Source organism: Burkholderia sp. AU30198, from assembly GCF_020419825.1.
GTDB lineage: Bacteria > Pseudomonadota > Gammaproteobacteria > Burkholderiales > Burkholderiaceae > Burkholderia.
Genome location: NZ_JAIZSA010000024.1, coordinates 57,672 through 107,810, shown reverse-complemented (window position 1 = coordinate 107,810; position 50,139 = coordinate 57,672). Strand labels below are relative to the sequence as shown.

Annotated in this window: 46 protein-coding genes and 1 pseudogene (1 of these 47 cut by a window edge); 34 read left to right on the top strand and 13 right to left on the bottom strand. The window is 64.6% G+C overall.

Features of this window, described 5'->3' with window-relative positions; all coding sequences use genetic code 11:
- Window positions 1–113 precede the first annotated feature (113 nt).
- On the bottom strand, window positions 114–1,304 hold the full coding sequence (locus LGN19_RS35325; RefSeq protein ID WP_226219798.1) for a hypothetical protein: 1,191 nt from the start codon (window positions 1,302–1,304) through the stop codon (window positions 114–116).
- A gap of 530 nt (window positions 1,305–1,834) precedes the next feature.
- Here LGN19_RS35325 and LGN19_RS35320 point away from each other — a divergent pair.
- From LGN19_RS35320 to LGN19_RS35285, 8 genes are all read left to right on the top strand, one after another.
- Window positions 1,835–2,326, top strand: a complete 492-nt coding sequence (locus LGN19_RS35320; RefSeq protein WP_226219797.1) for a flavin reductase family protein — start codon at window positions 1,835–1,837, stop codon at window positions 2,324–2,326.
- Window positions 2,327–2,451: 125 nt separating this feature from the next.
- Complete coding sequence (locus tag LGN19_RS35315) at window positions 2,452–3,738, top strand: LLM class flavin-dependent oxidoreductase (protein ID WP_174957426.1); 1,287 nt, start codon at window positions 2,452–2,454, stop codon at window positions 3,736–3,738.
- A gap of 47 nt (window positions 3,739–3,785) precedes the next feature.
- Entirely contained in the window at window positions 3,786–4,610 is an 825-nt protein-coding gene (locus tag LGN19_RS35310) for an alpha/beta fold hydrolase (RefSeq protein WP_226219796.1), read from the top strand.
- Window positions 4,611–4,741: 131 nt separating this feature from the next.
- Window positions 4,742–5,620 carry a transporter gene (locus tag LGN19_RS35305; protein ID WP_374102083.1) on the top strand — a complete coding sequence of 293 codons (879 nt, stop codon included), beginning with the start codon at window positions 4,742–4,744 and terminating at the stop codon, window positions 5,618–5,620.
- Between the two features lie 124 nt (window positions 5,621–5,744).
- Window positions 5,745–6,335 carry a hypothetical protein gene (locus tag LGN19_RS35300; protein ID WP_174957425.1) on the top strand — a complete coding sequence of 197 codons (591 nt, stop codon included), beginning with the start codon at window positions 5,745–5,747 and terminating at the stop codon, window positions 6,333–6,335.
- A 461-nt stretch (window positions 6,336–6,796) separates the two neighbouring features.
- Window positions 6,797–7,783 carry a zinc-binding dehydrogenase gene (locus LGN19_RS35295; protein WP_174957424.1) on the top strand — a complete coding sequence of 329 codons (987 nt, stop codon included), beginning with the start codon at window positions 6,797–6,799 and terminating at the stop codon, window positions 7,781–7,783.
- A gap of 87 nt (window positions 7,784–7,870) precedes the next feature.
- On the top strand, window positions 7,871–8,635 hold the full coding sequence (locus tag LGN19_RS35290; RefSeq protein WP_226219795.1) for an SDR family NAD(P)-dependent oxidoreductase: 765 nt from the start codon (window positions 7,871–7,873) through the stop codon (window positions 8,633–8,635).
- 171 nt (window positions 8,636–8,806) lie between these two features.
- A complete protein-coding gene (locus LGN19_RS35285) occupies window positions 8,807–9,745 on the top strand; it encodes an alpha/beta hydrolase (RefSeq protein ID WP_226219794.1) in 939 nt (312 codons plus the stop codon).
- Window positions 9,746–10,088: 343 nt separating this feature from the next.
- On the opposite strand, the gene LGN19_RS35280 is transcribed toward LGN19_RS35285, so the two are convergent.
- Entirely contained in the window at window positions 10,089–12,365 is a 2,277-nt protein-coding gene (locus tag LGN19_RS35280; RefSeq protein WP_226219793.1) for an FdhF/YdeP family oxidoreductase, read from the bottom strand.
- Between the two features lie 126 nt (window positions 12,366–12,491).
- On the opposite strand from LGN19_RS35280, the gene LGN19_RS35275 reads away from it, so the two are divergent.
- The 6 genes from LGN19_RS35275 to LGN19_RS35250 all read left to right on the top strand — a co-directional run bounded on the left by LGN19_RS35275 (window position 12,492) and on the right by LGN19_RS35250 (window position 18,274).
- Window positions 12,492–13,406 carry a LysR family transcriptional regulator gene (locus tag LGN19_RS35275; protein WP_175220719.1) on the top strand — a complete coding sequence of 305 codons (915 nt, stop codon included), beginning with the start codon at window positions 12,492–12,494 and terminating at the stop codon, window positions 13,404–13,406.
- A gap of 399 nt (window positions 13,407–13,805) precedes the next feature.
- Window positions 13,806–14,531: a pirin family protein gene (locus tag LGN19_RS35270; protein WP_226219792.1), complete on the top strand. Its 726-nt coding sequence runs from the start codon at window positions 13,806–13,808 to the stop codon at window positions 14,529–14,531.
- Between the two features lie 62 nt (window positions 14,532–14,593).
- Window positions 14,594–15,007, top strand: coding sequence for a DoxX family protein (locus LGN19_RS35265; RefSeq protein WP_226219791.1), 414 nt, complete (start codon window positions 14,594–14,596; stop codon window positions 15,005–15,007).
- Between the two features lie 32 nt (window positions 15,008–15,039).
- The gene (locus LGN19_RS35260) at window positions 15,040–16,581 is read left to right on the top strand and encodes a GMC family oxidoreductase (protein ID WP_226219790.1); all 1,542 of its coding nucleotides are present in this window, start codon (window positions 15,040–15,042) and stop codon (window positions 16,579–16,581) included.
- Between the two features lie 431 nt (window positions 16,582–17,012).
- Window positions 17,013–17,417: a hypothetical protein gene (locus LGN19_RS35255; protein WP_226219789.1), complete on the top strand. Its 405-nt coding sequence runs from the start codon at window positions 17,013–17,015 to the stop codon at window positions 17,415–17,417.
- 239 nt (window positions 17,418–17,656) lie between these two features.
- Complete coding sequence (locus LGN19_RS35250; protein ID WP_174957416.1) at window positions 17,657–18,274, top strand: M17 family peptidase N-terminal domain-containing protein; 618 nt, start codon at window positions 17,657–17,659, stop codon at window positions 18,272–18,274.
- Here the strand turns inward: LGN19_RS35250 and LGN19_RS35245 are convergent.
- The 3 genes and pseudogenes from LGN19_RS35245 to LGN19_RS35235 all read right to left on the bottom strand — a co-directional run.
- A pseudogene (locus LGN19_RS35245) lies at window positions 18,265–18,416 on the bottom strand (ISNCY family transposase); the annotation flags it as partial. The gene LGN19_RS35250 and the pseudogene LGN19_RS35245 overlap by 10 nt on opposite strands.
- 242 nt (window positions 18,417–18,658) lie before the next feature.
- Window positions 18,659–19,516 carry a PhzF family phenazine biosynthesis protein gene (locus tag LGN19_RS35240; protein ID WP_226219788.1) on the bottom strand — a complete coding sequence of 286 codons (858 nt, stop codon included), beginning with the start codon at window positions 19,514–19,516 and terminating at the stop codon, window positions 18,659–18,661.
- An 87-nt stretch (window positions 19,517–19,603) separates the two neighbouring features.
- Window positions 19,604–20,422, bottom strand: a complete 819-nt coding sequence (locus tag LGN19_RS35235) for a TrmB family transcriptional regulator (protein WP_174957458.1) — start codon at window positions 20,420–20,422, stop codon at window positions 19,604–19,606.
- A 133-nt stretch (window positions 20,423–20,555) separates the two neighbouring features.
- Here LGN19_RS35235 and LGN19_RS35230 point away from each other — a divergent pair, with 133 nt between their 5' ends.
- The 4 genes from LGN19_RS35230 (at window position 20,556) to LGN19_RS35215 (ending at window position 24,525) form a co-directional block, all read left to right on the top strand.
- The gene (locus LGN19_RS35230; RefSeq protein ID WP_122950484.1) at window positions 20,556–20,921 is read left to right on the top strand and encodes a RidA family protein; all 366 of its coding nucleotides are present in this window, start codon (window positions 20,556–20,558) and stop codon (window positions 20,919–20,921) included.
- Entirely contained in the window at window positions 20,918–22,123 is a 1,206-nt protein-coding gene (locus LGN19_RS35225) for an MFS transporter (protein WP_226219787.1), read from the top strand. Before LGN19_RS35230 ends, LGN19_RS35225 begins: the two co-directional genes overlap by 4 nt.
- Before the next feature lie 284 nt (window positions 22,124–22,407).
- Entirely contained in the window at window positions 22,408–23,097 is a 690-nt protein-coding gene (locus tag LGN19_RS35220; RefSeq protein WP_226219786.1) for an NUDIX hydrolase, read from the top strand.
- A 36-nt stretch (window positions 23,098–23,133) separates the two neighbouring features.
- The gene (locus tag LGN19_RS35215) at window positions 23,134–24,525 is read left to right on the top strand and encodes an MFS transporter (protein WP_226219785.1); all 1,392 of its coding nucleotides are present in this window, start codon (window positions 23,134–23,136) and stop codon (window positions 24,523–24,525) included.
- A 46-nt stretch (window positions 24,526–24,571) separates the two neighbouring features.
- Here LGN19_RS35215 and LGN19_RS35210 read toward each other — a convergent pair whose 3' ends face one another.
- The gene (locus LGN19_RS35210) at window positions 24,572–25,543 is read right to left on the bottom strand and encodes an AraC family transcriptional regulator (protein ID WP_226219784.1); all 972 of its coding nucleotides are present in this window, start codon (window positions 25,541–25,543) and stop codon (window positions 24,572–24,574) included.
- A 94-nt stretch (window positions 25,544–25,637) separates the two neighbouring features.
- Here LGN19_RS35210 and LGN19_RS35205 point away from each other — a divergent pair, with 94 nt between their 5' ends.
- The gene (locus LGN19_RS35205; RefSeq protein ID WP_226219783.1) at window positions 25,638–26,468 is read left to right on the top strand and encodes an oxidoreductase; all 831 of its coding nucleotides are present in this window, start codon (window positions 25,638–25,640) and stop codon (window positions 26,466–26,468) included.
- A 61-nt stretch (window positions 26,469–26,529) separates the two neighbouring features.
- Here the strand turns inward: LGN19_RS35205 and LGN19_RS35200 are convergent, their stop codons facing one another.
- Window positions 26,530–27,087: a GNAT family N-acetyltransferase gene (locus LGN19_RS35200; RefSeq protein WP_226219782.1), complete on the bottom strand. Its 558-nt coding sequence runs from the start codon at window positions 27,085–27,087 to the stop codon at window positions 26,530–26,532.
- 141 nt (window positions 27,088–27,228) lie between these two features.
- Here LGN19_RS35200 and LGN19_RS35195 point away from each other — a divergent pair, with 141 nt between their 5' ends.
- Complete coding sequence (locus tag LGN19_RS35195) at window positions 27,229–28,065, top strand: alpha/beta fold hydrolase (protein ID WP_226219781.1); 837 nt, start codon at window positions 27,229–27,231, stop codon at window positions 28,063–28,065.
- A gap of 112 nt (window positions 28,066–28,177) precedes the next feature.
- Here the strand turns inward: LGN19_RS35195 and LGN19_RS35190 are convergent, their stop codons facing one another.
- The gene (locus LGN19_RS35190) at window positions 28,178–29,098 is read right to left on the bottom strand and encodes a LysR substrate-binding domain-containing protein (protein ID WP_226219780.1); all 921 of its coding nucleotides are present in this window, start codon (window positions 29,096–29,098) and stop codon (window positions 28,178–28,180) included.
- Between the two features lie 165 nt (window positions 29,099–29,263).
- On the opposite strand from LGN19_RS35190, the gene LGN19_RS35185 reads away from it, so the two are divergent.
- A complete protein-coding gene (locus tag LGN19_RS35185; protein ID WP_226219779.1) occupies window positions 29,264–29,914 on the top strand; it encodes a LysE family translocator in 651 nt (216 codons plus the stop codon).
- A gap of 58 nt (window positions 29,915–29,972) precedes the next feature.
- On the top strand, window positions 29,973–30,347 hold the full coding sequence (locus LGN19_RS35180) for a gamma-glutamylcyclotransferase family protein (protein ID WP_122950493.1): 375 nt from the start codon (window positions 29,973–29,975) through the stop codon (window positions 30,345–30,347).
- Window positions 30,348–30,392: 45 nt separating this feature from the next.
- Here the strand turns inward: LGN19_RS35180 and LGN19_RS35175 are convergent, their stop codons facing one another.
- Both LGN19_RS35175 and LGN19_RS35170 read right to left on the bottom strand, forming a co-directional pair.
- On the bottom strand, window positions 30,393–31,100 hold the full coding sequence (locus tag LGN19_RS35175; protein WP_226219800.1) for a DUF3142 domain-containing protein: 708 nt from the start codon (window positions 31,098–31,100) through the stop codon (window positions 30,393–30,395).
- A gap of 16 nt (window positions 31,101–31,116) precedes the next feature.
- A complete protein-coding gene (locus LGN19_RS35170) occupies window positions 31,117–33,291 on the bottom strand; it encodes a hypothetical protein (protein ID WP_226219778.1) in 2,175 nt (724 codons plus the stop codon).
- A gap of 456 nt (window positions 33,292–33,747) precedes the next feature.
- Between LGN19_RS35170 and LGN19_RS35165 the strand changes: the two genes are divergently transcribed.
- The 3 genes from LGN19_RS35165 (at window position 33,748) to LGN19_RS35155 (ending at window position 36,819) form a co-directional block, all read left to right on the top strand.
- On the top strand, window positions 33,748–35,253 hold the full coding sequence (locus LGN19_RS35165) for a hypothetical protein (RefSeq protein ID WP_226219777.1): 1,506 nt from the start codon (window positions 33,748–33,750) through the stop codon (window positions 35,251–35,253).
- Between the two features lie 32 nt (window positions 35,254–35,285).
- A complete protein-coding gene (locus LGN19_RS35160; RefSeq protein ID WP_174980465.1) occupies window positions 35,286–35,618 on the top strand; it encodes a hypothetical protein in 333 nt (110 codons plus the stop codon).
- A 148-nt stretch (window positions 35,619–35,766) separates the two neighbouring features.
- Window positions 35,767–36,819: a helix-turn-helix domain-containing protein gene (locus LGN19_RS35155; protein WP_226219776.1), complete on the top strand. Its 1,053-nt coding sequence runs from the start codon at window positions 35,767–35,769 to the stop codon at window positions 36,817–36,819.
- Window positions 36,820–36,864: 45 nt separating this feature from the next.
- On the opposite strand, the gene LGN19_RS35150 is transcribed toward LGN19_RS35155, so the two are convergent.
- Together LGN19_RS35150 and LGN19_RS35145 are read right to left on the bottom strand one after the other, a co-directional pair.
- Window positions 36,865–38,277 (bottom strand): 3-deoxy-D-arabino-heptulosonate 7-phosphate synthase, encoded by a 1,413-nt coding sequence (locus tag LGN19_RS35150; RefSeq protein WP_226219775.1) that lies wholly within the window; start codon window positions 38,275–38,277, stop codon window positions 36,865–36,867.
- A gap of 150 nt (window positions 38,278–38,427) precedes the next feature.
- Window positions 38,428–39,366, bottom strand: a complete 939-nt coding sequence (locus LGN19_RS35145; protein WP_226219774.1) for a LysR family transcriptional regulator — start codon at window positions 39,364–39,366, stop codon at window positions 38,428–38,430.
- Between the two features lie 204 nt (window positions 39,367–39,570).
- Here LGN19_RS35145 and LGN19_RS35140 point away from each other — a divergent pair, with 204 nt between their 5' ends.
- The 3 genes from LGN19_RS35140 to LGN19_RS35130 all read left to right on the top strand — a co-directional run bounded on the left by LGN19_RS35140 (window position 39,571) and on the right by LGN19_RS35130 (window position 43,317).
- Window positions 39,571–40,896 (top strand): cation:dicarboxylate symporter family transporter, encoded by a 1,326-nt coding sequence (locus LGN19_RS35140; RefSeq protein ID WP_122950497.1) that lies wholly within the window; start codon window positions 39,571–39,573, stop codon window positions 40,894–40,896.
- A gap of 55 nt (window positions 40,897–40,951) precedes the next feature.
- Window positions 40,952–42,226, top strand: coding sequence for an aminotransferase class V-fold PLP-dependent enzyme (locus LGN19_RS35135; protein WP_226219773.1), 1,275 nt, complete (start codon window positions 40,952–40,954; stop codon window positions 42,224–42,226).
- A gap of 185 nt (window positions 42,227–42,411) precedes the next feature.
- The gene (locus LGN19_RS35130) at window positions 42,412–43,317 is read left to right on the top strand and encodes a DMT family transporter (RefSeq protein WP_226219772.1); all 906 of its coding nucleotides are present in this window, start codon (window positions 42,412–42,414) and stop codon (window positions 43,315–43,317) included.
- A gap of 91 nt (window positions 43,318–43,408) precedes the next feature.
- On the opposite strand, the gene LGN19_RS35125 is transcribed toward LGN19_RS35130, so the two are convergent.
- Window positions 43,409–44,170, bottom strand: a complete 762-nt coding sequence (locus tag LGN19_RS35125) for a 2-keto-4-pentenoate hydratase (protein ID WP_226219771.1) — start codon at window positions 44,168–44,170, stop codon at window positions 43,409–43,411.
- 350 nt (window positions 44,171–44,520) lie between these two features.
- Here LGN19_RS35125 and LGN19_RS35120 point away from each other — a divergent pair, with 350 nt between their 5' ends.
- The 6 genes from LGN19_RS35120 to LGN19_RS35095 all read left to right on the top strand — a co-directional run.
- A complete protein-coding gene (locus tag LGN19_RS35120; RefSeq protein WP_226219770.1) occupies window positions 44,521–45,756 on the top strand; it encodes an ABC transporter substrate-binding protein in 1,236 nt (411 codons plus the stop codon).
- Window positions 45,757–45,826: 70 nt separating this feature from the next.
- Window positions 45,827–46,696 carry a carbohydrate ABC transporter permease gene (locus tag LGN19_RS35115; RefSeq protein ID WP_011349624.1) on the top strand — a complete coding sequence of 290 codons (870 nt, stop codon included), beginning with the start codon at window positions 45,827–45,829 and terminating at the stop codon, window positions 46,694–46,696.
- Window positions 46,693–47,595 (top strand): carbohydrate ABC transporter permease, encoded by a 903-nt coding sequence (locus LGN19_RS39855; RefSeq protein ID WP_226219769.1) that lies wholly within the window; start codon window positions 46,693–46,695, stop codon window positions 47,593–47,595. The genes LGN19_RS35115 and LGN19_RS39855 overlap by 4 nt, the downstream gene beginning before the upstream one ends.
- 4 nt (window positions 47,596–47,599) lie before the next feature.
- Window positions 47,600–48,385: an SDR family NAD(P)-dependent oxidoreductase gene (locus LGN19_RS35105; RefSeq protein WP_226219768.1), complete on the top strand. Its 786-nt coding sequence runs from the start codon at window positions 47,600–47,602 to the stop codon at window positions 48,383–48,385.
- Window positions 48,382–49,527, top strand: coding sequence for a galactonate dehydratase (dgoD, locus tag LGN19_RS35100; protein WP_226219767.1), 1,146 nt, complete (start codon window positions 48,382–48,384; stop codon window positions 49,525–49,527). The genes LGN19_RS35105 and dgoD overlap by 4 nt, the downstream gene beginning before the upstream one ends.
- Window positions 49,528–49,558: 31 nt before the next feature.
- A protein-coding gene (locus tag LGN19_RS35095) for an ABC transporter ATP-binding protein (protein ID WP_226219766.1) crosses the window boundary here: on the top strand, window positions 49,559–50,139 show its 5' portion. The gene runs 499 nt beyond the window's last position; the window shows 581 of its 1,080 coding nt (coding positions 1–581); its start codon is at window positions 49,559–49,561; the stop codon falls past the right edge of the window.

Below are 50,139 nucleotides of genomic sequence, written 5' to 3'. Positions count from 1 at the left end.
CGACTTGCACCACCACCGACAGCTTAAAAGCCAGGCTGTAGTCCCGCTGCGTCCGCTTGATCCCTTGCTCCATCTGGCACCTCCTCGCCTCGGCGAAAAAGTGTCAACCTATTTCAGGATGGGTCACCCTGGTAAAAAAGGTCGTTACATGCGTCATCGAGAATGCTGGCGGCATACCTGAAGTCGCCCGAGGAGACGGCATGGAACATGGCATCGTCCAGCATTCCATTGCTGCAGAACCAGTGGGCCGCACGCCGGTGCAGGGCATATAACCGGGTTTGACTGCTTTCACTCAGTCGCTTCTTCAGGAATTGCGAGAAGAGATGGTGATACCGATACCAATTTTCTTCTTCGTCGAGCGAAAAGATAAACAGGCCCTGTCGTTGGAGTTGCTTGATGATGGCCCGGCTATCGTCGCGTTGGCCTACCTCGTCACACAACGTGTAGCAGAACTGCCGGAGAACCGACGACTCGAGCAGAAAGCGCTGGACCTCTTCACTCTGCGCCGAGAAAACGTCGTCGGCGAGAAACGAACCGACCGAGCGATTGCTGCCTGAAAGGCCGTGCAGTCGCTCGTCCCAGTTATTGCCGTTTCCGACAGATAGCGAGACTAACTGGAGTCCTGCTGCCCAGCCTTCGGTCTTTTCGCACGCGAGCTCGACCAGCCTGTCGCTTGGCGGACTTGCGTTGCTGCTCTTGAAGAATTGATGAGCTTCTTGTACCGAGAACCTGAGCGTTGTCGAGTCGAGCTCGCCGAGTTCGCCACGGGCGCGTAACCGTGCGACGCTGAAGCCCGGTTCTGTCCGACTGGCTATGGCAAAGTGCATCCGTTCCGGTGCATCGCGCAGCAAGCATTCATACAGGTGTTCGCCGGGTGTGCCGGCAATGGCATGAAGGTCATCGACAAAGAGGAAACCATCACCGTCAGCGCGCTCCAGTTCGTTACACAACATCGCGCCGATCGTTTCCGGCGACACATTGCGCTGTGCTTCGAACAGGGTCTGCATGGCGCTGTCGAGACCAGGCACGATCCGGGAAAGGGCCGATGCACAATGCATCGCGACTTCGGCAAGGGATGCGCCAATCTCCCCCACACTGATCCACCCTACGGCCGCTTCCCCTCCAGCCCGCAGCGCGTCATGGAGCTGTGCCATCAGCAGGCTCTTGCCATAGCCGGCTGGTGCGCGCACAAGAAGCAATCGGCGTGAACGCAAGTGTTCCAGCGCCGTTGGCAGTACCTCTCGCGGTACCGCGGCACCTGCTCTTGTTGGCGGGCGTAACCGGGTCGCGATCACGGGCAGCATCTTCGTCGTCCTCCTCCAGCCGTATAGCCGCTCGCAAGCAGGCTTCCGGTCATTTGGTTTCTTGTCTCCTCACAAAAGCATACACGCGTGTCCGCGGCCAGGTTCCTATCGAAAGATAGGTTTGTCGCGTTCGCCTTCCTTGGATGCCGATCGCCCGGAAGCCGAAATCGGTGCGACGGGGCCGCCGCGGGAAAACACCTAGTAGTAGCCATCACCCTTGACGGGCGGGCGCTGCGTCAACGACGCATGCCCATGTCAGCTCGGACACTGCATCTCACCTTCCTTTATGCAGGTGTGTGAACGTCCGTCGATTACTACATTGACGCTTCAGAAGCGCCGCTTCCCGAAGCCTGGATGTGGCGCAAGGAATACATGGAGACACAGACATGACCATGAGACGCCAATTGGAGGTGCCTCTCACCTCGATCGCCCTTTCTCAGGCGGGTAGTGCTCGCAGTGCTCGTTCCGCATTGCCGCTCGCTCCCGTGTGCATGACCGGCTTGATCGGCGGAATTTGACAGGGAAAGGACATGAACACTCAGACGCATACGCAAAATCTGCGCAGATGCTTCGGACGCTTTCTGACGGGCGTAACCGTGGTGACTTATCGCACCTCTGAAGGCCCGCGTGGCGCGACGATGAATTCGTTTACCTCGGTATCCCTTGATCCAGCACTTGTGCTGATCTCGGTTGCTCGGTCGTCCCGGACGTGCGTAGCTATTGATGCGCAGCCTTTCGCCATCAATGTTCTCGGATCCGATCAAGTCGATGTCGCTTCGCACTTCGCAGGTCGGAGCAAGGAGGGCATCGAGCTGGTCTGGAGCGACGACGGCGCGGCCAACACAACACCGGCTCTTGCAAATGCTATTGCTGTTTTTCAGTGTAAGCCATGGCGGCAGTATGACGGGGGAGACCACGTTCTGGTCGTCGGCGAGGTTACATCGAGCATCTTGCGCGATGGAGACCCACTGGCATTCAGTGACGGGCAGTTTATGAGCATGGGTCTTCCTTTGCTCAGTTGACCACCCGAAATTCATCAGGATGATCGAGTGGCGCCAGCCTGTCGCCAGTCGGGCCCGCCATGGGGCCGAGATCGGCAGACCATCATAAGCACGACAAAACAGTTCAGAAAATCACAGGAGCAGAGATGAAGATCAGTCTATTTTCGCAAGCGGCGTATCGGGGGTTGCCAGCAGACTTCGAACACCAATACGAGTCGGTGTGCGACACCCCGTACTCGCTTACCAATCAGGATGGCATTTACGCGGATGTTCGAGACTTCCTCGATGTGCTGATGGTTGCCGCTCGAGCCGGATTTGATGGGCTCGCCGTAACGGAGCACAGCCAGTCGGCGTACGACATGATTCCCAATCCGGACCTCATCGCCAGTGCGCTGGCTTATATGACCGAGTCGGAGAACATCCCGGTCGCGATCATTCCGATGGGACGCTCGCTCGGTAAAGCCCGCGAACCGCTTCGCGTCGCCGAGGAATACGCGATGATCGACGTCATGAGCGGCGGTCGGCTTGTGGCGGGGTTCCCGATCGGCTTGTCTTACGATGCGGCGATCAACAATGGCATCGCGCCAATCGACATTCGGCCTCGTTTCGACGAAGGGCTCGAACTGATTCTGCGGACCTGGCGGGATAAAAACCCCTTCCCGTTCAACGGACGATTCAGCCAGCATCCGACAGTCAACATCTGGCCGCGGCCCTTGCAGGAGAATATCCCGGTCTATATCACGGGCACCGGCAATCCACGAACGATGCAGATGTGCCTGGAACGCAATATGGCGTTCAATTACCTGAGCTGGTTTGGGGCGAAACTGACCGGCAAGCGAATTTTTGACCGCTTCTGGGAAACCGCCGACCAGCTCGGCGTGGCTCGTAATCCGTTCCGGATGGGATTCGTGCAGACCATCGCGGTAGCAGAAACCGACGCGCAAGCAGAAATCGACTACGCGCGGCATCTGGAATACGGATTCCGAAAAGGTCTGGGAGCCATCCCGATCGAAAAGCTGGGGTTGCCGGGAGGCATCGATATCAAGGGTGTCGAAGCCTTGATCAAGGACCCGGGTGACTTCGGGATGGTCGAAAAGTTGCGCGATGCCTCTTATCGTGACCTCGTCAATGCTGGTTGCGTAATCGCCGGCAGCCCGGCAACCGTACGCGAACAATTGGCCGAATACATCAAGCTCTACGGCATCGGGAATCTCCATGCCATGTTGACATTCGGATCCCTCCCTCGGCACCTCGCCATCAAGAACGTCGAACTGTTCGCAAAGGAAGTCGCGCCTTACTTGCGTGACATCTGGAAAGATTCGGATCACGAACATCATTGGTGGCCGGCCAAGCTCGGCGGACGTCCAGGCCCGGTTACAAATGGCACGCGCGCAACCGTCGGTGGTTCCGAAACGCAAAAACCCGGCCGTTGAGGTCACGAGTTTGCCAGAGTGCTCACATGTCAAAAGGAGACTGTTCAATGAATATGCCAACCCGGGCCGCGACCCCGGACATCACCGAACGCACACTTCGAGTATGGGGTGGTCGCATCAACATGCGCGTAAAGGTCGCGGGTGCCGGACAACCCGTCGTCTACCTGCATCCGTCAGCTGGACTTGGCTGGGATCCATTTCTGTCCTGGCTGTCTGAACACTTCACGGTCTACGCGCCCGAGTTTCCCGGAACGAGCGCTGGTGATCCCTATGCGATTCACTCGGTCAACGCGCTTGGCGACGTCGTACTCGTGTACGAGGAGGTCGTCCGCACCTTGGGGCTCGTCAAACCCATACTGATTGGCCAATCATTCGGCGGCATGCTCGCGGCAGAACTCGCGGCGGCTTTTCCCAATCTCGCCTCCCGGGTCGTGCTGCTGGATCCTATTGGTCTGTGGCGCGAAGACTTGCCCGTTGCGGACTGGATCTCCGCTCGGTCGGAGGAACTTCCGTCGCTTCTGTTCCACGATCCGGCGAGTCCGGCTGCACGGTCCATGCTTGCGCTTCCCGAAGATCCCGGCTTGGCGGCCGCTGCCATCGCGGCGCGGGTCTGGGCCTTCGGCTGTACCGGGAAGTTCGCCTGGCCTATCCCTGACCGAGGCCTGAGCGCAAGGCTGCATCGGATCACTCAACCGGTCCTGCTGGTCTGGGGGAGGGAAGACAGGCTGGTTCCGGTCGGATATGTCGACGAATGGCAGGCTCGACTCCTGGATTCCAGAGTCGTTGTCATCGATAGCTGCGGCCATATTCCGCAAGTGGAGAAACTTCCCGAAACAGTGGCGGCAGTGAGCGATTTCGTGCGCATCGAATAGCGATCGCACGGCGAATCTTGTGGCGCCATGGTACAGGGTACGTGGTGTGCGTACCCTGTTATCAAGTTAGGAATACTATTAAAAAAGGTGAGGAGATGATCAATTTGATTAGAAGATTGCTGCCTGCAACGATGGCGATTCTCGCGCTTATGAATACAAACGCGGACGCGACCGAGAACGGCCTGATCAGTTACCCCGTCGGAGTCAATACGGTGCTCGACGGCGTACTGCCTCCACCTGGCGCCACGCAATTCTATAACTACACGCTCTATTACGTTGCCAACAAGTTTGCTGGATCAAACGGAAAAAATCTGATTCCTGGATTTCATCTCGATGCGTTTGTCGATGCACCGAGAGTCGTCCATACGTGGGGGACAACTTTCGGCCCGTTCAGTGTCTCCAGTGGCGTGATTGCCCCGGTATTCCATCTGCACCTGACCACGCCTGGAGGAACCGGCAATCGGACCGCGCTCGGCGACATCATTCTTGAACCATGGCTGATCAACTACGCGAATCCGTCGCACACGTTCTTTGCATTTCTTGCCACTGATGTGGCGGTCCCCAGTGGAGCGTACTCCGTGAACCGCATGGCCAATACCGGATTGAACACGTATGCGCTCATGCCTTATATCAGCACGACGTGGTTTCCCACACCCGCGTGGGAAATCTCGACGACCACACTTGTTGAAATACAGTCGCCAAATTCTGCCACGCACTATCACTCGGGCGTGGTTGGAACCCTGGATTATCTTGTCGGCTATTCGTTGAACAACAAGGTTCAGTTCGGTTTGCAAGGATATTTTCTGAAGCAGGTCACCGACGACACCGTGAACGGCGTCCCGGCTCAGGACGGTGGTTTTCGCGGACAGGCGGTCGCCATAGGTCCGCAACTGCGGTACATGTGGTCACCGGCGGCTGGAATCGTGTTCAAGTACCAACATGAATTCGCCGTACGCAATCGCCCGCAGGGCGAGAAACTTTGGATGGAAGTGAGTTTTCCGCTCTCGTAGCGCGATGAACTGAATTTTTAGGGGGCGCCTCGCCGCACGGCAACAACGGCGTCATGCATTGCTGACGCGGCTCTGGTGCGGTTTCGACGCCGAATTTTCCCTGAAGATGGTCCTGGAGCAACTTATGAAGATCGTTGACACATTGCCGACATGTCCAGATGGACCCGTGGCACTGACGATTGGCAACTTTGATGGCGTTCATCTCGGTCATCAGGCAATGATAGACAGGTTGAAATGCATGGCGAAATCGAGAGACCTGCCTGCATGCGTGCTGACGTTCGAGCCACACCCTCGCGAGTATCTGTTTCCCGAGATCGCTCCGCGAAGACTCACAACGCTGAGCGAAAAGGCGGCCCTGCTGGAGCGATATGGCATCGACCGACTCTATGTTTGCCCTTTCGATAGCCACATGGCCAATTTGCCGGCTGAGCTGTTCGTATCACAGGTTCTCGTGGGCAATCTGGGCGTGCAGTGGCTTCTGGTCGGCGAGGACTTTCGCTTCGGTGCGAAGAGACAGGGAGATCTTGTGATGCTGAGCGAGGCCGGTCGTGCGTTGGGCTTTGAAATTGAAACCCAGCGCGATGTAAGGGCGCTAGGTGATCGAATTTCTAGCACTGCGGTGCGAACGGCCCGGGCGCAGGGGGATCTTGACCGGATGTGGTTGTTGCTTGGTCGGCCCGGTCTGCTTTCCGATGCCATTGCCTGCTCAACATGACATCTGTCGTCAGCTGTGAGCGCGATGAGTCCCGGGAACGCCAGGCATCGCCGCGATGGACAGGCTATCAGCCTGGGCGACGAGTGCGGAATCTCAATTTCGTCTGGAATCGTTCCCCTCTCGAATATGAGAGGGCGGTTGTCAGTTTTGTCGGTTCCCCACCAAGATACGAGCGTGCATAGTGGTAACGCCGTCACGATCGGCTATGAGCAGGGCGCACCACGCGGCTGGGTTGGCGAGATCAATGGCTGTGGCCAGACGATACAACCAAAGTCGCTCGCTCGGTGGTCAGCAGAATCCAACTTTACAGCGGCGCCGTCGTCGCTGTTCCGCCAGAACTGGCGGCTTGATCGAAAGGGCAAGACGGTAGGGGCTCTGCGGCGGCGGAGGTGTTTCATCAACCCATCTGACCGGCATATCTGAACGATTGGTTAGGAATACTTGATTGTGAAGGAAGCGCCTTGAAAGCTTATGTGATCGACCGTATCGGCGGCCCGGAAGTCCTGCAACTCCGCGATATCCCGTCCGTTCCGCCGAACGCGGATGAAGTTCGTATTCGGGTCCGTGCGTTTGGCCTCAATCGTGTCGAGACCTATTTACGTGCCGGCAAGATGGGGACTGTCGACGGCATGCGCGTACCGGGCGTCGAGGCAGTCGGGGAAATCCTCGAGGATCCTTCCGGTATGTTCCGGAGTGGCCAGCGCGTCGCGACCGTAATGGGCGGCTTGCAGTTCAGTCGCCGGGGCACCTATGCCGAAGAAGTGACGGTGTTGCGTACCAACGTGATCGATCTCGACGGTACTGCACTGTCATGGGAAGCGCTCGCGGCACTGCCGCTTGCCTATTTGACGATCTGGGGCGCGCTGAGTTGCAGCCTGGAAATCGAGTCGGGACAGACGATTCTCGTGCGCGGTGCTACCTCGACAATCGGGCTGGCGGCTGTTACTTACGCCAAAGCACGAGATCTGCACGTGATCGCGACGACACGCTCGAAAAATCGCGCCGAACAGCTTCACATCGCCGGCGCAGACGATGTGATCATCGATAGCGGAACCATTTCCAGCGACGTGCTTCGACTCCATCCCAAGGGGATTGATGCCGCGCTCGAAGTGGTCGGTGCGTCAACGCTGCGCGACACGGCAAGGACGTTGAGACCCTTCGGCGCTGTCACCGTGATCGGGATGCTGGGTGGCCCGCCCATCCTTGAAAAATTTGATCTGATGGCCGATCTGCCCCCGGCTGTTCGGCTTGCCTTTTTCCCGGCGCAGTTGCTCGGCTCGACTGCGCTCCCGCTGACACATTCGCCACTGCGCTCGATTGTCAATGACGTCGCCGTGGCTCGCTGGCCGTCGCATCTTCAACATACGTTCGCTTTCGATGAAGTACGCGAAGCACACGAGTGGATCGACAGCAATCGCGCACACGGGAAGCTGGTGGTGCGAATCTGAGCCGGGCGCGAACATTCCGAAAGCAGGGTGTCACCCTCCGCTAGTCTTGATAGGCAGCGCGTGCTGCATTAACGCAGGAGATGAAAAATGGGTAACGAACAGTTCGACTATTCCGGCAAGACAGTCCTGATCACGGGAGCTGCATCGGGTATCGGTCGGGCCACGGCGCTGGCGTTTGCCGAACGCGGCGCTCGGCTGGTGATCGGTGATGTGGGGCAAGGTGCCAACGAAACCGTGGAGCAAATCCATGCGTTAGGTGGAGAAGCGATCTTCGTGAAGACCGATGTCAGCGACTCCGAAGCCGTTCGCGCGCTCGTGACGACGGCGGTGGAGACTTACGGGAAGATCGACGCCGCATTCAACAATGCGGGGATTTTGCCGCGAACGGCACCTTTCGCCGAAATGACGGAAGAAGATTTTGACCGGGTGATCGCCGTCGATCTCAAGGGCGTGTTCCTGTGCGTCAAGCACGAGATCGAAGCGATGCTCAAAACGGGCGGCGGTGCGATCGTGAACACGGCTTCGGTCGCGGGGGTGATCGCAGATCCCGGGATGGCGCCGTATGCGGCAGCGAAACACGGGGTGATCGGCTTGACGAAGGCCGCGGCCCTCGACTACGCAACCCAGGGAATCCGTGTGAATGCGTTGGCGCCGGGTCTGATCCGTACGCCGATGACGGACCGCTGGCTGAGCGATCCGGCAATGACGCAGACCCTGATGGCGAGCAGCCCGATGGGGCGTGCAGCGGAGCCCGAGGAAATGGCTGGCGTGGTGCTGTTCCTGTGTTCTTCCGCGGCGTCGTTCGTCACGGGTGCGGTTTGGCTTGCCGACGGTGGTATGACGGCACATTGAGGCACGGCATACGCGCGATTGCGCGAGAGAAAGGAATGCTTGATATGAAGGATTCCATATCTTGTAGGAAGGCGGTTGTAGGTGCAACGTTTTATTTTCAATTTCCGGCAAGCGCATCAGTCGAACGTGAACGCGACGGCCGGGCATCCCATCTGAGCACAGGATTGGTATATGAGCAATTCACGTCATCTCATTGCGAAGGATCAGGTAAGCGCCGTCACTGAATCGTCCACTGTTTTGAAGTTGAAGACGAAGGATGATATTGAAGCGACGCGAGCCGCCGTGCGCATGTTCAGCTCGAAAGTGGACGACACTTTTTTCGGGAAGAGAGTCCAGGTAAACGAAGATGTGAGCGTCCTCGTATACGGTCCTTCGCAAAGCGCAGAAAACGAACTGTTGCCTGCCATTTTCTATATCCATGGCGGTGGGTATGTAGCAGGGGCCGCTGATCTGTACGACAACGAGCACCACGAGGCGGCCGCAAAGCTGCACTGCGTCGTCGTCGCGGTGGATTACCGGCTGGCTCCTGAAAACCCGTACCCGACGCCGCTGAACGACTGTGTTTCCGGCATCACGTGGGTTGATGACAACGCAGAGCAGCTTGGCATCGACCGGGAGAGAATAACGGTGATGGGGGAAAGCGCAGGGGGCGGTCTCACTGCTTCGCTGTGCCACTATCTGAGGGACAAGACAAAGATCACCCCCAGGAACCAGGTCATGCTGTTTCCGATGCTGGACTACAAGACGTCTGCCAATCCCGCCGAGGTCAAAAACAAATACGCCGGCGAGTATGTGTGGACCCACGATGTGAACGACTTCGGATGGAAATATCTTCTTGGCGGAAACAAGGTGGAGGATATCGAGATTCAATACTACTCGCCGTCGTACGCGCCGAGTCTCGAGAATCTGCCTCGCACGTACATTGCAGTCGGCAGCCTCGATCTGTTGCTTGATGAAAGTCTCGAGTACGCCAGGAAGCTCAGCTGCGCCGGCGTACCGATTTCGTTGGAGGTGGTGGCCGGGGCCGTTCATGGATTCAACTTCATTCCCAGCGAAACAGCGAGGAAATTCAACGCGCGACTGAGCGAGTACCTGATGTCTGTTTTGTAGTGCTGCGGGTGGCAAGCGAACCGGTGTTGGAAATCGTTTGCCATCCGGTGGTGGGTGATGGATGAGACGTAGCGCCAGGTCCGCACTTGAATCAATTTGTTTTGGCAGCGTTTTGCCGACATGAAGTGCGGGGAGTTCGGGCCCGACGGGCTTTCCCGGATCGAATTGACGCGTGGCGATCCATCCGCTCAAGACATTGGATGGAGATGTGCGCTCAGGCAAATATTCGGCGAGAAAGTTGAGCCGGATGACCGGACGGATTCCGTCCGGCTGGTGATGCGCGGCGGCACGGAGAGCCGCGGCCGGCCGCGCTTCGTGCCGTGTCGGCCGGCGCGTGACCGGTTCAGATCGTTTGCGACCGGACCACGCGAACCGGGACCGACTTGTACGACGGTGTGCCGCTTTCCTTGTCGATGTAGTCGAGCGGGACGAGTACGTTCGCTTCCGGGTAATACGCGCCGACGGATCCCGCGGCGATGTCGTAGGCGATCGCCGTGATCTTCTCGAGCCGCATCGGCCGGCCGCCGGATGTGGCGGTCTCGATGTCGACCAGATCGCCGTGTTCGAGCCCGCACGCGGCCAGATCGCCCTCGTTCATGAACAATACGTCGCGTCGGCCGAACACGCCGCGATAGCGGTCGTCGAGCCCGTAGATCGTGGTGTTGTACTGGTCGTGGCTGCGCAGCGTCACGAGGCGCAGGATGTCGTCGCCGTGAACGGGTGCATCTTCCTCGACGCCGCTGAACACCGAGAACATCGCCTTGCCGGTCGCCGTCGGCCATTGGCGTTCGGTCGGCGGCAGCGGCAGCCGGAATCCGCCCGGCGCCCTGATCCGTTCGTTGAAATTCTCGAAACCCGGTATGGTTCGTTCGATCAATGTGCGGATCTCGTCGTAGTCGGCGATCAGGTCCAGCCAGGCGACCTTGCTCGCCGGCAGCGTTGCGTGCGCAATGCCGGCGACGATTGCGGGCTCGGAGCGCAAATGGTCGGACGCCGGCGTGAGCTTGCCCGACGACGCATGGACCATCGACATCGAATCCTCGACGGTGATCGACTGCCGGCCGGTTGCCTGCATGTCGAGCTCGGTGCGGCCGAGCACCGGCAGGATGAACGTTTCCTTCGCGACCAGCAGGTGCGAGCGGTTCAGCTTGGTGGCGAGATGCACGCTCAGGTCGAGCTTCGCCATCGCCGGGAACGACTGTTCCGAATCGGGCAGCGCGACCGCGAAGTTGCCGCCGAGGCAGATCAGCGCCTTGGCGGTGCCATCGATCATCGCCTGCATGCCCTTGACGGCATCATGGCCGTGCGCACGCGGCGCTTCGAAGCCGAACACGTCTTCGATCTTCTTCAGGAATTCGGCCGACGGCTTTTCGGTGATGCCCACCGTGCGGTTTCCCTGCACGTTCGAGTGACCGCGCAGCGGGCAGATGCCTGCGCCGGGCTTGCCGATATTGCCGCGCAACAGCAGCAGGTCGGCAATCAGGCGAACGTTCGCGGTGCCCGTGTTGTGCTGGGTGATGCCCATCCCGTAGGTGACGATCGTTGCATTCGCCTTTGCATAGGCGTTCGCCACTTGCTCGAGTGCGGCACGCGCGAGCCCGCTTTCCCGCTCGATTGCGTCCCAGCCGGTCGCGACGAGATCGGCGGCGAACGTGTCGAAGCCTTCGGTGTGCTGGGCGATGAACGTATGGTCCAGCACGTTGCCTTGTGCGGTGTCCAGGGCCAGCAGCGCCTTCATGATGCCCTTGAGCGCGGCCGCGTCGCCGCCGGCCTTGACCTGAAAGTAGGTCGACGCAATGCGCGTCGACCCATAGGTGGCCATCTCGACGGGATTCTGAGGGTCGGCGAAGCGTTCGAGCGCACGCTCGCGAAGCGGGTTGAACACGATGATCGGCACGTTGCGGCGCGCGGCTTCATGCAACGTACCCATCATGCGCGGATGGTTGGTTCCCGGGTTGTGGCCGATCGAGATGATCAGGTCGCACACGTCGAAATCTTCCAGCGATACCGTTCCCTTGCCTATGCCGATCGACTGCGGCAGGCCGACACTCGTCGGCTCGTGACACATGTTCGAACAGTCGGGAAAGTTGTTCGTCCCGTATTCGCGTGCGAATAGCTGGAACAGATACGCGGCCTCGTTCGACGCGCGGCCCGACGTATAGAACTCGACCTGCTCGGGCGGCAGCGCGCGCAGCACTTCGCCGATGCGCGCGAATGCGTCATCCCACTCGATCGCGCGGAACGTGTCGGTCGCGCGATCGTAGACGAGCGGATGCGTGAGCCGGCCCATGTTCTCCAGCTCGTAGTCCGACATGCGCAGCAGCGACGACACGGTGTTAGCCGCGAAGAACTCGGGCGTCACGCGCTTGGTCGTTGCTTCCCACGTGACGGCTTTCGCGCCGTTCTCGCAGAACTGGAACGTCGACTTGTGTTCCTTGTCGGGCCATGCGCAGCCGGGGCAGTCGAAGCCGTCGGGCTGGTTGGTCCGCATCAGCACGATCGGCGCCTTGAGCGATTCCATCTGCGTGCGGACTGCTTCCGCCGTTGCACGGAGGGCGCCCCAGCCGCCGGCCGGGCCATCGTATGCCCGGATACCCGGGACGTCGCGTCGTGCAGTCATGTGAACTCCGTTGTTGTTCAGGTCAGCTTGAATGTCGGCCGGTTTTGGCTGGTCACTGTGCCTGTTCGCATCGCGATGCGGAATCGACAAATCTGATAACCTCCCTCTCAAATTCGAAAGGCTGATATGGATCTGAATGCTGTCGAGATGTTCGTGATCGTCGTGCAGGCGGGCAGCCTGTCGGCGGCGGCCGTACGCACGGGTATCCCGCTGCCGACACTGAGTCGTCGGATCCGCGCCCTCGAAAGCGAACTGGCCGTGCAATTGCTCGAGCGTTCAGTGCGTGGCACGCGCTTGACGGATGCCGGCGTGCGGCTCTACGAACACGCCAGTCGCGGCATCGAAGCGCTGGCCGAGGCGCGGGAGTCGGTGGTGGGCGCGCAGCATGAATTGAAAGGGTTCCTGCGTTTGTCGTTGCCGCCGACGTTCGAAGTGTGGTGGGATCTGCTCGGCGAGTTTCAGGCGCGTTATCCGGGTATTCGCCTGTTCGTTCATACCACTGAGCGCCGTGTCGACCTGATTCTCGACGGCATCGATGTGGCGTTGCGTGTCGGGGCGATCGAGCAGGAGTCGATGGTGGCGCGCAAGATCGCAATCTATCGGCATCGGCTCGTCGCGAGCCCCGCGCTGCTCGAGCGTTACGGCCGACCGGAGACGCCGGACGATCTGCATCGTTTGCCGTGTGCAACCTGGGGGCGCGGGGCGTACGCGCCGCCTGTCTGGCATCTCGGCGACACGAAATTCCATCCGCGCCCGGTGCTGTCGACGAACGATTACTCGCATCTGCGCAACCGCGCGCTCGTCGGAGATGTCGTGACCGAACTCCCGCCGTTTCTTGTCACGGACGAGTTGCGCAAAGGCCGGCTGGTCTCGATTCTGGACGACTATCCGTTTCCTGCCGTCGAGCTGAACCTGCTGTTTCCGTCACACCGACATCCGTCATCGATCGTCAGGGCGTATCTCGACTTTTGCCAGGCGTACTGGGACGCGAAGTTGAGTGATGTCGTGAGCGGGGCAACGCCTCCGGATTCGCACGCTTGATCCGGTGATCCCGGGCATCGCCCCCGGCCCCGTCCCGCTGCTTGCTTCGTGGCGATCTGATCGCGATTCGGTACGACGCGACGGACCGTGGCGTTGATCCCGAACGGGATGCGCAATGCGGAATAGGATCGATTCCAGTTCTTCTGTTTCCGTCGCCGTGACCGCGCAGGGTGTTACATCAAATGAATGCTCGGGTGCATATCGCGACCCGGCGCAAGACATCGGGCACGCGGGTTCATTCTTCCTGCGCTCGGTCGATGGCTTCTCGAGCGAATCCCGAATCCAGATCCCTGCCTGCTTCTTGAATTTGAGAGGCCGGTTTTCAGATTTGTTGCTTCCGCCGCATGAGCCGAACCGGCATAGTGATCGAGCCATCCCGTCCACGCAAGGAGGAACACGATGCTCGAGGTTAGACATGCAGATCAGCGCGGACGAGCGGAGCACGGCTGGCTCAGCTCGCGTCACACGTTTTCATTCGCGAGCTATTACGATCCGAAGCAAAGCGGCTTTTCCGATCTGCTGGTGATCAACGACGACCGGATCATGCCGGCGCAAGGATTCGGCAAGCACCCGCACCGTGACATGGAGATATTCACGTACGTGCTGGAGGGCTCGCTGGAACACAAGGACACGATGGGCACCGGGTCGGTGATCGTACCCGGTGACATTCAGGTGATGAGCGCCGGCACCGGCGTCGCCCATAGCGAATACAACCCTTCGAAGCGTGAGCCCGTGCACCTCCTGCAGGTGTGGATCGCAACGGCCGCGAACGGCACGCCGCCACGCTATCAGCAACGTCACTTCGGCGAGGAGCAGAAGCGTGGCGTGTTGCGACTGGTGTTGTCACCCGACGGCGCGAACGAATCGCTGACGCTGCAACAGGACGCTCGCGTTTATGCCGGACTGTTCGACGGCGACGAAAGCGCCGAGCTCGAACTTGCCGGCAACCGTTACGCGTATGTGCACGTGGCGCGCGGTGCGATTGCCGTGAACGGCGTCGAACTTGGCGAAGGTGACGGCGCACGGGTCCGTGGTGAACGGGAACTGAGCTTTACGCGAGGTCGCGGTGCGGAAGTGCTGGTGTTCGATTTGCGCGGCATTGAAACGCCGGTGTTGTGGTCTTGACCGGCCTTCCAAGGACGCGTCTGGCGCCATGTGCGGCGACACTTAATTCATCGAGAAAAATCGTGCGTGACACACTGTTTGAAAACCGCAAGGACGAGTTGATTCTCGTCGCTCGCATTCTGTTGATGGTGCTCTTCGTGATGTTCGGCTGGTCGAAGCTGACCGGATTTTCCGGAACCGTTGCATCCATGGCATCGAGTGGCGTGCCTGCCCCCGAGTTGTCGACGATCATCGCCGTGGTGATGGAGTTCGTCGTCGGCATCGCGCTGGTGGTCGGGTTTCATACGCGCCTGCTGGCCTTGTTGCTCGCGCTCTACACATTCGGGACGGCGATTGTCGGTCATCACTACTGGAACATGACCGGCGCCGTGCAGTACGACAACATGATCCATTTCTACAAGAACATCAGCATCATTGGCGGGCTGATGCTGCTGTGCGTGACGGGTGCGGGAAGGTACTCCGTCGACGGGCGTTGAGTCACACGTGGTATTAGTCAGGAGTGTTATGGATGCGTGACGAAAAACAATTCGACTTTATCGTTGCCGGCGGTGGGGCCGCGGGCTGCGTCATGGCCGCACGGCTCAGTGAAGATCCGTCGATATCGGTGCTGCTGCTCGAAGCCGGCGCCGTCTTTCACCCGAAGGAAGCGCCTGTCGCTGTCAGCCAGGCGTTCACGGTCGGCGGGGCCGCGGAGATCCTTTGGGACGACAGCGCATCGCATGTCGAGGGGCAACCGGTCGAGATTCGCGCGCGTGTCCTCGGCGGCGGGTCGTCGATCAACGCCGGCGTCTTCGTGCGTGCCCTGCCCACGGATTTCCAGCACTGGGTCGACCGAGGTCTCGAGAACTGGTCCTATGACGACGTCCTGCCTTATTTCAGGAAGATCGAATCCGACGACCATGGCGACGCGTCGCTCCATGGACGCGATGGCCCGGTTCCGGTACGACGGTGGGATGCGAAGGAACTGAGCCCGTCGCATGCGGCATTCATCGAAGCCGCGAAGACCCGGGGCTTTCCGGAAGTGGACGACTTCAACGGTAAAGCGCACTTCGGTGTCGGCCGCTATCCGATGAACATTACCCGGGAGGGGATCCGGTTCGGCGCGGCACTCGCGTATCTGACCGACGCGGTGTGGAAGCGTCCGAATCTCACGGTTCGTGGCGGCGTTCTGATCGATGTCGTCACATTCTCGGGGCAAGTCGCAACGGGGGTAAGGCTTGCCGACGGGGAAGAGATAGCAGCCAGGAACGTTGTCCTGACGGCCGGGACGATCGGGTCGGCCGCCGTGCTGTTGCGTTCGGGAATCGGCCCGATTGACGAGCTGGGCGCGCTTGGCATCGACACGGTCGCCGATTTGCCGGTCGGGAAAAACTACATGCAACAGCCGGCCAGCGGCGTGGTTTTCGCCACGACGGCAAAGAAAATGGGCGCTACCGTGCCGCCGATCTCAGCGCTCCTGTTCGCCCGAAGCGGGGGGCGAACCGAAGGCGCTCCCGACCTGCACATCATCCCGAGTCACATCACGATGCTGGAGGCGATGTCGTCGGACGACGGCGGCATGGTTTTCTCCATGAGCCTCGCGGTCGCGACGCCCGAGGACGATTCCCGGGGGCGGCTCACACTGGTCTCGCGTGATCCCAGGACGCCTCCCCGGATCGAGACAGGTATTCTGGGGAACAGCAAGGACCTCGAAAAACTCGCGGATGCGGTGGAAACGGCACGGCGCATCGCGTCGACGGAGCCCTTCTCGCAGTACCTGGATGCCGAGATTTCTCCGGGGCCCAACGTGAAAACCCGTGACGACATCAGGGCATTTCTCCGCGAACACGTGCAGACGTACTTGCACATGACGTCATCGGCTCCGATGGGGGGTGCGGACGATCCTCGGGCAGTGGTCGACGACAGTGGTCGGGTCAAGGGTGTCAGCGGCCTGTATGTCGGGGATGCTTCCATCATGCCGCGCGTGCCTTCGGTCGCGACCAATCCGACGGTACTGGCGGTCGCCGAGATCGTGGCCGATCGCATCAAGACTTCGCATGCGGCGCGCTGATCAGCGCTGCGGCAAGACATAAGTCCTTGTCCGTCGCCTCGAGACACGGAGCGTCGGGCAGTGCGAGCGCCCGACGCGACATGTCATGTGGCGTCGTGAACGCGGGCGGGGCCAGGGGCGCGGCGCCTGAAGTCGGCGGCGATGCCCCGCGTCTCGCGCCGGCGATTGACACTTCGAAGTCGTTGGCGCAACGTCATGAACTGCACGACGCCTTGGGCCGTGAAAGGCGATAGTCGTAGTAATACTGTCATCTGCGCGTTCCGTTCCTTACCCGGGACGCGAGCGGCGTGTGATCTCAATAGCCGACAGGCAACCGATGCCATCTGTCGAGACAATCTTCTATGATGACGTGTCGCAATGTGACTGGCGGCCCGCGAAACACGGTGCATGGGCCGCCACCGAATGGAACACGGCTGAACAGGTGAACCGATATGAATACTGGAACACATTCCCACGGAGCAGAACATTGCACCCGCATCCGGACCGCGCTTCTCAATTTGCACCGGACACTGGTCGAACTTGAGCGTCGCGAGTATGAGAAGACCCATGGGCACCAATCGGCCGGCGATTTTCTGCAGGTGATGGCCTTCGACGATTCGATGAAGTGGCTGGAGCCGCTCAGCCGACTGATCGTCATGCTGGACGAAGCGCTGGATCAAGAGGGTGAACTGGAGCTGACGCCGACGGTAGTCGTGGCAAGAGCACGGGAATTGCTCAAGCTGGACCGTGCGTCCACGGACGCATTTGCGACGCGTTATCTGTATCACTTCGACAACTCGGCCGATCTCGCGGTCGATCACACTGCGTTGTTGAAGCTCATCGGCAACGTTGTGTAGGCTACGCGCGAAACGCGTGGTCGACCTGCCTCGAGCGGCCTCTACGCGTCACGCTGACAGGACGTGTAGCCGCTGCGATTTCGCATGAACAGGAAGCCATCGAGGGCAATCCCGATCGGCAAAAGCCGTTGATCCGGATTGCACACGCATGTCTGGTCAGTTGCACGCGGGTGGCTTTCGCATTGATCGTCAGGATCGAAGACGGGCCCGCCGCGACCTGACTTCACGGGAGAGACGATATGGTTCTACGGCAGATCATCGGCAGTTGGCGTGATGTGTCCTTCGAGGTTGCCGCATGGGATGGCGTCGGTGCGCAGGTTGATCTTTCCTGTGGTTGCATGTTTGCCCGCGAGGCGGCGGGTGGGGGGCCGGCGGGCGGACTACGCCATCTCGACCTCGCGCTGTCGGGGGCGCTCACCGGGTTGCGGCGCGAAGGTCACTTTCTGGCAGCGCCGATGGAAACACTGTTGATCAGCCGCCCGCCCGCGGGCATCGAAGCGGGCCGCGTGCTGTTGATCGGGCTCGGTGATCCCGCAAGCTGGACCATTGATGTCACCGCGGATGCCGCCGCCACGGCCGCCCGAACGGCGATGCAGCAGGGATTGCAAAGTGTGGCCTTCGCACCGAGCATACTCGACGGCGGGTTGACGAGCGCGGCTACCGACGGGATGCCGCACGCGATGGTGACGGCCGTGCTGGCCACGATAGACACACAATACCGGATCGCGGAACTGGGGCTCGCTGCGCTACCGTCACTGCGCCATTGGGTCTTCGATGTCGGCGCGTCCCGCTTCGACGGAGCCGTAGAACAATTCGGAAACGCACTGGCGACCGCACAGTCCCGGCGCTCGACGTAGAGGAAGATCGATTCGGTTTGCGTGAAATGCGGCGTCCTCAGCCGGCGCGTCGGGGCGTCCACCTCCACCAGCAGCATGCAGCCGGCACCCGTTCCTCGAACCACCGATGATCGCTGCCGTCGATCTGAATGGATTCGCCCAGGCGCACGCTGCAGCGCAGCAGCTTTTGACCTCGGACGCCAACTGGAAAGCGAAACTCGCTCGGCGTCACCGCTGTCATTCCGCGTCGTAGCCGGTGGCGGATCGCGCACTAGTGACGGCCATGTATGCCATCGCCCGGACGCGAACCCTGTCCCCGGAAGATTGCTGACGAACCTGTCGTCGCAGCGTGGGCCGCGAACCGCGCGATACCGCAGACGGCAACGACCTGTCCGTCGGGCGCGTCTATAGGCTGATGACGCCGCGCCCCAGTTCGATCACGCGCCCACCGACACCGATTTCTCCGCTCGCACTGACCGACAACCGCAGCAGGCATGGCCGGCCGACGGCTTCGCCCTGCTCGACCTGAAACGCGGCAGGCAGGTCGCGGTTCATCGCAAGCAGCCACCCGCCCAGATTCGCGCAGGCCGACCCGGTGCCCGGATCTTCCGACACGCTGCCTTGCTTCACGAAGAAGTAGCGCGACACCACCGTCTCGGGACGCTCGGGATCGAACGCGAACACATACGCGGTCTTGCGGCCGAGGCTGCTGGTCGGCCAGACGTCGAGGCTCGCGCTGTCGGGCTGCGCGCGACGCACGGCGGCGGGGTCCTTGAGCGCGACCAGCAACTGGTCGGCGCCGGTGTCGACCCAGATCGGCGGTGTGAGCAGATCGTCTTCCGTCAGTCCCAGCAAAGCCGCGATCCGGGCGTCGGGCAACTCGCATGCTGCTGTCTTCGGCATGCCGGAATGCGGCGCGGTAAACGTCCACACGTCGTCGTGCGCGTTGACGTCGACCACGCCGGCCTTGAATTCGAGCGCGAGATCGTTGCCCGTACCCAGCAGGTCGCGCACGACGTGCGCGGTGCCGAGCGTCGGATGGCCCGCAAAGGCCATCTCGTAGCCCGGCGTGAAGATGCGAACCCGCGCATGGGCGTGCTCCGACGGCAGCACGAAGGTCGTCTCGGACAGGTTGAACTGCACGGCGAGTGCCCGCATGGTCGCATCGTCCATGCCGCGCGCATCCTCGAATACGCAAAGCGGGTTGCCGCCGAACGTCGATTCGGCGAATACATTCAGCAGGCGGAAGGCGTAGGAAGGCATTTGACGCTCGTGTGAGTGGGTTGATTACCGTACCTGGGTTGGGGGCACGCTGCTCGATGAGCTGGCAGCCGCGCGGAGTCGCATGGGTCAGCTCGGCTTGTCGAGCGGCGCAAGCATCGCCTGCATGTCGGGATGCTTCAGGATTTTCCTGTACTCCGCCGGACTCATTGCGTCGATCAACACGCGCCCGCTCACGTCCGCCTTGATGTACTCGACCGCGAGCAGCGCAATGACCGGATTGGTCGTCAAGGTGGCGTGATCGGGTGAATGATCGCCGAATTCCGCCACGACTGCCTCGGTGTTGTCCGCCACGGCGACGGCGAGCCGGCGACCGGACAGCCTGAGCCTTGCGCTGGCGCCGCATTTGGCCATGTCGTAGTGGCGCGGCCCGTTGAGCGTGCGATTGCCGTAAATCGCCACGTGCGTGTCGACGCCCCGTGCCGCGGCAGCCTCGAGCAGCGGCCCGAGATCGTCGATCTCTTCGTCCCAGACGCCCGCGAAGATCTGCGTTTTCGCATTGACGATGACGCGCGCGAATGCGCTGGCGATTGCTTCCCGACCGCTCAACGACCAGACGAGCCCCGGCTCCTGTTGAACCGGCAGCCGATCGAGCGCGCCCGCGGCCAGTTCGAGATCCGCATTGAAGCGTGTGCGCAAGTCCTCGAGCAACGACCGGTGGGGCACGGCCGCATAGCGTACGGGTTCCGACCGGTTGACGAGCACCGCACCGCGCGTTTCCAGGCGGCCGAGGGTTTCGTAGATTTTCGATGGCGGCATGCCGGCGCGCCGGCCGACTTCCGCACCCGTCAGCGCGGCCTGACCGACGAGGGCAGCATAGGCCTGCGCCTCGTACTGGGTGAATCCAAGCCGGATCAACGATGTGATCAGCTCCGTGTTCTCGCTCATGCGTATCGGCTCCTGCTCCCACGACGACCTGCGTGGGGCTTCTTGATTAACTACCGGAGTAGTATACAATCGCTCGAACTTACTACCCAAGTAGTAGGTGATGCATCCAAACCTGACTGGAGGGATCTTCAAGATGCGTAAACGGATCAGCACCGGCTCCCCGTGGGAGCCCAAGGTCGGCTACTCGCGCGCGGTGGTCGTCGACAACACCATCTACATTTCGGGGACGGCCGGCAAAGGCGTAGACGTGTACGCGCAGACACGCGATGCGCTGGCGACGATCGACCGTGTGCTGGCGGACGCCGGGTTCTCGTTGTCGGACGTTGTCCAGAGCCGCCTGGTGGTGGCGGACTTCGACAACTGGGAAGCCGCGGCGCGCGCGCATGGGGAGATCTACGGCGATATCCGGCCGGCGTTTTCGCTGGTGCATGCGCTGCCGTTCGTCGACCCGGAGATCCTGGTCGAAGTCGAGGCGATCGCGGTCAGGACCGCGGCATGACCGTCGCCGGCAACCGCGTGCCGCTGTCCCGCACCGCGACGGTGGTGCTTGCACTGGCGGCCGGCGTGGCGATCGCCAACGGCTACGCGTTGCAGCCGTCGCTGTCTGCGATCGCGAGCGAGTTCGGCGTGGCCGCGTCGCGCATGGCGGCCCTCGCGTCCGTGACGATGCTCGGTTATCTGGTCGGCCTTGTATTGCTGGTGCCGCTGGTTGACCGGTTCAGCCCGCGCGCCCTCATCTCGGCGCAGATGGGCGCGCTCGCGTTGTTGCTGGTGTGCGCGTCGTGGTCGCCCGGGCCGTTCGCGCTCGACGCCGGCTTCTTTCTGGTGGGCGCGGCAACGACGGTAGCGGCGCAGTGCAGTGCAGTTTCCGGAAAACATGCGGATCCGCAACGGCGCGGCGTGGCGATCGGGGCCGTGTCGGCGGGGATTTCCGCCGGGATCCTGCTGAGCCGTTTCGTGGGCGGCGTGCTGTCGCAATGGTTCGGATGGCGCGGCGCATTGCTCGCGCTGGCCGGATGCGTTGCGCTGGCCGCCATCGGCGGTGCCATGCTGTTGCCCGGCGGCCGGCCGGAAGGGCTGCCCGGCCGTGCGAACGCGATCGGTGCCATTGCGCGGTTGCTGCGCGACAGCGCTCAGTTGAGACGCCGCACCTGCGCCGGCATGCTCTGGTTCTTCGCGTTCAACCTGGTCTGGGTGGGGCTCGCGCTTCGCCTGGCCGAGCCACCGTATAGCCTGGGTGCCGCGGCGATCGGTACGTACAGTCTCGCGGGCGTGCTGGGGCTTGGCGTGACGCGCGTGGCCGGAAAACTTGCCGATCGATTCGGCGATCGCGCGGTCATCCGGGGCGGGCTCTGCGTGGCGGCCGTGTCGGCCCTGCTGCTTGCCGTTGCGCTCGGTCGTCCCGGATGGCTGGGCGTCGGGCTGGCCATGTTCGATGCCGGTTGCTTTGCCGCACAGGTCGCGAACCAGACGCGTGTCGTCGCGATTCAGCCGGCCCAGGCCGGAGCATTGAGCGCAGCGTACCTGACGCTCTACTACGCGGCCGGTGCCGGCGGTGCCGTGGCGGCAGGGCTGCTCAACGCGCGGGTCGGGTGGGGCGCGATGATGATCGTGGCGGCCGCGGCAATCGCGGCGGCCGGGTTGATCGGTACCGCATCGACGAGCGTCGATGCGCGGAGCGAGCCGACCTCCGCCGCTTGAGCGCAGGCGCGACGTGCGTGCGCGTGGTCGATCCGAATTTCATTTTTCGTGCATGATCGGGTTGCTCCGTCGATCGACGGCGATCGGGCTTTGGCATTCAACTATCCGCAACGCTGGCGGATATTTTTACGCTGAAGCAGACAGTCGCGCTTCCGCGCGTGACATTTGCGATCGCATGCGAACACGGGCTCATCGGATTGACCACAACGGCGCCGTGCCCATGCAACACGTGTCGGGTTCAGTGTCGCTTGACGCGTGCCGGTTGCCGCACGCAGGAGGAAGACATGGAACCAGACAGAAGCGTGGTGAATACCGGCGGCGGGTTGGCCGGCGCGCATGCAGGAACCGGCTCGCCGCAGGCCGCTCTGGACGCGATCGTTCGTGGCGTGGAAAGCTACGGCATTTCTGCCGGCATGGACTGGCCGACCGCGAAGCAATCCCTCGCGGACAACGACAGACAGTGGAAATTCTCGGCGGTGCTGGTCGCGATCGTCGCGCGGCGCGAGCCGACGATCCTGCTGACCAAGCGCTCATCGGATCTCAGCGAATACTCGTCGCATGTGAGTTTTCCGGGTGGACGCCCGGCGGAATCCGACCGCGATATCGGTGCGACCGCATTGCGCGAGGCGTTCGAGGAGATCCGCCTTGCGCCGGGCGCGGTTCGCGTGGTCGGCAGCTTGCCGATCCATAAAACCAGAAAGCGCAATCACGCGATCTTTCCCGTGATCGGCATCGTGCCGGAAACGGCGCAATGGGAGGCGGCGCCCGCGGAAGTCGCGGAGATCTTCGAGTTTCCATTCTCCGTGCTGCTGAATCCGGATCTGCTACGGCAATACACGGACGGCGAACGCGCGGGCGCATGGTACTGGGCGGAGCAGACGCAGGACATCTGGGGCGTGACTGCGCTCATCCTGAAGTCGCTCGTGGGCCTGGTACGCGATCCCGCACGCGGCGAGCAGACGCGTCGCGACTAGTTCATGAACCGGGCCTCCGTCCGGCAAGGGTGACGCATGGAGATGGCAGAAGCGTTCGGCGACGAAGGGTTCGACATCCCTCGCCGCTATTTTGCAGCGGTTGCGATTCTGGTCGGCGTATTCATGTCCGCGCTGGACAGCGCGATCGTCAATATCGCGCTGCCGACGATCTCGACCGACCTGCACGTGAGTGCGGCGGCGGTCATCTGGGTCGCGAACGGGTATCAGGTGGCGAGCGCGGCGACGATGCTGACGTGCGCGTCGCTCGGCTCGCGAATCGGCGAGCGACGCTTTTACACGATCGGGCTGGTGTTGTTTACGCTCTCGTCCCTCGGCTGCGGGCTGGCGCCCACCTTCGGTGCGCTGGTGGCGATGCGGATCCTGCAGGGCATCAGCTACGCCATCCTGATCAGCGTCGGCTACGGTCTCTACCGGGTGATCTTTCCGCCCGGTTCGCTGGGGACGATCTTCGGCATCAATGCGCTGGTATTTGCGGTCGGGACGGCCGTCGGCCCGGCATTGGGCGGCCTGATCGTCTCCTGGGCATCGTGGCCCTGGCTGTTCTACATCAACCTGCCGTTCGGGATCGCCGCCATCGCGTTCTCGTTCGTCGCGCTGGGGAAAGACACGCATCGGGAGCGCGGCTTCGACGTGCCGGGTGCGGTGACTTCCACCGCGGCATTCGGCCTGTTTGCGCTGGCCATCGACCAGATCGGGCAGTGGAGCAATCGAACCGTGCTGGTGCTTGCCGCGGCGGCGGTGGCGTTGATGCTGGCCTTCTGCATCGGGCAGACCCGGGCACGGCATCCGCTGTTGCCGCTGGATATTTTCAGGTCGCGCCGGTACACGTTCGCAGTGCTGACGTCGGTGACGATGTTCGTGTCGCAGGGCATGGCATTGGTGGCGTTGCCGTTCGTGCTGCAGCACACGTATGCGTACAGCGTATTGAAATCGGCGCTGGTCTTTACACCCTGGCCGATTGCGGTCGCGCTGTGCGCGCCGTTTGCCGGGCGACTGGCGAATCGCGTCAATGCGACGCTGCTGTCGAGTGTCGGCGTGCTGACGTTCTGTCTCGGGATCGGTTCGCTGACCCTGTTGCCCGCGCAACCAACGGTCGGGGATGTCTTGTGGCGTGTCGCGCTATGCGGCATGGGGTACGGCTTCTTCCTGCCGCCGAACAACAAGGAGATGTTTGCGAACGCGGCGAAGAACCGGACGGCCACCGCGTCCGGCGTGCTGTCGACTGCGAGAACGACGGGCCAGTCGATCGGCGCCGCGCTGGTCGCCGTGGTGATTGCACTCGTCGGCGGCGCGGGCGGAGGAGGGGGCGAGCGGCAATTTCCGGTCTATGTGTTCGCGTTGGCCTGCGCGATCGCCGCGCTGTCGTTTTTCGCGAGCATCGCGCGCATCTACCGTCAGCGGGGCTAGGTGCGGTTGACCGAAATCGACACACGGGCCCGTCGCGGTGCCCGCATCAATGCGACGACACGAACACCGCATCCTCGAACGCGGCTGGTATGGCGAAGCTTTCGCGCATCCGCTGCGTTTCCTTCGCCGGCGTCAGGCCGAACAGGCGCTTGAATTCGCGGCTGAACTGCGACGGGCTCGCATAACCGACCGCGTAGCCGGCCGCCTCCGCCGTCAGGTCCTCGCGCACCATCAGCAACCGGGCCTGATGCAGCCGTGTCGACTTCAGGTACTGCATCGGCGATACCTGCGTGATCGCCTTGAAGTGGCTGTGGAAGCTCGGCACGCTCATGCCGGCTTCGTCGGCCAGTTGCGGCACGTCGAGCGGTTGCGCGTAATCGGCGTGGATCACGCGCAGTGACCGGCCGATCCGGCCGAACTGTCCGCGCATCGCCAGCGCGCCGCGCATCGCGCTGCCCTGCGCGCCGGTGAGCACGCGGAAATACAGCTCGCGCAGCAGCGCCGGGCCCAGCACCGCGGCGTCGAGCGGCCGGTGCATCGCCTCGACGAATCGCAGCACCGACGCGTGCATCGTGCCGTCCATCGGCGTTGACATCATGCTCCGGGGCGCCTGCACGGGCTCCGCGATACCTGCGCGGTCGATCTGCGCCGCGAGTTCGGCGGCCATCGTGAAATCGAGGTGCAGGTACAGCGCGAGCAGCGGCCGCTCGGGCGTGGCGTCGGTTTCCATGCTGAACGGCACGGGCACGGACACCGCCAGGTAGTGGTGCTCGTCGTACAGGTAGCGCTCGCCGCCGAAGTAGCCGCGTTTGCAGCCCTGGCACACGATCACGATGCCGGGGTCGTACAGCACCGGCGTGCGCGACAGCGCGCGGTTCGAACGCAGGATGCGCACGCTCGGCAGGGCCGTCAGGTTGTAGCCTTCGTCGGGCGCCAGCGCGCGCAGCAGCGTCACCAGGCGCTTCCGGTCGCGCGGCGGCAGCGACGGAGATCGGGGGGCGGCGGGCTCGGTGTTCATAGTTTTGTGCAAGAAAATCAGCGGAATCGGGCTTATTCGACGTGGTTCGTCAGACTAGTATGCATGCTTCAATCAACATTCGGGAGAAGCGCAAATGGCATCCGGCAAGCTCATGCTCATTACTGGCGTCAGCAGCGGCTTCGGCCGCGCGCTCGCGCAAGAGGCGCTCACGGCCGGTCACAAGGTGGTGGGCACCGTGAGAAGCGCGCAGGCGGCGCAGGATTTCGAAGCGCTGTCCGCGCAGGCGTTCGCGCGGGTGCTCGACGTGACCGACTTCGATCGCATCGACGGCGTCGTGGCTGAAATCGAGGCGAACGTCGGGCCCGTCGACGTGCTGGTGAACAACGCCGGCTACGGGCACGAAGGGATCATGGAAGAAGCGCCGCTCGCGGAAATGCGCCGGCAGTTCGACGTGAACGTATTCGGCGCGGTCGCGATGATGAAGGCGGTCGTGCCGTACATGCGCGAACGGCGGCGCGGCCACATCCTGAACATCACGTCGATGGGCGGCCACATCACGATGCCGGGAATCGCCTACTACTGCGGCAGCAAGTTCGCGCTGGAAGGCATTTCCGAATCGGTCGGCAAGGAGCTGGAGCCGTTCGGCATCGCGGTGACGGCCGTGGCGCCGGGGTCGTTCCGCACCGACTGGGCGGGCCGCTCGATGTTGCGCACGCCGCGCTCGATCGCGGATTACGACGCGATCTTCGACCCGATCCGCCAGGCGCGCGAAGAGAAGAGCGGCAAGCAGCTGGGCGATCCCGCGAAGGCCGCACGGGCGATGCTCGCGGCGATCGCGTCGGGCCATCCGCCCGCGCATCTGCTGCTCGGCAGCGATGCGCTGCGGCTCGTGCGTGGAAAATTGGCTGCGCTGGATGCGGAAATCCAGGCGTGGGAGGCCGTGACGGTGTCGACGGACGGTTGACGCGGGCGCGACTGGCGCGGGAGTGCGGTGTCGGGCCGCCACGGCGCTCCCGCGTGGATCTTCAACTGCCGACGCGCGCCGCGTCGTCGCGGTTGGCAGAGCCCGCGTCTCGCGATATCACGTAAGTGACCGACCGGTACTTGGGCGTCTCGCCACGCTGCGCGACCGTGCCGCCCAGCGATTCCGCAATGCGGCGGCTGGGCTCGTTTGCTTCGGCAACCGGATAGGTAAAGCGTCGAATGCCGAGCGTCGCGCATGCCCATTCGACGACGAGACCGACCGCTTCACGGCCCATGCCTTCGCGATGGCGATCCTCGCGAATCCAGACGCCGAGTTCCGCACCGGCATCCGTGACGTGATGAAGACCGACCAGGCCCAGGAACGTTCCGCCGTCGCGCTGGCGGACGGTGAAGACGAAGTCGCTGCCGTCCGCGATCGAAGGCAGCCACGCGCGCCAGATGCGATCGAAGCTGGCCCGGTCGGGCGGCGGCTCCCAGGCCATGAAACGCGTCAGGGTCGGCGTGATGCATGGATACGTCGCATCGGCGTCGCCGGCAGAAAATGGCTTGATCGACAGTCGGTCCGATTCGATCTGAATCGGGTCAGCGCGCAGCGCCATCGTTGGTCCTTCGAGGGTTCGTCCAGGTTGAGCGGACGGGCGACGATCGCCCGCATCGCGGCATCGACGTTTAACAATACTGTCCGATAATGGCTTCCGGCCAGAGCGCCGAGTTCATCCACCTTACAGGAGTCCATCGCGATGCCAACCGTCACAACGAAGGATCACGTCGAGATTTTCTACAAGGACTGGGGCCCGAAGGACGCGCAGCCCATCATGTTCCACCATGGCTGGCCGTTGTCCGGCGACGACTGGGATGCGCAGATGCTCTTCTTCATCCAGAAGGGCTATCGCGTGGTGGCGCACGACCGGCGCGGCCACGGCCGGTCGGCGCAGGTGTCGGACGGCCATGACATGGATCATTACGCGGCAGATGCGTTCGCGGTCGTCGAAGCGCTCGACCTGCGCAATGCGGTGCACATCGGTCACTCGACCGGTGGCGGCGAAGTGGCCCGCTACGTCGCGAAGCATGGCGAGCCGGCTGGCCGCGTCGCGAAGGCGGTGCTGGTCAGCGCGGTGCCGCCGCTGATGCTGAAAACCGAGTCGAACCCCGAAGGCCTGCCGATCGAGGTGTTCGACGGTTTCCGGAAGGCGCTCGCCGACAATCGCGCGCAATTCTTCCTCGATGTGCCGAGCGGCCCGTTCTACGGGTTCAACCGCGAAGGTGCAACCGTGCATCAGGGCGTGATCCGCAACTGGTGGCGACAGGGGATGGAAGGCAGCGCCAAGGCGCATTACGAAGGCATCAAGGCGTTTTCGGAAACGGACCAGACCGACGACCTGAAGTCGATCTCCGTCCCGACGCTCGTGCTCCATGGCGAAGACGACCAGATCGTGCCGATCGCGGATGCCGCGCTGAAGTCGATCAAGCTGCTGAAGAACGGCACGCTGAAGACCTACCCGGGCTACTCGCACGGGATGCTGACGGTCAACGCGGACGTGCTCAACGCCGACCTGCTGGCTTTCGTGCAGGCGTAACAGGGGTGGCGCAGGCCCGCTTTGGCGGGCTGCGCTGTCGTTGCGGGCCGGCGGCGCGAGGTTGGGCCCGTAGCGCCGTCGGCAACGCGGCCGGATCACCGGCCGCAGCGGTTCAGCCCGGACCGTTGAAGCGGATGCCCGGAAACGTCAGGCGCGGCATCCGGCTTTCCAGGAACGCGAGCAGGGCGCGCACCTGCGCGACCTTGGCGGAGTCTTCCGGCCACACGAGGTAGTACGCGTCGCCGGTATTGACGGCCGTCTTGAACGGCAGCACCAACTGTTTCTCGTCGATGGCCGTCGCGCACAGCGCGAGATCGCCAATCGAGAGGCCGTGGCCGGCGATGGCCGCCGCGATCCCCTGTTCGAGCATGTCGAACACCTGCCCGCGCGTGATGTCCACCTCGAGATCATGGCCGCTGCCCTTGAGCCAGCGGCGCCAGTCGCGCCGGTCGGGCGACGGGTGGATCAGCTCGCACGCCGCCGGGTTCGTACGTGCGACCGTCGCGATCGCACGCGAGCACACCGGAATCAGCCATTCGGCGAACAGCTTCACGCACTGCGTGGCCTCGCCGAACTTGCCGGTGCCGAGCAGGATCGCGCAATCGTAGGATTCGCTGAAAAAATCGACGGTATCGACATCCATCCACACGCTCGCGATCTGCACCTCGAACGCGGGGCGCGTGTCGCGAAACGCGGCCAGTGCATCGAGCAGCCAGCGCATCGTGAGGGTGGATGGCGCCTTGAGGCGCAGCACGTCGCGTTGCGACTGGAACAGCACGCAGGCTTCCTCGATCTGCCTGAAGCCGCGCCGCAGGCCCGACGCGAAGATGTGCGCTTCCGCCGTCACGGTCATCCTGGGGCCGCGCCGGACGAACAGCTTCCGGCCGAAGTAGGCCTCGAGCGTCCTGACGTGCTTGCTCACTGCGCTCTGCGTCAGGCTCAGTTCCTCGGCGGCCAGCGTAAACGAGCCGGTGCGCGCGGCGCACTCGAACGCGCGCAACGCGTAGACAGGGGGGAGCGGTTTGGCCTTCACGGGTTTCGAATATGAATAAAACTCATGTCATCCCACAGGATTTTCCGTTTTTCAGCAGCCGGCCGGGCACGCAATACTTCACAAAACCCTGCAATCCGCCGCGCTGAATCCCGATGATGCCACCGTGGCGGGCGCGCGCGTCAATCCATCCAGCAACTTTTTGTCATGACACTCCATTACCCGCTGCTGTTCGCCTATCTCGCCGCGATCGTGCTGCTCATCGCGACACCCGGCCCCGTCGTCATGCTCGTGGTCGGCACCGTCGCGCGGCGCGGCTTTCGCCAGGGCATGCTGACCGCGGTGGGCGCGAATGCCGCGAGCCTCGTGATGATCGCGGGGGCGATGCTGATGGTGTTCGGCGTCGTGCTCGTCAGCGATCGCCTGCTCACGGGGCTGCACGTGGCCGGTTGCATCTTCATCGCGGTGCTGGCCATCCGGACGCTGCTCGGCGAATGGCGCGCCAGCCGGATGCGCGACGGCATCGACTCGCGGGAAGGTAACCCGGCATCGCAGGCGCGGCGCTTGCCGGGCGTCGTGCGCGGCTTTCTCGTCGGCATCGCGAATCCGAAGGACCTGCTGTTCTTCGTCGCCTTCTTTCCGCAGTTCGTCGGCATCACGCCGGATTCGCGCGTGAGCCTGGCCATCCTGGCCGCGCTGTGGATCGCGGTCGATTTCACGATCCTGACCAGCTACATGGCCGCGATCAACCATCCGCTGATTCATCGCAAGCAGCGCTGGATCACGGCCTCGTCGGCGGGCGCGCTGCTCGTGATTGCGCTCGCCGGGCTCGGCAGTGCGATCGCGGGTGCCGCGTAAGCCTGTCGGCGATCTGCGTTACGCTTCGTTTGCCCTGACCTTTTTATCGAGTTCAATCATGTCCAGCACCACGCCCACTTTCTCCGAGCACCTCTTTTCCTATGGCACGCTGCAACTCGAACCGGTGCAGCTCGCCACCTTCGGCCGCAAGCTCGACGGCCGTGAGGATGCGATGCCCGGTTACGCGATGACGATGCTGAAGATCGACGATCCGGAGGTGGTCGCGACGAGCGGGAAGACGCATCATCCGGTGGTGGCCTACACCGGCCAGGCGGGCGATCGCGTAACGGGCACCGTGTTTGCGATCACGCAGGAAGAACTGCAGCACGCGGACGACTACGAAGTCGACGCGTATCGCCGCGATCGCGTGGTGCTCGAGTCGGGTGTCGCCGCGTGGGTGTACGTGGACGCGACTTCGCCGCGCCCGGAATGAATCCGGCGCGCGGAACGGCGCGCCGCCGCTCCGCGCCTTTGCCCGCTAGCCGTTGCGCAGGAACACGACGTAGCCGCGGAACCACGGGTTCGTCGCGAGGTACGGCGGCGCGTCCCATTCGCCGCCCTGGATGATGCCGATGCGAAACGGCAACTGCAGCCGCGCGACGCGCGGCAGGTAGTCCGCATAGTCGGGGATCGTGCGGCGGCCCTGGTAGGTCTGCACGACCACTTCGTCGACGATCCCCCTGAGCTGGTTGACCTGGTCGGTATCGATGCGGCTGCTCCAGTCGAGCAGCCCGGTGATGCTCAGCCGGCAATCGGTGGGCAGCGTCTCGCGCAGCGACCGCAGGAACTCGAGGTAATCCTGCAGGTGGCGCGTGCGCGCATCGAAGTCGATCTGGATGCCGGTGATCGTGCGGCCCGACGCGCGCCAGCGCGTGAGCTGCGCGAGCATGATCTGCGTGACGCGCGGTGTCCAGCGCAGCGTATGCGCACGATAGACGAGCCACACGCGCGCCTGCGGCGCGGGCGGCAGCGCGACGCCCTGCGCGATCACGCGGACCTGCGATTCGTCCTGCGGTGATGCCTCGATCTGCCCTTGCAGCACGTAGACGGTGCGTGCGTCGCGCACGACCGCCTGCGGCTTCACGCCCGCCCACAGCCAGAACGCGTCGTACCGCGCGGCATCGACGGTGCCGGCCAGGGCGACGCGTCCGGCCAGCAGCAGCGCGATACACGCCAGGCACGCGATGCGATTCACGCGGCGCTTACCAGTAGTAGCGGAGCTTCTGCGCCCACGGGGTGCCTGCGTAGCTGGCCTTCAGCGTATCGAACCAGCGTTTGCGCACGTTCTTCGGCACGTCCTTGCCGCCGCATTCGTTGGAGCCGCCCGGCGCATAGCACTTGATCGCACGGTAGTACGCGTACGCGCGGTCGTTCGGGTTCGCCTGTGCATCGGCCATCACCGTCACGTAGCTCGACATCCGCTCGTACGGCTTGCCGGCGAACTGCGACGGCCCGGCGCCGAGCGTCGGCGGGATGCGCGTGGCGGCCGTCGTCGATGCGTTGCGTACCCACATCGGCACCGGATCGTATTCGAGGCCGGGCACGGGCGGGTGCAGGCGCACGAAATCGGCGAGGCAGTTCAGCCCTTTCGCATCGGCGGGATTCTGTTGGAGCGCCGTGGCGATGTCGTGCGCGGACGGGCACGTATAAGCGTCTTCGTTTTTGGCGCCGGCTGCGATGAACGGCTTCAACGGGTCGGCAGGCTTGCCGGACACCAGCGCGGCATCCGCAATGAACTCGGCGTAATGCGAGCGTGTGAGCTCCTTGTACAGCAGCGTGTACAGTGCGGTGTCGCGCAGCGCGCCGCCGGTCGCCTGGTTTTGCGCCTGCGCGCGCAGCAGGTCCGCATTGGCCGAACGTTGCAGCAGCACCGCACGGATCGCCGCGTTCTGCACCGGCGAATCGTCGGCGAACGCGTCGTTGACGAGCCCGGCCTGCTCCAGGTTGATCGCGAGCGCGAGTTCCAGCGCCTCGCGCTGGAAGCGGAATTTCGCGAGCGGGATCAGGTCGCGCCACAGCTGGCGCGCCTTGTCGGTCTGGCCGCTGTCCTCCAGCGCGAACCCGCGCAGCGCCTGCTGGCTCAGGCCGAAGTAGTCGAGTGGCTCGGCGGGCGTCTGCGGCAGCAACGCGAGCGCGGCGTCCGGCTTGTGCCCGATCTGGACATACCAGGTCGCGAGCAGGTAGTCGTAGAGTGCGGGCGCGTTCGCGAAGCGCGGCTTCTGCGCCTGCAGGTCGTCCAGCGTCAGCGGCTTGTCGCGGCTCGAATCGCTGCTGTCCGACGTGCGCATGCGCAGCAGGTCGACGGTCGCGAGCACGGTCGGCGACTGGATCTGGCTCGCGTCGAAGTCCGACCCGAACAGCAGCTTGCTGTCGAGTTCGTTCGCCAGCTGGATCAGCGGCACGTTCGACGTCGCCGGCGACCAGCGCGCGAGCGCGTGGCCGTACAGGTCGGCCTGCTGCGTGACGTTCCCGCCGAGCCATGCGACACGCCGCAGCAGCCCCGTCGCGGAGGTCGCATAGCGTCCCTGCGGATACACCTTCAGGTAGGTGCGAAACACCGTATTGGCCGCGTCGAGCGACACCTTCGTCACGCGGCCGCGCGACGGCGTGGGGTTGTCGTTGTCGAACACATTGGCCTGCGCGGCGTTCAGCTGCGCGCGCCCGGCCATATAGAGGCCAGTTTCCTTCAGCCACGGGTTCGCGCTGTGCGAAGCGCTCGCGAACGCCCGGGTCGCGGTGAGGAAGTCGGCGCGGTAGAACGCGTTCGTGCCGTCGAGGTACGCGGCGAACTGCTGGCCGAGCGGCGACTTGACCGGCGGTTTCGTCCAGGCGGCGGTGCTCGCGCCGCCCGCGGCGCAGGTCTTCTGCGCGATGTCGGCGCGCGCCGCGCGCAGGCGCGCGGCTTCGTCGGCGGGGAGGCCGCCGGCACCGCCCAGTGCGTCGTTGAATGCGTCGGCGCCCGAGCTCATGCTGCGGCAGATGCTGCCTTCGCCGTCGGCGTACTGGTTCGACGGTGCTTCGCTATCCGCTGCGTTGCCGGTCTTGTCGGGCTCCTTCTGCCCGATGTAGATCCACCCGGAAAAGTCCATCGGGAACGGCACGATGATCTGGTTGATCCGGTCTTTCACCGGGATCGTCTTCGGGTCCGGAAACGCCTGCGCGACCTTGGCGCTGTCGACCATCATCAGCATCGCGTTGATGCGCGTGTCGTTCGCGGGGCTCAGCATCGGCAGGTTGCCGCACGAGTAGGTGGTTTGCCGGAGCGTGGCGGGCGCATAGCAGCCGTCGTCGCCGCTGGCATGGGCAGCCGGAATCCAGAGCAGGCTGGCCGCCAGCGCGGCGAACAGGTTTCGGTGCAGCGATGGAGTGTTGGGCATTTTTTTCTTGTGCCGGGTGTAGGGCCGCAGCGGCCGGGTCTCTCAGGTGAGGCGTGTCGCCCCGGCGCGTATCGTACCGCACCGGCCGCTTTGGCCGCGAGCGCGCGCTGGCCGGCCAGTAGCCGCGTCGAATGCGGGCCGGTGAAATGGAAGTCCACTCAGTGTAGACGCAACGCCACCTTGAATCCGGACGGCCTGAATTAAGATGCAGCCGGCAGTGACGGACATCCGGCGATAGACGACCTGTCGTCGTCGTCGCTGCCCGACGGGGGCGGTCTGCCGAAAGCGGTGTTCGCATCGATCCGAACGACGGAGTCGATCATGACCGAAGGCGAACGGATGCCGGTTTCCATGCCTGTTCAATAGTATTGCTTATCAATATGCCGATCGATGCGGTGCATCGTGCGGCGAACGGCAGACGAGAGTGAGCCGGAACACGAAAAGAAGAGGATTCCGATGAAACCCATTACATGGATGGTCATGGCAGCCGCGCTCGCGCTGTCTGCATGCGGCGGCGACGACGTTGCCACGAACGGCGGCGCGTCGTTGTCGTCGCCGAACAATCCCGGTTCACCTTCCGGTCCGACCTCGCCCGGTGGCGGTTCCAATGGCGGACCGACGGGCGGCGGGACCACGCAGCCGCAGGCCGGCTGGTCGAAGGCCGCCGCGGTGGACGGCAAGGGGCCGGAAGGCCAGCCCAGCGTGACCATCGACGCGAGCGGCAACGCGCTCGCCACCTGGATGACCAATGGCCCGGCCGGCACGAACGGCAACGAAATGTGGGGCGCGCGCCATGTGGCGGGCTCGGGCTGGGGAAGCGCGACGCGGCTCGACACGAGCGACGGTTCGCATGCGATGAACGCGCTGACCGGGGTGCAGCCGCGACTGGTCGGCAACGCGAGCGGGCAGGCGGTCGCGTTCTGGACCGAATGGACGCCGGGCCCCAACACGTACGCGCTGTGGGCGCGCCCGTACAGCCCGGGTAGTGGATGGGGCACGCCCGTCACCGTGGCGCCGGACATGGCCGGTTCGTCCTATTCGGCCGGCATGGACAGCCAGGGCAACGCGCTCGTCACCTGGACGCAGTCGATCAGCCTGCTCGATACGCGCATCGCGTGGACGCGCTATACGCAGGCCGGACAGTGGTCGCCGACGGCGCTGGTCCAGATGCCGGTGCAGAGCGGGCCGGGCGCGGTGACCGGCGATACCGACAACGTGAGGCCGATGCTGTCGGTCCTGTCGTCCGGCCGCGCGGTGCTTGCGTGGCGGCAGACCAACCATACGAAGTCGGCGCTGTGGACGGCCACGTACGACGCGACCAACGGCTGGACCAACGCCAACCAGGTCGTATCGAACTCGAGCCTGTTCACGACGATCATCTCGCCGGTCGCTGGCATGGATGCGAAGGGCAACATCACGCTGGTCTGGGGGCAGCTCGACGTGACGGGCGGGAAGCTCTACAACGCCACGATGTCGCAGCGCTATGTATCCGGAACCGGATGGCAGCCCGCGCAGCCCGTCGCCCCGGCGATCGTGGTGCCCACGGGCTTCATCGCGACGCCGATGCTGACCGTCAACGAAAACGGCGTGGCCGCCGCGATGTGGGCGGAAGGCGGCGCGGTCCTGCAGGCGAGCGTGTCGGATGCCAGCGGAAACTGGGGGCCGCTGCAGAAGCTGACGGAACACCTGAACGGGGCGGCGCTCCAGTACCCGCCGCTGGTGGTCGACCCGGCCGGCAACGTGACGGTTGCATGGGAGGACACGGGCACGCCGAACGCGTCGGTCCTCCTCGTGGCCGGCTACCGGAACGGTGCGTGGAGCACGTCGACGCTGGATCCGCAGGATGGGTCGTGGCCGGCGCTGGCGGTCAACGCGACGGGGGCGATGGCGCTCGTCTGGCAGGGGTTTGCCGCGAACATCGGCAGCCAGATCCAGTCCAGTTTTTATACGCCGGGCCCGTAATCGTGTCGCGTCGGGCATTCGAAGGAGAAGCCGTGAAGAAAGTCTTGCAGCGCACCGTCACCTTGCGGACCGCGCTGGGCGCGGCCGCCGCCGGCCTCGTGTTGTCCGCGTGCGGTTCGACGCAGATGAACATGATCGACGTGCAGGCGTCGACCGCGAAGACGCTCGGGCTGGCGTCGTCGGACGAGATCACGGTCGCCAACGTGCAGTACGGGAAGAAGGACGGCCTGGGCGGCCAGAAGGTGAGTTACGACGCGACGACCGGCAAGGGGCGGCGTTTCGGCTGTACGGTGTTCATGATTCCGGGGCTCACGCCGATCGATCGGCCGACGTACAACAACTGGGAATGCCATCCGCAACGCTGATGGTCGCGAGATCGACGGCGCCCGTCGCGGGGTGCCGGTCGGCCGCTTCGGTGGACGATATGCCGCGCCGGCCTTGCGCCGGCGCAATTTGGTCCGATAATCGACGAACCGATCTATCCTCTCGTGTCGGCTCGATAAAAAAACTGTCATGGATCAAGCGGCATTCGTCCCTGTTTTCAAGTTTCGCACGATCGACTACCCCGAGCAGGACCGGTTCCATGTCTGGGTCAAAGACATGCTGTGCGATTACCGTCTCGATGACGACGGTGGCCATGGTGCGTTCGACGCGGAAGCGAGCGGCGCGGCGCTCGGCCCGCTGATCCTGTCGGGCCGGCACTGGCGCTCGCGCGCGCCGGCCTATCGGGTCAACCGGACCACACGGCGGATCCGGCTCGACGGCCAGGATTCGATCCGTTTCACGCTGCTGCTCGGCGGGCGGCTGGCCAGCCACACCGGCGGGCCAGAACTGATCAAGGGCGCCGGCGACCTGTTCGTCTACGACGTCGCGCAGGTCAACGACTGCAGGGTCGAGGCCGGCGACGTGATCAGTCTCGTCGTGCCGAGGTACCTGCTGCCGAGCCATGCGGCGCAGGCGCACGGCCAGACGCTGACGAGCGGCGTGGGACGGCTGCTCGGCGACCACATGCTGTCGCTGTTCCGCAACCTGCCGAATCTGCGCACGCACGAGATCCCGAGCATCGTGCAATCGATGCTGATGCTGCTGGCCGCGGCCGTTTCACCGACCGCGCAGGCGTTGCACGACGCACGTGGCCCGATCGACGGGGCGCTGGCCGAGCGGGTGCGGCGCTACATCGACGTGCATCTGCTGGAGCCCGATCTCGATCCCCACCGGATCTGCCGCGACATCGGCGTGTCGAGAGCGCGGCTCTATCAACTGTTCAAGGAAGACGGCGGCGTGATGCGGCAGATCACGCGGCGGCGGCTGCGCCACGCATACCACGTGCTGGGCGACCCGCAGCGCCGGCATCAGCGCATCGCGGAGATCGCGTGGGCGCACGGCTTTCCCGACGAGAAGTATTTCCACCGGCTGTTCAAGGCGGAGTTCGGTCATACGCCGAAGGAAACCCTCGAATGCGCGACCGCGCCAGTTCTGCTGCCATGCGATGCGGCCGAGGATCGATGGGCGGATGGCGGCCGGTTGACAGGGTGGACGTTGCCGTTCGGCGTGCTCACCAACTGAGCGGGCGGTGCTTTCAGGCCGCCGCACGGCGGCTCGTTTCGAGCGTCACGCGTATACGCTGCTCGCTACCCCGTCTTCATCGACATCGTCGATCGCGGCCCGCAAGTCGTCGATCGCCACCATCAGCTCGCGGACCTGCCGCAACGACGGGTACTGGTGCAGCACGGCATGCCATTGCGGCAGCGTCAGCAGCGCGTGCCAGACGACGCCGAGACTGCCCGGATCGGCATCCGGCCGCCGTGTCAGCGCGCTCGCGTATTCGAGGCTGGCCTGCGCCGACAGCAACTGCATCCGGCTGGCGGCGCCCAGCAGGCGCGGCGTCGCGTCTGCGGACGCATCGCAGCAATAGAGCACTTCCCGTGGCAGCGTCGCGTCGTCGGTTGTCAGCGCACGCAGTGACGCGCCGTGCACGCGCACCGTGCCCTGGTGCGTCTCGAACGAATAGATCGAGTCCGGATCGGCCTGCGCGAGCAGGTTCAGGCCGCGCAGCAACCGCGGCAGATCGGTCGTCGCGGCATCCGCGGACGCTTTCGCTTCGACGAGGAAGCGCACGTTCCATACGGGCGCCGGGTCATCGCCGCGCGTGCGTTCGAGCAGGATCGCGTCCCATTCGGTTTTCGCGCGATCGTGCCGGCCCGGTATCGATGACGGCACGCGCATCGACGTCACCACGCGGTACGTGCGGCGTGCGTCGACGGCGTCGAGCCTGCGGGCCAGTGCGTCGAGCGCCTGCGCGGCCAGCGCTTCGACGGCCGCGCCGCGCTGCTGCGACGCGACGCCCTGCGCGACGGCGACCGTACTGCCTTCGAGCGGACCCTGGCGGACCCAGAGCGCACGGTAGCGACGGACGTGCTCGTCCGATGCCAGTGCGTCGACGCGCAGCATGCGTTCGAGTGCGGGGCTGTCTTTCAGCTTGACGATGTCCTGCTCGAATGCGGTGTCGGTCGCCATGTCGGGCAGCGCGAGCAGTTGCCGCAGCGTGTCGTGCAGCTCGGCCCACGACGTGGCGGTGGCGGCCGCATGCAGCCGCGCGAGCCCGTCGCGTTGCCACGGCCGGGCGCTGCGCTCGAGCTTGGCCGGGTGCGCGATCGCATTGACGGCCGAGTGCAGCGCGCGACGGTCCTGCTCGGCGTGCGCGGACAACGACGCGTATTCGCGCACGCTCGGCGCATAGTGCCGCAGCACCGCGGCCTGGAAGGCGGGATCGCCGGAGTGCGTATCGATCGCATCGCGGATCATCTGTGCGAGCGCGTCGATGAAGCGCTGCCGCAGTGCCGCGTCGGGCGTCCGTCCGTCGCTGCGCATCCGGCGCGCTTCCTCGATCGCGATCGCAAGCGTGGCGGCCGGGTTCGCGGCGTCGGCCGGCGACAGCGCGCTGTCGAGCGGTGGCAGCCGGTAGCGGCGCGCGACGGTGCGCAGGGTTTCGTCGAGCAGGGCGGGAAGCGGTGTCAGCGACATGGTCGTTATCGGCGTGAATGCGGTGCGCGTGCGCAACGGAACGGGCCGATGCGCGCGGTGATGTGCAACGTTATCACGCCGGGGCTTGCGGGATGGGGCGAGCGGTTGACGGTGCCACGGGGTTCGGAACATCCGGATGCCGATCGTCGCCTACGACTTGCGTGTGCCCGGCGGCGGATGCTCGCCGGGATCCAGCAGGTTCGCGTTGAAGTTGCACGACTGCGCAGCGAGCCGTGCGATCTCGGCATTGAGCGAATGCGGCCGGTTGGCGCGGTGTAACGCGACGTAGCGAACGGGGGGCAGCGCGGGGCGCGTCTGCATGATGTCGAGCGCGCCGCACGCGACCATGCGCGACAGGCAGGCCGTCGGCAGGTAGGTGACACCCAGCCCCGACAGCGCGAGCCCGATCTGGGCGATCAGGCTGTTGCTGGCCAGGGTGCGCTGCATGCCGACCCCGTGCTCCTGGAGAAAGCGCGTGTACAGATGGCCGGTGCCCGACAGGCCGCCTTGCAGGATCAGCGGGAACTGCGCGATGTCCGCAAGCGGGATGGCCGTTTTCCGCTTCGGTGCGAATCCGGCCGCGCACATCCACGCGTTGTCGACCTCGCCGACCGGTGTCGACTCGAACGGCTCGGTGGCATGGATCTGCGGCACGACGATCAGGTCGATCGTATCGGCCGCCAGGCGCTCGCGCAGCGTCGCGTTCAGGTCCACTTCGGCTTCCACGTGCACTTTCGGATAGGCAACCTGAATGGCTGCGATCAGGCGCGGCAGCCACGTGAGCGCGGTGAGCTCCGTCACGCCGATCCGGATCTGCCGCACCAGCACCTCCTTCGAACTGATGCGCTCGACGATCTGGTCGCGGCGTTCGAGCAATTCCTTTGCATGGTCGAAGAGCTCGGCTCCCTTGTCGGTGAGCCTCGCGCTGCGATGCGCGCGGTCGAACACGGTCAGGTCGAACGCGCGCTCGAGTTCCTGGATGCGCTTCGATACCGCCGACTGCGTCGTATTCAGCCGGTTCGCCGCTGCTTCGAACGAGCCGAGCTGCACGATCCAGTACAACGCCTCCATCTGCTTGAAGGTCAGCATCGTGTCCGCCGATTCATGAATAAAAGCGATAGTTTGACATATAAAAAAATCGCTTTTTTCGCTTATTTAGGCTGCTTAAGGTGTCGATGTCGTGTCGCCCGGCGTGTCCTGCGCGGCCCGAAACGGCCGGCAATCCCGCGGCCGGCATGCGCGCCGCACGGTGCGCCACGATCAATCGCATGGCCCCCGGTTATGGAGACAGACATGGATACCGTCATTGAACACCCGCCGGCCGAGCCCGCCGCGCGCAAGCCGCGCGTCGGGCTGGCCTGGCAGATCGTCATCGGCCTCGTCGCGGGCATCGCGGCCGGACTCGTACTGAACCGCTTCCCGCAGCTGCGCGACGCGGCGGTGTCCGGGTTCCTGCAGCCGGCCGGCGACATCTTCATCAAGCTGATCCGGATGATCGTCGTGCCGATCGTGTTCACGAGCATGGTGATCGGCATCGCGGGCGTCGGTGACGGCAAGTCGCTCGGCCGTATCGGCTTGAAGACGCTGGTCTACTTCGAGGCAGTGACGACCGTCGCGATCGTGCTCGGTCTCGTGATCGGCAACGTGCTGCAGCCCGGTGTCGGCACCGACCTGTCGCAGCTCGGGCATGCGGACCTGTCGCACTACCAGCAGGCGGCGCAGCAGGCGCAGGCCCATCACGGGCTGATGGCGCTCGTGCTCGGCGTGATTCCCGACAACATCGTCGCGTCGATGGCGAAGGGCGACCTGCTGCCGGTGATCTTCTTTTCGCTGCTGTTCGGGCTCGGGCTGCAATCGGTGCCGGACGAATACCGGGCGCCGGTCCTCGCGACGCTGAAGGGGATTGCCGATGCGATGTTCAAGGTCACGAACATGGTCATGCACTACGCGCCGATCGGGGTGTGTGCATTGATCGCGGTGACGGTCGCGAGCTTCGGCTTCGGTTCGCTGTTGCCGCTGCTGAAGCTGGTCGCTGTGACCTACCTCGCGATCCTGCTGTTCGCGCTCGGCGTGCTCGGCGCCGTCGCGCGGATGTGCGGGTTCCGGATCTTCACGCTGCTGCGCGTGATCAAGGACGAGCTGATCATCGCGTTCTCGACCTGCAGCTCGGCGACCGTGCTGCCGCAGCTGATGAAGAAGATGGAGGACTACGGTGTACCGAAGAGCATCACGACGTTCGTGGTGCCGACGGGTTACACGTTCAATCTCGACGGTGCGTCGATCTATCTCGGGATCGGCACGCTGTTCGTCGCGCAGCTGTACGGCGTGCATCTGGGCTGGCAGGAGCAGGTCGTGCTGACGCTGACGATGGTCGTCACGTCGAAAGGCGCGGCAGGCGTACCGGGCTTCATGTTCGTGATCCTGCTCGCCACGCTGGCGAGCGCGGGGCTACCGCTCGAGGGGCTGGCCTTCATCGCCGGGGTCGACCGCGTGATGGACATGGGACGCACCGCACTGAACGTGATCGGCAATGCGCTAGCGCCGCTCGTCATCGCGAAGTGGGAAGGCCGGTACGACGCGGAAAAGGGCCGCGCGTATCTCGCGTCGCTCGACGCGTGACCCTGGCTGCACGACACCGACCGACAACTTCAAGAACCAAACAGGAGCATCGCAGATGAGCAGTATCCGTGGAGCCTTTTTTCCCGACGCGCTGATGCGCGAAATCCGGTCGCGCTTTCATCACCTCGACCGTGACATCGACGGGCGTGAACGCCTGTTTTTCGACAACGCCGGCGGGTCGTTCCGGCTGAAGGCGGCACTCGATGCGTATGCGCGTGTCGATGCGCTGCCCGACTGCCCGGAGCGCATTCACGAACGCGCGCTCGACCTGCAGGCGATCCAGGCGCGCGGCGAGGACGACGTTCGTACGATCTTCAACGCGCAGGGCGGCTCGATCTACGCATCGCTGACGGCATCCGGCGCGATGTTCGACATGGTGCGGGCGATCATGGAGAACGTGCCGGGCACGAACGCGGTCACGACCGTGCTCGAGCATCCGTCGTCCCATGACGCGATGACGTACTACGCGGAGCGCACCGGCAAGACGTTGCGCATCGCGCCGAGCAATCCGCGAACCGGCGGCGTGGACGTCGACGCGATCGTGTCGCTCGTCGACGCGGATACGGCGCTGCTCAGCGTGATGGCTGCGTCGAACATTTCCGGTGCGAAACTCGATATCGAAGCGATCGTTGCACGGGCACGCGAGAAGAAGCCGGATCTGTTCATCGTCGTCGATGCCGTCCAGCATGCGCCGCACGGCTTGATCGACCTGCGGGAAACGCCGGTCGACGGCATCAATTTCGCCCCTTACAAGTTCTTCGGCTGCCGCGGCTCCGGGATCTCGTGGCTGTCGCCGCGCGCGGCGTCGCTGCCGCATCACCGGCTCGCGGCGAAAGCGTCGGGCGTGTGGGAACTCGGCAGCCCGGCGCCCGCGCAATTCGCGGTCGTCACGGCGATCGTCGATTACGTCACGTGGATCGGCGCGTACTTCAGCGACTCGGACGATCGGCGCACGCTGTTCGCCGAAGGCATGCACCGGATCGAACTGCACGAACGGGCATTGCTGGCGGCGCTGCTCGACGGTCACGGCGGCCGGCGCGGGCTCAGGGCGATGGAAGGCGTTCGCGTGTTCTGGGACCACGACGCGTTCGAGACCCGCGATTTGATCGTCGGCATCGGGTTCGAGAATCTCGACGCGACGCAGGCGGTACGCGAGTACGAGCGGCGCGGCGTGATCGTCTACGAGCGGGTCGCGTCGAGCCTGTATTCAGGGCGGATGCTGAAATCGTTCAATCTCGACGGCGCGGTGCGCGTGTCGCCGCTTCACTGCCAGACGGGTGAAGAGATCGAGCGGTTTCTTGCGGTCACGGAGGCGATGGCGGCGTGTTGATACTGGATGCGGGGTGTGGGGTAGTGTCGTTGGCGCAGCTGGTCGGGCACCATCCATATTTCGCATCACACTGAAGCGTTTGCATGTCGGCCAATCGCATCATTCGCTCACGCGATCCGCGCCCGACGAGTCGATCCCGACCCGTCACGGACCGCGAACGCGAACACCCCGACATGCAGCCAGCCATGCCCCGCCACCCGCCCGCCGTCGCGGATCTGCTCCTGCTCCTCACGCTCTCGACGTTGTGGGGTGCGTCCTACACGTTCATCCGGATCGGTGTCGAGACGATTCCGCCGCTGACGCTGATCGCCGCGCGGACCCTGATCGCGGGCTCGGTGCTGCTGCTGTGGATGCGCATCCGGCGCATCCCGATGCCGCGCGATCCCGCGGTCTGGCGGCGCTTCTTCGTGCAGGCGCTGCTGAACAGCGTCGTGCCGTTCACGCTGATCGCATGGGCTGAACGTTCGGTCGAAGCGGGGCTCGCGACGATCCTCAATTCCGCATCGCCCGTGCTCGCGTTCGTCGGCACCTGGCTGATCACGCGCCATGAACCGCTGACGCCGCGGAAGCTATTCGGCGTCGTCGCGGGGCTCGTCGGCATCTCGCTGGTGGTTGGCGTCAGCGCATTCGAGGGACTCGGGCGGCAACTCGTGCCGCAACTGGCGATCGTCGCGGCGACCGTCTGCTACGCGGGCGCCGCGATCTACGGGCGGAGCTTCAGCGGACTGTCGCCCGCGGCGCCGGCTGCCGGCTCGCTCATCGTCGGGGCGGCCGTGCTGGTACCGGCCAGCATCGTCGTCGATCGCCCGTGGACGCTTCATCCGTCGGTGCCATCGCTGATCGCGCTGGCAGCGCTCGCGGTCTTCTCGACCGCACTCGCGTTCGTCATCTACTTCCGGCTCGTCCAGACGCTCGGGTCGGTCGGCACGACGGCGCAGGCCTATCTGCGCGTGCCGATCGGCGTCGGCATCAGCATGGCGCTGCTTGGGGAGTCGTTGTCGCCATCGGCGTGGCTGGGGCTCGGATGCGTCGTCGCGGGCGTGGCCGCGATGACGCTGCCGTCACGCCAGCGCGGACAGTCACGTTCCTGATACCGGCCGCGAAGCAGGCCGCGCATGGATCGCGGCCATCGCGCTGGGGCTAGCGGCCGGCCCGGTCAACCGTGCCCGCGCGCCACCTACATCACGCCGTCAACGTCACCGACAGGCTGCCGAGTTCGCCGAAGCGCACCGTCAGCGCATCGCCGAGCGGCACGTCGATCGCGCCCGCGTACGAACCGGTCGTCACGATCTGCCCGGCGCGCACGGCGTCGCCGCGCGATGCGAGGAAATTGACGAGCCACACCAGCGGCTTCAGCGGATCGCCGTCCGGATGGCGGCCGTCGATCGCGCGGTTCAGTGCGCCTTCGAACGACAGCGCCAGCGTCTCGCGCGGCACGTTCAGCCCGTCGGGCACGACCGGGCCGACGCACAGCCCCTGGTTGAATTGCCCGTCGGCCAGTAGTTCGAACTTCGACGCACGCGCGGGCTCCGCATAGCGGCAGCCGAGCACTTCGAGCACGATGCGCACTTCGCGGATCGCGTCGCGCACGTCCTGTTCGTCATATGGCTGTTCGCGTGCGGGCAGGTCGCGATCGAGCACGAACGCGATTTCCGGTTCGATCCGCACGATCGGCCCGCCGACCACGCGGTAGGGCGCATCGGCCTCGCGGATCGTCGACGCGAAGATCGGCGCGAGGATCACACGGTCGGGCGGCGGCAGCGCGCATTTCCAGCCGCCGACGGGTTCGCCGAGCAGGTCGGCCACGCGCTGCTGGATTGCAAGCGCGGTCTCGACGTTCTCGGGACGCAGCGCATCGGGCAGCAGCGGGCCGGGCGAGCCGGCATGGCGGGCGGCGACGAGATGCTGGGCGGCGCCGTCCACGCGTTCGGTAGTCGTTGTCATGTCGGTTGAGCGAGTTGAAAGTGGGCCGGCAAATAAGGGCCGGACGAAAGTCGCACATCCGATGATAGCGCCTTCGGCACGATGATCGCTCGATCCGGTTGCGCATGGGCGGCTCGGAACTGCCGCGACACGCCCCCGGGATATCCCCTAGACGATCGGTTCGCCCCGGCGCTTGCAAGCCGGGCAGGTTGTGCGACACAATAGGGAAAGCGCTTTCCCAAATGAATCGGACGACGGGGAAACGCGGGATTCCTGTGCGACGGATCGCGGCCGCATCGCGTGCCGCATGCCCCGATCGCCGCACGCCACTGGCCGTGCCCACGATTCAACAACAAACATGGAGACAGCAGATGTTCAACAGGCTTCGGGCGGCAACTTTCGCAGTCCTTTCAGTGCTGGCGGCGCAGGTGTGCGCCGCGCCGGTCACGCTCGACGTGACGGGCTGGAAGGGCGGCGGCGCCGAGCCCGCCAACATGGCGGCGCTGATCGCAAAGTTCGAGAAGGAAAACCCCGACATCAAGGTCAAGTTCGAGTACATGTCGCGCAACGACACGACGACGGTCGTGTCGTCGCGGCTGCAGGGCGGCAACGGGCCCGACGTGCTGATGGTCGATCGCGAGCTGATGCGGCAGTGGCAGGGTGCGCATCAGTTGCTGGACCTGAGCGGCGAGAAGTGGGTGCCGACGATCTGGCGCGGCGTGCGTAACCACACGCAGATCGGCGGGAAGACCTACATGCTGCCGATGGAGCTGGTCGGCATCGGCCTGTTCGCGAACCTCGACCTGTTCAAGCGCGCGGGCATCGCGACGGTGCCGACCGACGTCGACCAGCTGAAGGCCGCGTGCGGGAAGCTCGCGGCGGCCGGCATCACGCCGATGCTGCTGCCCGCGAAGGAAGGCTGGGCGCCCGCGGCGCTCGTGATCGCGTCCGGGCTCGCAGCCGGCGGCGGCGATGCGGACGCGCGCGCCGAATCGTTCGTCGGCGCGGGCAGCGCGCGTTTCGCGGCCGATCCGGCGTTCAAGCAGTCGATGGCCGCGCTGAAGGTGCTGGCGGACGCGAAGTGCTTCGTGCCGCGCCTGAACAATGGCGTGAGCGCGTGGAGCACGGGGTTGACCGAGTTCCAGGCCGGCCGGGTCGCGATGATGCCGCAGGGCGCATGGAACATCGCGAAGTTCAGCGCGACGAAGGGCCTGTCGTTCCAGTTCGCGCCGCTGCCGGCGCTCGTGCCCGGCAACGGGCCGGTCGCGCTCGACATGCTCGGCACCGCGTGGGCGATCAACGCGGCATCGCACCAGGCCGACGCCGCGAAGAAGTGGCTCGCGTTCTGGGCGCGCCCCGACAACGACCGCCAGTTCCTCGACGCGGAAGCCGGGTTCAGCCCGTTCGAGGGCGGCACCGACGCGATGCCGACGCAGGCGCAGCCGTACGCGGCCGCGCAGAAGAACGGGCACGTCGTGCTGTATCCGAAGGGCGTGTGGACCGGCACGCTGTTCACGGCGATCTGGAATTCGATGTCCGCGTATTTCCTCGACATCGGGCAGGACCCGGCGAAGCTGCTCGCCCGCTGGGATGCGGCTGCGCGATGAACGGCCTGTCCGCTGACATTTCCCGTGCCGCGCGATCGTGCGCGGCGCGGTTCGACGAAGGAGGCGCGCGATGAAGCGCAACCGGACCTTGCTGTGGTGCGCCGTTCCGGCGCTCGCGCTGTACGCGCTGCTGAGCCTGTATCCGCTGTTCAAGGCCGCGCGGATGAGCCTGACGGATTTTTCCGGGGTGGGAGACGCGCACTGGATCGGGCTCGCGAACTACGCGGCGGCGTTTCGCGACCCCGCGAGCCTGCATACGCTCGTCGTCACGTTCGCGTATGCGGCGATCGTCGTGATCGTGCAGAACGGGCTCGGGCTGCTGTTCGCGGCACTGCTGTTCTCGCTGCCGCGGCTGCGCGGCGCGTTGCGCGTCGGGCTGCTGGTGCCGAGCATGTTCTCGGCGGTGATCGCCGGGTTCGTGTGGGAGTACCTGTACTCGCCGCTCGGCGGCGGCATCAACGAGTTGCTGCATCTCGTGCATCTCGACGCGCTGCAGCAGGTGTGGCTCGGCGATCCGTCGGTCACGCTGCCGGCCGTCACGGCCGTGCACGTGTGGATGTACGTCGGCTACTCGACGGCGATCTTCCTGGCCGGCTACCTGAACATTCCGTCCGAACTGCACGACGCGGCGAAGCTCGACGGCGCGAACGCGTGGGTGCGCTTCACGCGCATCGACCTGCCGCTGCTCGCGCCGGCGTTCACCGTGAACATCACGCTGAGCACGATCGGCACGCTGAAGACCTTCGAGCTGCCGCTCGTGCTGACCAACGGCGGGCCGGACGGCGCGACGACCACGCTCGGGCTGCAGATCTTCCACAGCCTGTTCAACGACTACAAGTTCGGCTTCGCGAGCGCGCTGTCGATGATCATGCTCGCGATCGTCGTGGTGGTCGCGACCACCCAGAACACGATCCTGCGCCGCCGGGAGGACAACCTGTGAACGTCATCCGTCAACGCTTTCATGCGGACCGTCCGTCCGCCGGCACGTCGGGCGGCGGGCTGGGCGCGGGTGCGCTGCTGCGCCGCGTGCCGGGGTGCGCGCGGCTCGTCGCCGCGATCGCGATCGTCGCGATCGTGCTGCTGCCGACGATCTACATGGTGCTGATGTCGCTGCGCACCGGCGACGACATCATCGCGCGCCCGCTCGGGCTGCCCGACCACGTGTTCTTCGGCAACTACACGGCCGTGTTCACGCAGATGAACTACTGGCGCAGCGTCGCGAACACGATCGGCATCACGCTCGCGGTCACGTTCCTCGTCGCGATGCTGTCGTCGCTCGCTGCGTATCCGCTGGCACGCGTGAAGGGCCGGCTGTCGAACGCGGTCTACATCGTGCTGACGCTCGGCCTGACGATCCCGATGTTCGTCAGCCTCACGCCGCTGTACGTGCTGTTCCGCGACCTGCACCTGCTCAACACGTACCTCGGCGTCGTGCTCGCGTACACGGTGCAGAGCCTGCCGCTCGGCGTGTTCTTCTACACGAGCTTCCTGAAGCGGATTCCGCTCGAACTCGAGGAAGCCGCGGTGATGGACGGCTGCAGCCCGCTGCAGGTGTACTGGTACATCGTGCTGCCGCTGCTGCGGCCGATCACCGGCACGCTCGCGATGTTCGTCACGCTGTCGGTGTGGAACGATCTCGTCTATCCGCTGCTGTTCCTGACCGACTCGTCGAAGTTCACGATCACGGTCGCGGTGTTCCGCTTCATCGGCACCAACGACATCGATCCGACCAAGCTGTTCCCGGCAGCCGTGATGGGCACGCTGCCGCTGCTCGTGCTGTTCTTCATTCTCCAGCGCAGGATCGTCGCGGGCATCACGGCCGGCGCGGTCAAGGGGTGACACCATGAATCCATTCGAATCGCTCGACGGCCGCGTGATCGTCGTCACGGGAGGCGGCGACGGCATCGGCCTCGGCATCGTCGAAGTGCTCGCGCAATGCGGCGCGCAGGTCGTCGTCGCGGAGAAGAACGCCGCGCGCGCCGACGTGGTACGCGAACGGCTCGGCGGGCGCGACGCGCTGTTCGTCGAGACCGACGTTGCGGAGCCCGAGAGCGTCGCCGCGCTGTTCGAGCGCGTGGACGCGCATCACGGCCGGCTCGACGGGCTCGTGAACAACGCGGGCATCACGCTGCACGGCCCGTTCGACGCATTCTCGCTCGACGACTGCGACTGCCTGTACCGCACCAACCTGCGCTCGATGTTCCAGTGCACGCAGCTCGCGGCGCCGCGCATCGCGCGCGCGGGCGGCGGCGCGATCGTCAACATCGCGTCGAACCATGCGGGTGCGAGCGTGCCGGGCTTCGAGATGTACGCGGCGACCAAGGGCGGCATCGTCGCGATGTCGCGTGCGATGGCGACGAGCCTCGCGCCGCAGCGCATCCGCGTGAACACGCTGAGCCCCGGCTTCACGCTGAACGCGCCGATCGGCGCGGCACTCGAGCGCGATCCCGCGCTGCTCGACGCGTATCGCGCGCTGCATCCCGCACAGCGCATCAACGAACCGGCCGATATCGGCCGGATCGCCGCGTTCCTGCTGTCGGACGCGGCGGCCGGCATCGCCGGCGCGGATCTCGTCGCCGACAACGGCATGTCGGCGCTGCTGTTCAACCGGACCCGTTCATCCACATGAAGATCACCGAAATCGAAACATTCGCGGTCGCGCCGCGCTGGCAGTTCGTGAAGGTCAGCACCGACGAGGGCCTCGCCGGCTGGGGCGAGCCGATCGTCGAAGGGCGCGCGGCCACCACGGCCGCCGCCGTGCACGAACTCGCCGACTACCTGATCGGCCGCGACCCGCGCCACATCGAGGATTTGTTCCAGGTCATGTATCGCGGCGGCTTCTATCGCGGCGGCCCGATCCTGACGAGCGCGATCTCGGGCATCGAGCAGGCGCTGTGGGACATCAAGGCGCGCGCTCTCGGGGTGCCTGTCTACGACCTGCTCGGCGGCCCCGTGCGCGACAGGGCGCGCGTCTATGCGCACGTGAAGGGCGACACGCCCGAGGAGATGGCCGCGAACGCGCGGCAGCTCGTCGAGGCCGGCTATACCGCGCTGAAGATGGGCGTGGTCAACGCGACGGACTGGATCGAGTCGCCGGCGGCGATCGACCGCGCGGTGGCGCGCTTCGGCACGGTGCGCGACGCGATCGGCAAGGAGGTCGGGCTCGGCATCGATTTCCACGGCCGCGTGCGCCGCCCGGTTGCGAAGGCGCTCGCCAGGGCGCTCGCGCCGTTCGACCCGATGTTCTACGAGGAACTGCTGCTGCCCGAGCACAACGATGCGCTGCGCGAAGTCGCGCGCGACTGCGCGGTGCCGCTCGCGACCGGCGAACGGCTGTTCACGCGGTGGCAGTTCAAGGAGCTGTTGCAGGAAGGCGTCGTCGACATCGTGCAGCCTGACGTGAGCCATACGGGCGGGATCTGGGAACTGCGCAAGATCGCCGCGATGGCCGAGGCGTACGACGTCGCGGTTGCGCCGCATTGCCCGCTTGGGCCCCTGACGCTCGCGGCGTCGCTGCAGATCGATTTCTGCACGCCGAATGCGTTCATCCAGGAGCAGTCGACCAATGTGGCCTATCACGACGACAACGCGATGTACGCGTACACGCGCGGCATCCCGTTCGCGTTCGACGCGGGCTACGTCGCGCGCCCGGATGCGCCGGGGCTCGGCGTCGAGATCGACGAAGAGAAGGTGAGGGAAGCCGCCGCGACCGGGCACCGCTGGCGCAACCCGGTGTGGCGTCGCGAGGACGGCTCGGTCGCCGAATGGTGAGCGGCAGCAACGGACGAGGAGAAAGGCAATCATGGCAAGTGTGTCGCTCAAGCAGATCTGCAAGCGCTACGACGACGGCGCGGATGTGATCAAGGACGTCAGCCTCGACATCGAGGATGGCGAATTCATGGTGTTCGTCGGCCCATCGGGCTGCGGCAAATCGACGATGTTGCGGATGCTCGCGGGGCTCGAGGAGATCACGTCGGGCGACCTGCTGATCGATGGCCGCCGCGTCAACGACGTGCCGGCCGCGAAGCGCGGGCTCGCGATGGTGTTCCAGAACTACGCGCTGTATCCGCATATGACGGTGTTCGAGAACATGGCGTTCGGGCTGAAGCTCGCGGGCGTCGACGCGGCCGAGACGCGCACGCGCGTCGGGCAGGCGGCCGAAGCGCTGCGGTTGTCCGCGCTGCTCGACCGCAAGCCGAAGGCGCTGTCGGGCGGCCAGCGGCAGCGTGTCGCGATCGGCCGCGCGATCGTGCGCAAGCCGGGCGTGTTTCTGTTCGACGAACCGCTGTCGAACCTCGACGCGGCGCTGCGTGGCGGGATGCGGCTCGAACTCGCGCGGCTGCATCGCGAGCTCGGCAGCACGATGATCTACGTGACGCACGA

Bases quoted from the DNA above. Each gene is read 5' to 3' on its own strand.
- LGN19_RS35310 (WP_226219796.1), top strand. From the start codon at position 3,786: ATGAATATGCCAACCCGGGCCGCGACCCCGGACATCACCGAACGCACA.
- LGN19_RS35320 (WP_226219797.1), top strand. From the start codon at position 1,835: ATGAACACTCAGACGCATACGCAAAATCTGCGCAGATGCTTCGGACGC.
- LGN19_RS35165 (WP_226219777.1), top strand. From the start codon at position 33,748: ATGAAACCCATTACATGGATGGTCATGGCAGCCGCGCTCGCGCTGTCT.
- LGN19_RS35135 (WP_226219773.1), top strand. From the start codon at position 40,952: ATGAGCAGTATCCGTGGAGCCTTTTTTCCCGACGCGCTGATGCGCGAA.
- LGN19_RS35155 (WP_226219776.1), top strand. From the start codon at position 35,767: ATGGATCAAGCGGCATTCGTCCCTGTTTTCAAGTTTCGCACGATCGAC.
- LGN19_RS35185 (WP_226219779.1), top strand. From the start codon at position 29,264: ATGACACTCCATTACCCGCTGCTGTTCGCCTATCTCGCCGCGATCGTG.
- LGN19_RS35280 (WP_226219793.1), bottom strand. From the start codon at position 12,365: ATGACTGCACGACGCGACGTCCCGGGTATCCGGGCATACGATGGCCCG.
- LGN19_RS35205 (WP_226219783.1), top strand. From the start codon at position 25,638: ATGGCATCCGGCAAGCTCATGCTCATTACTGGCGTCAGCAGCGGCTTC.
- LGN19_RS35140 (WP_122950497.1), top strand. From the start codon at position 39,571: ATGGATACCGTCATTGAACACCCGCCGGCCGAGCCCGCCGCGCGCAAG.
- LGN19_RS35250 (WP_174957416.1), top strand. From the start codon at position 17,657: ATGGTTCTACGGCAGATCATCGGCAGTTGGCGTGATGTGTCCTTCGAG.
- LGN19_RS35285 (WP_226219794.1), top strand. From the start codon at position 8,807: ATGAGCAATTCACGTCATCTCATTGCGAAGGATCAGGTAAGCGCCGTC.
- LGN19_RS35315 (WP_174957426.1), top strand. From the start codon at position 2,452: ATGAAGATCAGTCTATTTTCGCAAGCGGCGTATCGGGGGTTGCCAGCA.
- LGN19_RS35210 (WP_226219784.1), bottom strand. From the start codon at position 25,543: ATGAACACCGAGCCCGCCGCCCCCCGATCTCCGTCGCTGCCGCCGCGC.
- LGN19_RS35105 (WP_226219768.1), top strand. From the start codon at position 47,600: ATGAATCCATTCGAATCGCTCGACGGCCGCGTGATCGTCGTCACGGGA.
- LGN19_RS35130 (WP_226219772.1), top strand. From the start codon at position 42,412: ATGCCCCGCCACCCGCCCGCCGTCGCGGATCTGCTCCTGCTCCTCACG.
- LGN19_RS35125 (WP_226219771.1), bottom strand. From the start codon at position 44,170: ATGACAACGACTACCGAACGCGTGGACGGCGCCGCCCAGCATCTCGTC.
- LGN19_RS35215 (WP_226219785.1), top strand. From the start codon at position 23,134: ATGGAGATGGCAGAAGCGTTCGGCGACGAAGGGTTCGACATCCCTCGC.
- LGN19_RS35305 (WP_374102083.1), top strand. From the start codon at position 4,742: ATGGCGATTCTCGCGCTTATGAATACAAACGCGGACGCGACCGAGAAC.
- LGN19_RS35270 (WP_226219792.1), top strand. From the start codon at position 13,806: ATGCTCGAGGTTAGACATGCAGATCAGCGCGGACGAGCGGAGCACGGC.
- LGN19_RS35230 (WP_122950484.1), top strand. From the start codon at position 20,556: ATGCGTAAACGGATCAGCACCGGCTCCCCGTGGGAGCCCAAGGTCGGC.
- LGN19_RS35115 (WP_011349624.1), top strand. From the start codon at position 45,827: ATGAAGCGCAACCGGACCTTGCTGTGGTGCGCCGTTCCGGCGCTCGCG.
- LGN19_RS35180 (WP_122950493.1), top strand. From the start codon at position 29,973: ATGTCCAGCACCACGCCCACTTTCTCCGAGCACCTCTTTTCCTATGGC.
- LGN19_RS35255 (WP_226219789.1), top strand. From the start codon at position 17,013: ATGAATACTGGAACACATTCCCACGGAGCAGAACATTGCACCCGCATC.
- LGN19_RS35300 (WP_174957425.1), top strand. From the start codon at position 5,745: ATGAAGATCGTTGACACATTGCCGACATGTCCAGATGGACCCGTGGCA.
- LGN19_RS35120 (WP_226219770.1), top strand. From the start codon at position 44,521: ATGTTCAACAGGCTTCGGGCGGCAACTTTCGCAGTCCTTTCAGTGCTG.
- LGN19_RS35170 (WP_226219778.1), bottom strand. From the start codon at position 33,291: ATGCCCAACACTCCATCGCTGCACCGAAACCTGTTCGCCGCGCTGGCG.
- LGN19_RS35240 (WP_226219788.1), bottom strand. From the start codon at position 19,516: ATGCCTTCCTACGCCTTCCGCCTGCTGAATGTATTCGCCGAATCGACG.
- LGN19_RS35235 (WP_174957458.1), bottom strand. From the start codon at position 20,422: ATGAGCGAGAACACGGAGCTGATCACATCGTTGATCCGGCTTGGATTC.
- LGN19_RS35220 (WP_226219786.1), top strand. From the start codon at position 22,408: ATGGAACCAGACAGAAGCGTGGTGAATACCGGCGGCGGGTTGGCCGGC.
- LGN19_RS35275 (WP_175220719.1), top strand. From the start codon at position 12,492: ATGGATCTGAATGCTGTCGAGATGTTCGTGATCGTCGTGCAGGCGGGC.
- LGN19_RS35260 (WP_226219790.1), top strand. From the start codon at position 15,040: ATGCGTGACGAAAAACAATTCGACTTTATCGTTGCCGGCGGTGGGGCC.
- dgoD (WP_226219767.1), top strand. From the start codon at position 48,382: ATGAAGATCACCGAAATCGAAACATTCGCGGTCGCGCCGCGCTGGCAG.
- LGN19_RS35200 (WP_226219782.1), bottom strand. From the start codon at position 27,087: ATGGCGCTGCGCGCTGACCCGATTCAGATCGAATCGGACCGACTGTCG.
- LGN19_RS35150 (WP_226219775.1), bottom strand. From the start codon at position 38,277: ATGTCGCTGACACCGCTTCCCGCCCTGCTCGACGAAACCCTGCGCACC.
- LGN19_RS35325 (WP_226219798.1), bottom strand. From the start codon at position 1,304: ATGCTGCCCGTGATCGCGACCCGGTTACGCCCGCCAACAAGAGCAGGT.
- LGN19_RS35195 (WP_226219781.1), top strand. From the start codon at position 27,229: ATGCCAACCGTCACAACGAAGGATCACGTCGAGATTTTCTACAAGGAC.
- LGN19_RS35225 (WP_226219787.1), top strand. From the start codon at position 20,918: ATGACCGTCGCCGGCAACCGCGTGCCGCTGTCCCGCACCGCGACGGTG.
- LGN19_RS35145 (WP_226219774.1), bottom strand. From the start codon at position 39,366: ATGCTGACCTTCAAGCAGATGGAGGCGTTGTACTGGATCGTGCAGCTC.
- LGN19_RS35290 (WP_226219795.1), top strand. From the start codon at position 7,871: ATGGGTAACGAACAGTTCGACTATTCCGGCAAGACAGTCCTGATCACG.